Below are 41,994 nucleotides of genomic sequence, written 5' to 3'. Positions count from 1 at the left end.
GAGTGGGACATACTCCTGTACATAAGCCACAGTCTACGCAAACTTTTTCATCAATAGCTATCTCGCCACTAGCAGAATAGACCTGAAAATCATTCATTCTCATCCATTCAATGGCTGCATCAATCTGGTCGATGTCTCCCTGCAACTCCACTACAAGTTTCCCAATCTGGTTTGGTGCAACCTGAGCGCGAATAATGTTACTAGCAATATTAAAATCTTTGGCCAGACGATAGGTTAAAGGGATACGGATCGCTGTTCGAGGGAAAGTTACTGTCACCCTTTTTTTCATAGAAAATTATAGATTCTAGATAGAATAAGAAGTACAAGTATATTATTTATACCTCTATCTATCTCTAGTTTACTAAATGAGCGAGCAACAAATAGAACCATCGGCTAATAATTCTGTAAGAAATCTGGTAATTGCGATCGCCGCAGTTATCTTAAGCGTTGCCTTATTTTTGGGTTTACAGACGCAGCATAATAGCTCATCCTTAGAATCTCAAGTAACAAAGTCTATTGCTTTAGACGTGGCTTTAAACAACAATAAGCCCACTTTAACTGAATTTTATGCCGACTGGTGTACAAGTTGTCAGGCGATGGCAGGAGATTTAGCGCAGATTAAAGAAAGATATGGAGATCGTGTCAATTTTGTCATGCTCAACGTTGATAATACGAAATGGCTACCAGAGATGTTGCGCTATCGAGTTGATGGTATTCCCCATTTCTTATTTATAAATGCTAAAGGAGAAGCGATCGCCCAAGCCATTGGTGAACAACCTAAAGGAATTATAGAAGCTAACTTAGATGCTTTGATCGCTAACACTATCCTTCCCTATGCTAATAAAAAAGGGCAAATTTCTCAAGTAGAAGCAAAAGTTACTATTACCGATAACACTACCGATCCTCGTAGTCATAGTGCAATAGTTAAGTAGAAAGGCAGAAAGCAAAAGTAGTTTAAGCACTTTTTTGGGCAAATTTAAAGATTTACTGTTAATCGAAACCGCAGTCAGTGAGTATAGTAATTAGTAGAGCAATGATTTGCTTCGATAAAAAACCAGCCATATTAACTATGACTGGTGACATTTAAACATTAGATAACATAATTAGTTATTTGATGCTAATAGTTAAGCATCAACTTCGTCTAATAAGTTAACTTTAATCACTTTATTTTTTTCTGCTTCAGCTTTAGGTAGAGTTAAGTGAAGAATACCGTTTTGATACTCAGCTTTTACTTCAGTATTTTTGATTTTTGCTGGCAAAGGAATTACTCTTTGGAAGCTACCATAGTGAAATTCAGAGCGAGTTTTACCTGACTCTTCAGATTGAGTCTGAGATTTGCGTTTTCCTGAAACAAAAATACTTTTTGCTGTCGCTTCAATATTAAGCTCGGCAGGCTGCATTCCAGGAACTTCTAGTTTAAGAACCAAATTATCTTCAGTTTCAGTAAGTTCGGCTGGGGGAAGTTTAGAAAAATTACTAAACTCAGCTAAAGAAGCTGGAGTTGAAACATCGTCAAATATTCTATTTAGTTGCCGTTGTAAAGAGTTCATTTCTGACCAGGGTTTATAACGAACGATCGTCATGTTATTGTCTCCGTCTCCGTAGGTTTTATTTGTGTTTGTTCTATTCTCTAATTAATATTCATCTTAAGTAATTTTTGTAGAGACTAAAAGTGTGGTTTATTGCCCTATTTAGTAGCGGTTTCTGCCCGCACTTATTGATCGGAAAACCCAACTTTTTTCAATGAGCAGTGAGCAATAAACAATGAATATTGAAAATTTAAAGAGGAAGGCTTTGATAATGTGAGGGGAATTATTAGCAAAGCTAATATTCACTAGCGATTACGCTCCGCGTAGCCTTCGGATCGCCAATAGTAATCTTCTAATTAGAATAAAGTATTTTAAAAAATTGACGATTATTTTTAACGTTAGTCTATTAATTAGTATAATTTCTAGGGTTTGGCTGCTAATTTTATTCACCTACAAAGCACCAAAGATGATACCTATGTTAAAAAATGATAAATGGATTGTCGAACAGGCACAGCAAGGCATGATTGTACCTTTTGAAGAAAAATCGGTTAGAAAAGCTGTGTTAGGTGCAGAAAAAGAGGACGGAAGCGGTCAGCGAACTGTTCAAGCAGCAATACCTACTATTAGCTGGGGTCTTAGCTCTTATGGCTATGATATTCGCTTATCTCCTCACGATTTTAGAATTTTTAGACATATTCCTGGCACTGTAATCGACCCCAAAAAGTTTAATCCGAAAAACCTAGAGCAGGCTGAGTTACACAGCGACGAAGACGGCTCATCATACTTTATTATTCCTGCCAATAGTTATGGCTTAGGAGCATCGTTAGAAAGCATTAAAATGCCCCCTAACGTTACTGCTATCTGCTTGGGAAAATCAACTTATGCTCGTGTCGGTGTAATTGCTAACACAACTCCTTTAGAAGCTTCATGGCAGGGAGAGAGTATTACTTTAGAATTTAGCAATGCTTCGAGCGCTGATGTAAAAATTTACGCTAATGAAGGAGTTGTGCAGCTATTATTTTTTGAAGGGGAAGCTTGTGAAACTACCTATGCCGATCGCGGAGGTAAATATCAGTATCAAGGATCGGGCGTGACCTTACCCAAAGTTTAAGCAGAGAAATTTTATTACAAACATCAAAAGCAAGACAATAACGATGCTTAGAGATCCGTTAAACGATGGCAAAAGTAGAATTGAATTAATTGATTCAATGGGTAGTGATTTAAGTATAGTTAATGATGCTCGAGCTTCTTTTGACAAGACTTCCAAAGAATTAGACGAGAAAGATATCAAACTGATTAATTATTTAATTAAACATCAGCATACTTCACCCTTTCGTGGGGTAGTGTTTAAGTTCAAGGTGAAAGCGCCCCTTTACATATGTAGACAATGGTGGAAACACGTCATAGCCAGCAACCACAGCGAGGAACAACTAGGCTGGAATGAGAAAAGTTTTCGCTATGTCGCTATTGATGACAGCAACGAGTTCTATGTTCCTCATAACTTTAGGCAACAGTCAAAAAATAATAAACAAAGCACAGAGGGTGTTCTATCGGCAGAATTAAACAATAAGGCGATCGCCATTTATCAAGCGCAGTGCGAAAATAGCTATCAAGCCTATAGTCAATTATTAGATCTGGGTGTGGGTAGAGAACAGGCTAGAGGAGTTTTAATTCCTTCTGTCTATACTTCATGGGTTTGGACAGTTTCCTTACAGGCGTTACTCAACTTTATTAATTTGCGACTGGGTGTGGGAGCGCAAACTGAGATTGGGGCTTATGCTAGCGCGATCGCTGAGTTAATTCAGCCAATTGTTCCTATCTCAATGGAAGCATGGTCAAAACATTATCTCAAGGGAGCTGAGGGAACTAAATCTAAACCAAAAATATCTTAACTGGATTTGGATTCATAATTTATTTTTAATTAAAATTACAGTTCTTCACAAGTTCCTCAAATTGTTTTAATAAAGTCTATTGACAAATGCATTAAGTTTTTAACACCAATAGATTTTTTAGATCTTTGATGTCAGAGTGTGAAAACAATTGGTAAATTTTTGGTCAGCAAAGGGCTGTTGAGGTTTCATTTTTTGCTGGCAACTGTATTAAAAATTAATTGAGATTGCTTAAGACTTAATTCCTCCTGTGCAAAAACACAGGATCTACAACCAATAATTCTCGAATTCTCTATTTTGTAATCCCAATTTAGTAAGAAGTATTTTAATTAAAAACCATGAAAATAAACAAAGAATATATTTACTCTTTCCCTAATGCGAGTTTTACCCTTAGAGTTATCCAGCATTTGCGTAACCAATATCAACCATACTTGGATTCAGTGGCAGTAATCAATCTAATTGACCGCTGGTTAGTTAAGATCTGTTTGAGAAATTTTATACCTGCTGAATTAGCTGAAAATCTTCAAGCTTTTTTGAAAGAGATGGGGGTTTGCGATCAACCATCATTGAAAGTAATTAATGCTTTAGCAAGATTAGAGGCTGGAGAATCTCCAACTTCGGTCATGAACCGCTATCAGGTGGTTGTAGTAGTTCACGGACAACCAGAGACGGAAGAAATTGAAATTTTTCGCGATCAGATAGTAGATAGATTAGGTTACTGCCCACAAAATATGGCATAAATTTCAGGTAAACCTGTAATATTTTAGCAACGCCAGAGAATTTGGCTTAAAGTCCCCCAAATTTGTTGGATTTAGGGGATTAGCTGTGCCTCTAGCTTGGCATTACGTTCGATGATACCAATGCCTTTATCTGTCTGTTCTAAGCTTAATCGACCTACAATAAGAAGTTGTAACCAACCTCAGATCGGATTTAGGGTAGTACGTAATTCGTGGAAGATAATTGCTACGAGCTTCTATTCCTCTAGCTAAAAGTTGTTCGCGCTCTCGTTCGATGTGCTTGCGATCGCTAATTTCGGCACTCAAAATAACAATCCCTTCAGAATTGAATAAACTCGATTTTTGCTAAGGCGATCGCCGTTTTAGTAGCTAGTTCCCTAGGAGTTGCTTAGTTGCTTAGACCTCTTGCATGAATAAAAGATTAATTCTTTTTCCCTTTTCCCTTTTCCCTCTTGGGAAGCTAGTTCATTATGATTCGTGCAAGAAGTTTAATGTAGAAATTGAGGTAATCTTAAAGCTAATCTAAAAAACTACTGAAAATTGATTGTTTCAATGGTAAAACCAGTAAAGTTTAACCAACGGAATTATCACTTATTGCCAAAGTTAATTAGGCAGTTTTGATCGCGCTATCCTCAAGTAGAAATCAAAATGTTACAACTTTTTACAAAGGAGCAAGTTATCGCCCTCAATCAAGATAAATTAGAAAATATCAAGTAATGAAAAAATCTAAATTAACAATTAAAGATAAGCAGATTGGTAAATGGCAGTGCGTTTCTGGTTGTGGCGCTTGCTGCAACCTTACCCCTGAAGAACGACCAGATCTCGAAGAATATTTACCCAAAGAAGAGTTAGAGACATATTTGAATATGGTGGGGGAAGACGGCTGGTGTATTAATTACGACCATGACCATCGTAAATGTCAAATATACGAGCAGCGTCCCCGTTTTTGTCGAGTACAGCCAGATAACTTTGAATCTATGTTTGGCATTGAGCCAATAGAGTTTAATGAATTTGCGATCGCCTGTTGTCAAGAGCAGATTACTGGTGTTTATGGAGTAGAAAGCCCAGAACTAAAACATTATAATCAAGAAACTACTCAGAATTAGAATTCTGCCCTTAAACACTTCAACTTTTCAAGAAGTTGACCAATTCTTCTAATTTAAACCAAGCAGCGCCACTACTGATAATTTCTTGGGCAATGGTAACCCCTTGAACGTAATTTCCCAAAGGTACAAGTTCTCCAACCTGTAGGGCAAGAGCAGTGTTGAGAGCGACTGCATCCTGCTGTGCCTTTGTTCCCTTACCCTGAAGTACATTGCGTAAAATTGTGGCATTCTCTTCAACATCTCCACCTTTTAATTCACTTAGTGGTGCAGGTTTTAAGCCCAATGTTTGGGGATTAATTGTATCAGGTCTAATTTTTCCCTGGTTAACTATCATCAAATCGGTAAGATCTCCTAATCCAGATTCATCTAGCTTTTCTCGACCGTGTAGGGCGATCGCTTTTTTAATCCCCAACAGATTTAAAGCTTCTGCCATACTATGAATAAACTTACTGTCATAGACTCCAATAACTTGTCCTGTAGGACAAAGAGGATTAACTAGTGGTCCTAAAAGATTAAAGATTGTTCTGATTTTTAGAGTGCTGCGTAAAGGGGCAATACTTTTCATGGCAGGATGCCAACCACGAGCAAATAAAAAGGTAACTCCAACATTTTCTACTGCTGCGATGACTTTCTCTGGAGAAGCCGTTAAATCGACTCCTAGATATTCCAAAACATCTGCCGAACCCACCTTGCTGGAGGCGGAGCGATTACCATGCTTGGCCACTTTAATACCCGCTGCTGCTGCCACGAAGGCAACGGCTGTAGAAATATTAAAGGTGGATGAGCCGTCGCCTCCTGTGCCACAGGTATCGATTACAGGAACAGCATATGTGCTTAACTGCTGTTGCAGAGATTGATTTTTTAATACCTGTGCCATCCCTGCTAATTCGCTAGCAGACACTCCCTTAGCCTGAATAGCTGCTAAGATTGCCCCAGACATGACTTCAGGAATTTGCGCTGTTAACCATCCCTCCATTAGTTGTGAAGCTTGAGACTGGGAAAGAGATTGATTATCTAGGAGCTGTTGTAGCAAACTACTAAAATCTAGAGATTTTTGATTATTCATGATTGTTTTGGCGAATTTAACGGAATTTTTCGCACTAGGTACAGAAGAAGATTTACAATTAGAAACAATATTCTTTTTAGCTAAATTTGCTGAAAAATAAATTTAATCCATGAAACATTTTCTCCGACTAAGCGCACTTTTGTTGCTGCTAATTCTCTTAATTTTTCCTGTTCCCGCTTTAGCTGGCAGTTCTTCTGCTGTAACTCCCTCCACCTATAGCGAATCTGATTTAAAAAATAAAGACTTTTCGGGGAAAGTCTTGCAGAGCGTAGATTTTGCCCGAGTCGATTTGGCAGAAGCAAACTTCAGCAACGCAGATATTCGAGGAGCAGTATTTAATGCTTCTAATTTAGCAGGGGCTAATCTCTCTGGAGCAGATTTTAGTTATGGGTTTGGCTATTTGACTAATTTTGATGGTGCAGACTTGACAAATGCCAATTTTCAGGAATCGATTTTGTCTTTCTCTACTTTTAAAGATGCAATTATAAACGGAGCAGATTTTACTTTTGCTGTCTTAGAAAAGTGGCAGGTTAAACAACTTTGTGAAAAGGCAACGGGAGTAAATCCGCAAACTGGAGTAGATACTCGCGAATCACTAGGATGTAAATAGCTTTTGATCCGCAAATGCTTAAGACTATACCTCTTGCCCTAAATGACTCTTAACCCTAAAAGGTATACAGCTAGATGTATTCGGAAATTAAAACTAGCATCGGCAAAGTTCATTTATGCAAAAGTTATACTACAATGTTAGCGATCGCCGTCATTAAAAATAATCATGCTTATGAGGTGTAGTCTAGTACTCTAACTAAAGTTTGATCATTTTTTAAGTAAGATTTTTTAACTTTAAAGCGATCGCTTCCTACCTGAGCAACTTTCAAATCTGCCACTAAGGCTAAAAACTCCTCGACGGGAGCTAAATCGCAGTCTTTTTTACTAGCTACAGCAGTACGATAGTGAGTAGGAATTACCATCTTGGGGTTGAGAATTTTAACAACTTTTCTTGCTTCTTGAGGATTGTAGGCTTTGATACCCCCACCTACAGGAGTTAACAGAATATCTGCACCACTTAGGAGAATTTTATCTTCTGTTTCTAAAGCCCCAGCAGCACCACCCAAATGCAGGATATCGACTCCTCCTTGATTCCAGCGCCAGGCAATATTATTGCCAAATCTTCGACCAGCCTCGCGATCATGGGCAAGAGAAAATCCTTGAAACTTAATGCCCCTAAAATTATGTACGCCACGTTGGCTAATAACTTCAGGATTTCCCTTGACTGAATTGATCGCTCCTTCATCTGTGAGAAAGCTACTAACCAAAACTACATCTGGCTGTAAGTCGGGTAGAGTGTATCCAGCAGTGCAGCCAGCAGCTTGATAGGGATTAACTAATACCTTTAAACCACTGCCTGTAAAAAGGAAGCAGGTGTGTCCTAGATATTGGATTGTGACTCCATCTGAATCTTGAGCTATAGCTGGAAAGCGATTGATCGAGACTAAAGAAATCGCCGTTGCGATCCCCATCCCACCATAACGGATTAACTGTCGCCGTTTCATATCTTTACTTGACCCAAAGATTTTAAAAAATTACGTAACAATGATTTGCCATGATCTGTCAAAATGCTTTCGGGGTGAAACTGCACTCCCTGAAGATGATGATAGTCTCGATGACGCACCCCCATAATGGTTCCGTCTTCTACCCAAGCAGTAATTTCTAAAATGTCGGGAATAGTCTCAGGCTCAATTACTAAACTGTGATATCTTGTGGCGGTAAAAGGTGAATCTATCCCTGCAAATATTCCCTGGTTTTGATGATGTATAGGGGAAGTTTTCCCATGCATTAGTACTGGCGCTGAGATAATTTTCCCCCCAAAAACTTGACCAATACTTTGATGACCTAAACAAACCCCCAAAATAGGAATTTCTGAACCAAATTTTTCAATTAACTGAAGCGAGATCCCCGCATCTTCTGGACGACCTGGACCTGGAGAAATTAAAATACCGTCAGGTTTTAATTGAGCAATTGTCTCAATGTCGATCGCATCATTACGATAAACGCGAATATCCGATGCTACTGGCAATTCTTGAGCTAGTTCGCCCAAATATTGCACCAAATTATAGGTAAAGCTATCATAATTATCAATAACTATAATCAAGTTTGGATCTCCATTACATCATAAGCATAATACGCTGAAACAATGGCGGTAGCAAGATGCAGGTGGCAACAATAACCGCGGCGATCGCACTAATCAAAACTGCTCCAGCGGCGCAATCCTTAGCTATCTTAGCCAATTCATGGTAGCTTTGCTTAACCGTTAAATCTACTACCGCTTCAATTGCTGTATTAATCAATTCTAAAACCATAACTACAGCACAAGTCATGGCAATAATTGCCATTTCCACTGCTGATACCTGCAACCAAGCCCCCATGCTTAAAGCAAAAATACCGACAAAGGTATGAATCCGAAAATTTCTTTGAGTGGCAAAGGCGTACGTTACCCCCGCCCAAGCATATTTAAAGCTTAAAAACAAGTTGGGAGCGACCTGCCAGGCTAAGTCACGAATTATTTTTTGGTTAGATTTGGGTTCTGGGGCAGTAGGAGCAACAGTAGAAGATTTCATAGATATATTTAATATAAACTGCGTTGGATTAGCTCTTTTGCTCGATTTGATCATGGCGAAAGATACAATTGTAGTCCGTATATGTACTTAATTTATAACGTCATCATAACTCAAGGTTTATCAATTGAAATGTTCAAATTAGACAGTCTAAAGTTGTGTAAAACTTGGTAATCAATCGAATTTGAAAGAATTCAGAGAATAGATCATTTTTTTTTGTAGGGCTAACATTTGCTGTAAACTCTCATCATCAGGGTGATCCCATCCGAGCAGATGTAGTAATCCGTGGGTCGATAACCAAGCTAATTCCACTTTTACAGGATGTTTTTGCTCTTTAGCTTGCCTCCCCGCCGTATCTAAAGATATTATTATGTCTCCTAAATATAAAGGCTCTGTAAACTCGGCAGGAAGGATTAGATCTGTCTCGGTACTAGCAAATGCTAAAACGTCAGTAGGGTGGTCTAGGCGACGATATTGATGGTTATATTGTTGAATTTGGCGATCGCCTGTTAATTTTAAGCTCAATTCACAATCTTGAGGTAAATCAATAGTTAGATTTAAAAAATTCAGCCAATTTTGAAACCAACCGACCCAATCAATTGACTTAACCTGATTTAGGTCTTCTGGGGATAAATTACCCATATAATCATTTTCGACATAAATCTCGCTATTTATAGATTGTCCAACAGCTACATTCATATTGTGGTTATGGTTTGGTTAAATAAGCTAGTGCGACCAAAAGACCGACTAAACCGACTGTAGTGAGGAAAAAATGCCATAGAGATTGTTTCCCCTTGCGAACCATATTTCTCATTGCCAATTTAATATAGCTATCTTTTGGCTTAGTTTCTCCTGATTCGACTATTTCATTGTGTCTTGGTTCAGAGGTGGATTCTGCCATGTTTAAAATAATTAAAAGAGTTTGAGTAGTTTAAGATTTGTTTCGGTAATTTTAATTCATGATAGTACTTGAATACCCAAAAAACACAGAAATCCACTAGCTAAAGGAACAGTCAGATTGTCTATCCCTAGCTTAGAAAAAGCCTCAGTAACTGTGGCGACGAAGGCAACCACTACAGTAATTGTCCATGTCTGCCAGTGATTACCCTCTACAGCCAAAAGAATTGCTCCAGTAACGATTAAAGCTGCTCCTGTCATCGCCCCAGAGCCTTCCCAACTTTTAGTAATTGCACCGATCTGATACTTGTGTTTCCCAAAACGTTGTCCAATAATTGCAGCCATCCCGTCGCCCCATGCCATTACTAAGATCCCGATGACTGCGTATTGGGGGGTATCGACCCAAAAATAAGCAGCTAAAATGCCCATACTAAGAGCATAGAATAAAGTGCCAAAGCTTCTGCGTCCCACACTTTCAATGCTAGGCAGGATGGGGATGAGATAAGATAAAATAGCGATCGCCGCAGCGATGATTGCAGCAGTCACAATTACTGCGCGAGAAATATCTAGCCACCACGCCAGCAGGATAACGTTGCCACTGCCGATATGAACCACCTTGCGAGTTAGTTCAGCATCGTTGGTAATGACGCGATTCAATACTTCAGCGACAAACACAAGTAGGGTCAGATAAATAAAGACAACTCCTAAAGGAAGGGCCAGATTAACTAGAGTATGGTTCAACCAAAGGGATTCTGGGTTGCTCATGAATATTGCTCATACATATAGAGAATGAAAAAATAGTTGTGCTACATAGCTTAAAATCTAGTAGTCTGACCAATAGTACCAAAGAGCAATCCTTAGACTCAAAAAAATTCTCCCAAGGAATTTAACTTTCCGAAACTATGATTAGCAGTGGATTTTGCTAATTGCCACAAAAACCTTGTCAGTTATATGCTTAGGAAAAAACTCTGCATCATCTTGATTGTAATTATAGGAATTACCTCAACTGTTTTGCCCGTCAGCGCAGCACAGCTACCCTTTATTCAAGATATAGCAATCTATTCTCGCTTGCTCCGCCAGGTGCAAGAAAACTCACTCAATTCTGCCTGTATTCGTTTAGACGGACGCTGTTTATTTAAGCTATCTGCCACCGATCCTGAATTATTGGGTGACAGAATTAATGAAATTCAAAAGCGTTTTGCTCAAGTAAGTGCCGACTCTTTAGCCGTTCCAAACAGCCAAATCGAAGTTAACGACAAACCTAACGGCAATTTACAAGACTTATATATAACTGTTGGCGATCGCTCTGAACGTTTATTTACCGTGACAAATATTGATGCTGAGGCTAACGATGTTGGTGTTCCCGTAAGGACGCGACAGCTTGAATTTGCCATTGAACAGGGTTTACAAACAGCCAAAAAAGAGCGATCGCCCCAATATTTACGCCAGCAGGTAATTATCGGACTCTTGATTTTTTTGGTTGTCTGGATAGGTAATTTTCCTCTAGATCGAAAAGTTAGAGCTTTACGCAAGTCAGCGAAAAAACTTGCCCCCACCTCAAAGCTGAAAACTCTCTCTATTACCGATCAGTTGGCTCAACGTCAAAAATGGAATCTGACTGAAATTCAATTTCGGCTGCTGCAACTAGCTCAGGTCTTAATCTGGTGTGGTGGAGCGTTGGGAATTTTAAATCTTTATCCTCAAACGCGAATCATTCCTTTTTTACTGATTGCTAGTTTGCGAATTCCCTTTCGGATCGGCATGATCGTCTTGATTGTTTATTTTTTGGTTCGGTTGACCTATTTTCTGATTGCCAAAATCAGTGCAGCAGCAATCGATACTCAGTCTAGCGATCTAAAAGTTAATCAGCGAGGTAAGTTACGGATCAATACTACCACCAGAATTTTGCGTAGCACAGTAACTATTATCTGGGTGGGAGTGGGTATCCTAGCAGCTTTTTGGATCAATGGAGTTAATCTGGCACCATTGTTAACTGGCGCAGGTATTTTTGGCTTAGGTCTATCCTTAGCTTCCCAAAACTTGATTAAGGATGCGATCAACGGTTTTATAATTATCTGGGATGATCGCTATGCTGTGGGCGACGTAGTTGATATTGGCACGGTTGGTGGTCTGGTGGAAAATATTAATTTACGCATTACTCAGCTAAGAGATGCGGAAGGGCGATTGATTACCATCCCCAATAGTGCAGTGGAGATTGTGTCCAACCGATCTAGTCAGTGGTCTAGAGCCGATCTGATTATTCCTGTAGCATATCAAACAGATATTGACTGCGCTTTAGAAGTAATCGAGCAAGTAGCTCAAGCCCTAGCTGAAGATTGTCAATGGTGCGATCGCATTTGGGAGTTTCCTCAAATTTTAGGCGTAGATCAATTTAGCGATCGCGGAATTTTAATTCGAGTCTGGATTAAAACCGAACCACTACAGCAATGGGATGTCGCCAGAGAATTTCGTCGTCGAGTTAAAATTGCTTTTGATCGAGCGGGTATTCCCATTCCCATTCCCCAACAGCAAATCTTATTTGACCAGAAAAAGGCTTTGAACAAGATTAATAATATCGAGCAAAATTAACTTTATTTACCCAATCTACAAATTGAGATAATAAATAAATATTTGGCAACTTAATCATCTAGTTTGCCGTCATAATCGATCTCATACGCTATTTATCTTTCCTAAATTTTTGTCACTTCGATATGTTTCAGCAATTATTTAGCTTATTTAATATACCTAAAACTTATTATCGTCGGTTTATCTACGCATTTACTGCTGTTTGCGTCAGCATCAGTATTAATCTAGTTCAGGCTCAACCTAGCTTTAGTATTTCTTGGCTTGACTTAATTAAAAGCGGGCTTCAAGTTGTCCAAATCTCAAATATTTCCAAGGCTCAGGAAGTAGAATTAGGGAAATCGATTAATCAAGAGTTAATTAGCTCTGGTCAGGCAAAAATATACCGTAATCAATCAATTGAAGACTACATTACTCAGATTGGTCAGCGACTAGCAAAAACCAGTCAGCGTTCAGACATTCCTTATACTTTTCAAATAGTTGATGATGATGGTATCAATGCTTTTGCCACGATGGGTGGCTATGTCTACGTGAATAAAGGATTAATTGCAGCAGCAGATAATGAAGCAGAATTAGCTAGTGTCATTGGACATGAAATTGGACATATTGCCGCTCGTCACAGTATCGAACACATGCGCGAGAGCGCTGTCAAACAGGGATTGCTTTCCGCAGCAGGTTTAGACCGTAGTGATGCTGTGCAAATTGGTGTAGAACTAGCTGTTAGTCGTCCTAATGGTCGCTCTGATGAATTGGAAGCGGATCGCTTTGGTTTAGATAATATGACCAAAGCAAATTATGCTCCCTCTGGCATTTTGGGCTTTATGCAAAAATTATTACAAGCTGGTGGTGGGTCTACTCCTAGTTTTTTAAGCACCCATCCTGCTACTTCTGAGCGGATTAAAATCTTGAAAGAGCTGATCGATTCTAAAACTGCCAACCTAGGGGATGGCTTAGATAATCGAGCTTATAAAAGTCGGATTAGTTCCTTATGATCTTCATGAAATCAACTTAATGGATACCTGGGTCAAGCTATTACGCCAACATAAAGCGATCGCGATCATTCGTTGTGATAATTTTGACTTAGCTTATAATATGGCTCAGGCTGTAGCAGCAGCTGGCATGAACCTAATTGAAATTACTTGGAATAGCGATCGCCCCGCACAGTTAATTAGTCAACTAAGAGAGGAGTTGCCTCACTGCACGATTGGCACAGGAACTATTTTAGACGCAAATCAACTCGCTGCTGCGGTTGATGCTGGGGCGCAGTTTGCTTTTTCTCCTTGTTTTGATGCTCAACTATTAAAAACTTCTTTGTCTTGTCATAAAATTCCTTTTATTCCAGCCATATTTACTCCCACTGAAGCCATAACTGCTTGGCAACAGGGAGCAAAAGTAGTCAAAGTTTTTCCCATTAAATCTTTAGGGGGCGCTGAGTATATAAAATGTTTACAACGTCCTTTGGGTCATATTCCGCTAATTCCCACTGGTGGGGTTACTGTAGAAAATGCTGTCCAAATGATCGATGCGGGAGCAATCGCCGTAGGTATTTCTAGCAGTCTCTTTCCCAGTTTAGCGATCGCTAACCAACAGTGGTTAGCGATCACTGAAAGAACTAGGATTATGCTAACTCAACTACAAACAACTAAATTATCATCAATTTGAGTGGTGATCGTCGCTCAAATTAGTCTTTTAAGCCTTAATTAAAGCTACATCAATGCGAGATTTATCTGGTTGAGTAATTTCGGCTTTAATATCAGGACCAAAAAACTTTTCGATTTGCTCGTGTCTTTCTTGCCAATCTTCTAAGGAGAAAAAAGGTGAATAATATTCCATCAGCAGAGTATAAGCACCATCCCTAGATTGTTCTTGAATACCTGATAGGATCGGTCTTTCTTCATCTGTAGGGCTAAGACCAAACTTGGCTAAACAATCGTCTAAATGAGCTTCTTGTCCATAGCGAAAACGAGTTACATCTTTACGTAATTGCTCTTGAGTTGGGGTTGCTTGCGATCGCAATTCTTTCACTTCTGGAGTAGTTGGCACTGTATAAGGTACTGGCTTTAATTCTGACGCTTTAAGCGCTAAACCACCTAACAACAGGGGAATCCCGTAAAAGAACCCTGCTAAATTAAGAGTATTCATCCCCACTGCATAAGCATAAAAGCCGACGATGGTTAAAATTCCCCCGACGGTTAAACCAACAGCAGCTAAGGGTATTTTTCGCAACATATTTAAAAAATTGTTTATATTTATCGATATTGTCTATTCTAAAGCTAATGGATACTCGAAAAAAATAAAATTAGCAAATTATGGACAAAGCAGATATTAAAGCCAGAATCGCCCAAATGAACTCCAAACGAGATTCTTTAGTTGAACTTTTGGAAAGGCCAAATTTGGGAACATTAAGAATTGATGTAGATCAGGCTCTAGAAGAACTAGATGAATTGATCGAAGAATTTAACGCAACCTTTCCTGAAGAGAAGGTTTAATCTGTAATTATTGTCAGTCTGGTTAACTAGCAATTAACATCGATGAAAATTTATCAAGCAACTATTCAACAATTAGATCAAGTTGCTTTTCTCTTCAATCAATATCGCATTTTTTACCGTCAGCCAGCGGATTTAAAATCCGCCCAAAAATTTATTCGAGAACGTTTGCAACAGAAGGATGCAGTTATCTTGCTAGCTATGGAAAATGAGCAGCCTGTTGGCTATACTCAGCTATTTCCCTCTTGGTCTTCTGTCTCGATGCAGCGAGTCTGGATTCTGAATGATTTGTTTGTGCTAAGGGAAAAGAGAAATCAGGGCATCGCCAAAGCTTTAATGAATAAGGCTAAAGATCATGCTATGTCTACCAATGCTGTGAGAATCATCTTGGCGACGGAAGTAACCAACCAAATAGGGCAAAATCTATATGAATCAATGGGTTATCGTCATTTTGATGACTTCTATCACTATATACTGTCACTTGACTCGTAATTTGTGGCTGAATTCCCCCCTGTTCCCTCTAATAGTCATAACTTGTTGAGAAAACCTCATGAAACTTGAATATTACAGCCTATATAGTGCCAAATTTTGCTAACTTCAAACTTAGCAATTTTAGCAATAAATAACTATTGGCACAGTGAAATATTTTTTTCTGAGTGATGGCTGGAATTATGAGCGGGTTTGGGAATTTGGCGGATTATGGGATCAAGTTGACTGGGGACGCAAACCCGAAATAAAACGCCTTAATTGTGGCATTTTACAGCAGCAGGAAATTCTCTGGCTCTATGCAGTGGAAAATGAAGTGATCATGGTGGAAGTTAAGCCTAAACAAGAGCTACAGGAAAGCTCAAATATTGGGCAGGTAGTACTTAAAAGACTCATTAGCGCTGAACAGGTGATTGAAATATTGCACCAGGCCGAATCAGTTTTTAATTCTGCTAGTAAAAAAATATAATTGTTTAAGCTGTAGATCGAGAGCAGCTCTTTTGTTACAAAAATTAACCTTTATCGATAAAAGAAGATAAATCTTGCAATAGTTTCTAACAATAGTTACACTTCTTTAAATAACAGTAATTTCAAGGAACTCCTGAATCAGCTCAATTTTTAGCACCAGTACTATTCAGATTTGTCTATAGAATGGCAGAGATTGCAGTGTACATACAAATTACAAAATAAGAGTCAACTTTAGCATTACTATTTTATTAGTAATGTTGACCAACATTATTTGGTCTTACTAAACAAATTATTTAATTAATAGGAGGGGCGTAGTCTATGGGACTACCTTGGTATCGAGTTCATACAGTCGTCCTGAATGATCCAGGCAGACTAATATCAGTTCACTTAATGCACACTGCTTTAGTAGCAGGTTGGGCGGGTTCGATGGCTTTATTTGAGCTAGCTACCTTTGATCCCAGTGATGCTGTCTTGAACCCCATGTGGCGACAGGGAATGTTTGTTTTGCCTTTTATGGCACGTTTGGGCGTTGACACCTCTTGGGGTGGTTGGAGCGTAACTGGTGAAACTGGTGCAAGCGCAGGCTTTTGGTCTTTTGAGGGCGTAGCGATCGCTCATATTGTACTTTCTGGCTTACTGTTTTTAGCAGCAGTATGGCATTGGGTATACTGGGATTTAGAATTATTTGTCGATCCTCGTACAGGTCAGCCAGCCTTAGATTTACCAAAAATGTTTGGAATTCATCTATTCTTATCTGGACTACTTTGCTTTGGTTTTGGAGCATTTCATCTCACAGGCTTATGGGGACCAGGAATGTGGGTTTCCGATGCCTATGGCTTAACTGGTCACGTTCAAGGTGTTGCGCCAGAATGGGGTCCTGCGGGGTTTAATCCCTTTAATCCTGGTGGTGTTGTAGCTCACCACATTGCTGCTGGTGTAGTTGGTATTATTGCTGGTTTATTCCATCTGAGCGTTCGTCCTCCAGAGAGACTATACAAAGCATTGAGAATGGGGAACATTGAAACTGTACTCTCCAGCAGTATTGCTGCGGTATTTTTTGCTGCTTTCGTGGTTACAGGAACTATGTGGTACGGCAACGCAACAACTCCTGTAGAACTTTTTGGTCCAACTCGTTATCAATGGGATCAAGGCTATTTCAAACAAGAGATTCAGCGTCGTGTTGAAACTGCTATGGACGATGGTTTAACTCGTTCGGAAGCGTGGTCTTCCATCCCTGAAAAACTAGCCTTTTATGACTATGTTGGCAACAGCCCCGCCAAAGGTGGTTTGTTCCGTACAGGCTCAATGGATAGTGGTGATGGTATTGCTCAAGAATGGTTAGGACATGCAGTATTTACTGATGGTGAAGGTCGTGAATTAAGCGTTCGTCGGATGCCTAATTTCTTTGAAACCTTCCCTGTTATTTTGACTGATGCTGATGGCGTCGTTCGCGCTGATATTCCTTTCCGTCGTGCAGAATCTAAACTCAGTGTTGAGCAAAGTGGTGTCAACGTCGCCTTCTACGGTGGGGCATTGGACGGACAAACCTTTAATGATCCTGCTCTTGTCAAAAAATATGCACGTAAATCTCAGTTAGGAGAAGCATTTGATTTTGATACTGAAACTCTAGACTCCGATGGTGTATTCCGTACTAGTCCTCGTGGTTGGTTTACTTTCGGTCATGCTGTCTTTGCGCTCTTCTTTTTCTTTGGTCATATTTGGCATGGTTCTCGTACACTATACCGAGACGTATTTGCTGGAGTCGATCCTGATCTAGAGGAAGAACAGGTAGAGTGGGGGTTCTATCAAAAAGTGGGTGATAAATCTACCCGTGCTACCAAAGGAGCATAAATAACAACTAACTAACTGTTTTTAAACTAAAAATTTCAGGGAAGGAAAACTGCTATTAATTCAATCACCTTCCCTGAAATCATTCAAACAAGTTAACTAGAAAAACAACTTCAGTTGTTTTGTTGGTAAAATATTAAGTAAGATACTTTAGGGATTTCAATTATGGAAGCTGTTGCATACATTTTGGTTTTAGCTATGGCAATTTCAGTTCTTTTCTTTGCGATCGCTTTTCGCGAACCACCTCGGATTGAAAAATAAGCTTAAGAAAAAAATTAAGTATTATTAAGAACTATACATTTCTGAGTCTTTTTTAATTATGGTCTGTTGCAAGACAAACTATGATATTAAAAATGGCTCAGATTTGTTGTTTATAAACAATTTATTGTCAGTAACCATAATATTTAAAAAAATCAATGCACTGTCCCAATTGCCAACATACAGAGAGTAGAGTACTAGAATCTCGTTCTACGGAAAGTGGGCAAAGTATTCGTCGTCGCCGAGAATGTTTGAACTGTAAACAGCGTTTTACAACTTACGAGAGAATAGAATTAATTCCCATTACCGTTATTAAAAAAGATGGTAGTAGAGAATCCTTTGATCGAGCAAAATTACTGCGGGGAGTCTTGAGAGCTTGTGAAAAAACTCAAGTTTCTTATCAGAAGGCAGAAGTGATTATTGATAATATCGAAGCCGAACTCCAGCAAAATTCAGGTAAAGAATTTAGCAGTAGCGAGATTGGAGAATTAGTTTTACATAATTTGCGATCCGAAAATGAAGTAGCTTATATTCGTTTTGCCTCTGTTTATCGAAAATTTCAAGGAATCAAAGATTTTGTTGAGACTTTAAATCATTTGCAAAATGAAAATGCGCAAGATTCCGAGCCAAAAATCTGGCATGGTTCTCAAGGCGCAAGTTCATCTACAGCTACTGCTGACTGCATTTCCTAATTAATAATTAAGCAAAAAAATTTCCGCTCAGACCAATAAAAAGTTACAATGGTATAATGCTATCTTGCCCACAAAACAGAAGCGTTTCAGTAGCAAAGTGTTTAATTGAGGTAATATTATGACCTCTGACTCGTTCTTAGTTACTCGAATATCTATCGAATGTAGGTACAGACTGCACGATAAGTAGGTGAGTGTACATTAAACAGGAGGCTCATCCCATCAAAAAAGTAAGGAAATAACACAAGGACATCTAATCCATATGGTCAATCAGCAAGCAAACAGCACTAAAGATATTGGTTTTACTCACGAAGATTTCGCTGCCCTCTTAGACAAGTACGATTATCACTTTAGTCCAGGAGATATAGTTGCAGGAACAGTTTTCAGCATGGAACCAAGAGGAGCTTTGATTGACATTGGTGCGAAAACTGCTGCTTACATCCCGATTCAGGAGATGTCTATTAATCGAGTTGACAACCCTACTGAAGTTCTTCAAGCCGATGAAACTAGAGAGTTTTTTATTTTAACGGATGAAAACGAGGATGGACAATTAACTCTTTCGATTAGACGTATTGAATACATGCGTGCTTGGGAAAGAGTTAGACAGCTACAGCAAGAAGATGCCACTGTTCGCTCTAACGTTTTTGCGACTAACCGTGGTGGTGCTTTAGTTAGAATTGAAGGACTGCGAGGCTTCATTCCAGGTTCTCACATCAGCGCAAGAGAAGCCAAAGAAGATTTAGTAGGGGAAGATTTGCCGCTTAAATTCTTAGAAGTTGATGAAGAACGTAATCGCCTCGTTCTCAGTCATCGTCGTGCTTTAGTGGAGCGCAAGATGAATGGTTTAGAAGTAGGTCAAGTAGTCAAAGGTTCTGTGCGCGGAATCAAGCCTTACGGTGCGTTTATTGACATTGGTGGCGTTAGTGGATTACTCCACATCTCGGAAATCTCTCATGACCATATTGATACACCTCATAGTGTATTTGGAGTCAATGACGAATTGAAAGTAATGATTATTGACCTAGATGCAGAAAGAGGTCGGATCTCACTTTCTACGAAGCAATTAGAGCCAGAACCAGGTGACATGCTCAAAAATAGAGATATAGTATTTGAGAAAGCTGAAGAGATGGCAGAAAAATATCGTCAGAAGCTACTAGCCGAGGCTGAAGGTGTCACTTTAGAAGAGATACAGTCGGAACAAGCAGTATCAGATGAAGAAACAGAAACATTAGAAGAATTTGTTGATGAAGCAGCAGATGAATCCGTAGCTGAAGACTCATCTGAAGAAATGGTAGGAGCGACATCGGAAGAGTAGAGCGAAAGAAACTCTATTGAGGGATGTTATAGAGAGAGAGTTTGACTCTCTCTCTATTTTTTTAGTTAGTTACTTGATGGAATAAAACTTGATATATGTCCATTGCGATGCCTTCGGCTAGTTTCACAATCGCTTGTGTAGATGTAAAATTTGATAATATAACTGCCGTTATCTTTGATAAAGACGGTACCCTGGAAAATTCAGGAGCATATTGGCGCTTAGTTGGGTCAGAAAGAGCGCGTTTAATCGATGCTCAAATTCCTGGGGTAGGTGAACCTTTGATGATGGCGTTTGGGATCATAGATAATGTTTTAGATCCCCAAGGCTTAATGGCAGTGGGCAGTCGAAAAGAGAATGAAATTGCTGCTGCTGCTTATATTGCCGAAACTGGTAGAAGCTGGTACGAATCTATAAAAATCGCCAAGTCAGTTTTTAGCGAGGTAGCTGAGTCAAAATATCTGACTAAAACAGCAAAATTAGCTCCTCTATATGATGATGTTCAAGAAACTCTAGAGTCTTTTGTCAACAAAGGATTGAAAATTGGTATTGTGTCTGCCGACTCAACTAAGGAAGTAAAAAACTTTGTTAGCAATCATCAATTGCAGGATTATATTCAACTTTGTTTGGGAAGTAACCCAGAAATGAGTAAGCCAGATCCCAGACTTTTTAGACAGGCTTGTGAAGCTTTAAAAGTATCTCCAGAACAAACTTTGATGGTGGGAGATACTCAGGTTGATATGGCTATGGCAAAAACCGCTAAAGCCGCAGGCACAATCGGTATCCTCCGTCATCAAATACGACTAGATTTAGCAGACGTTAAAATTGACACTTTACGTAAAATTCAAGCTTTATAATTCTTAAAATAACTTGTATGATGTTCAGGGTGAGGGCAAGAATCAGGAGATAGCGTTTTCTGTATTAAGAATAATTTTAGTAGTACTGACAATCCAGGCTCAATCTGGTTATAACGCTTTTGAAATATCGTATTTTTGACTCAATTTTTCTTACTTACCCTGGTATTATGTTCCTTAACGATTATAATGCTTGGTTTGATTGATCGCTTCGTTTGACAAAGTTTCTTAGAGGATTGCAAAAAATTGTCTAATAATTATTTATTCACTTCCGAATCAGTTACAGAAGGACATCCAGATAAAATCTGTGACCAAATCTCTGACGCTATTTTGGATGCTATATTGGCTCAGGATCCTGCTAGTCGAGTGGCAGCCGAAGTGGTTGTTAACACTGGTTTGGTTTTGGTGACAGGAGAGATTACAACCAAGGCTCAAGTCAATTACGTAGATTTAGTTAGAAGCAAGATTGCTGAAATTGGCTATACCCATGCCGAAAATGGCTTTTCTGCTAATAGCTGTTCGGTATTGGTTGCGCTTGATGAACAGTCTCCAGATATTTCTCAAGGTGTAACATCTGCCCAAGAACAAAGGGAGAACCTGAGTGAAAGTGAACTTGACCAAATTGGTGCTGGTGATCAAGGACTGATGTTTGGTTATGCCTGTAACGAAACTCCAGAATTGATGCCTATGCCGATTAGTTTGGCACATCGTATTTCCCGTCGGTTGGCCCAAGTACGCAAACAAGGAGATTTAACCTATCTGCGTCCTGACGGTAAGACTCAGGTTTCAGTTCAGTATGAAGATGGTCAACCAGTCGGAATTGATACTATTTTAGTCTCAACGCAACATACAGAGACTATTGATGATTTGTCCGACAATACTGCTATTCAAAAAAAGATTAAAGATGATCTTTGGTCTGCGGTGATTCAACCTACGTTTGCCAATCTTGATTTAAAGCCTAATGATCGCACTCGTTTTTTGGTCAATCCTACTGGTAAATTTGTGGTCGGTGGTCCTCAAGGGGATTCAGGGTTAACTGGACGTAAAATTATTGTAGATACCTATGGTGGCTATTCCCGTCATGGTGGCGGTGCTTTTTCTGGAAAAGACCCTACAAAAGTTGACCGTAGTGCTTCTTATGCCTGTCGTTATGTTGCTAGCAATATTGTGGCAGCAGGTTTAGCCGATAAGTGCGAAGTACAGGTAAGTTATGCCATCGGTGTCGCTCGTCCTGTTAGTATCTTCATTGAAACTTTTGGCACAGCTAAGATTGCCGAGGATAGTTTACTAGACTTAGTTAAACAGCATTTCGAGTTGCGCCCTGCAGGTATCATCCAAACTCTTAATTTACGCAATTTGCCCAAAGAAAGAGGCGGGCGTTTTTATCAAGACGTAGCTGCCTATGGACATTTTGGTCGTACAGATTTAGATTTATCTTGGGAAAAAACAGATAAAGTAGAACTGTTGAAAGATTTTGCCCTATCTAAAAGTGCAGGTTAAGAATTACTGTTTGAGAATTTGTCCAGAAATCTAGAAATTTAATTTTGCCCCCTGCTTACCAATGCTGGGGGTTGAGTTATTTTGAGTTATTTTTTAATAATCAAGAATTATTGCCAGAGAGAGCGAACCCAGGCTGCTATTACAGCAAGTCTTTTGGACGAGATCGCCTTAGTCAAAGAAAAAACTAGATACCCTTGAAAAATCGCTCTTCTGAACAGCATTGCCATGGGTTTGACTTATTTAAGAATTTAAGAAGCGCTATAAGCATCCATTCCCGTACAAGAACAGATTAAATTGCGATCGCCGTAAGCATTATTAATTCTACCTACAGTAGTCCAGAATTTGTGTTCTTTAGTCCAGGGTGCAGGATAGGCTGCTTGTTCGCGACTATAAGGGTGTGACCAATCGCTACAAATAATTGATTCTGCCGTATGAGGGGCATTTTTGAGGGGATTATCTTCTGGGTCGATATCTCCATTGGCGATCGCCTTTGCTTCTTGATAGATTGCTAACATGGCATCACAATAGCGGTCTAACTGCTCTTTGGATTCGCTTTCAGTAGGTTCAATCATTACCGTACCAATTACGGGCCAAGATACCGTAGGCGCATGGAAACCAAAGTCCATTAGTCTTTTGGCTACGTCCTCTACTTCTACTCGCGCCATTTTTTTTAAGGGACGCAGATCGATAATACATTCGTGAGCCACAAACCCTGATTCTCCTTTAAAAAGTACGGAGTAACAGGGTTCAAGACGCTTTGCCATGTAGTTAGCGTTGAGAATTGCTATTTTAGTCGCTTGAGTCAATCCTGCCTCTCCCATCATGGCAATATACATCCAGGAGATCACGAGAATACTGGCACTTCCCCAAGGCGCAGCGGAAATTGCACCGATTGGTTGAGCATCTTTAGGGGTTGTGGGGGTAGCGGGTAAAAATGGTACCAGGTGAGACATGACCCCAATTGGTCCTACTCCTGGCCCACCGCCACCATGGGGAATACAGAAGGTTTTGTGTAGGTTTAAATGACAGACATCAGCACCAAAGTCTCCAGGACGACATAAGCCCACTTGAGCATTCATGTTCGCTCCATCCATGTAAACCTGTCCGTCATATTGATGCACAATGGCACAAATACTTTTGATTTCTGTTTCAAATACTCCGTGAGTAGAAGGATAAGTAACCATTAGAGCCGATAAGTTATCCTTGTGTTTCTCAGCTTTAGACTGGAGATCTTTGAGGTCGATATTGCCATGGCGATCGCATTTTACGGCGATCACCTTCATACCACACATTACGGCACTAGCGGGATTTGTGCCGTGAGCGGATTCGGGAATGAGACATATATTGCGATGTCCTTCTCCTCTAGACTGATGATACTGGCGGATTACCTGAAGTCCTGCATATTCTCCTTGAGAACCTGCATTAGGCTGTAAAGAGATTCCTGCAAAGCCTGTAATTTCTCCTAACCAGGTTTCTAGCTCGTTAAATAACTCTTGATAACCTTGAGTTTGCTCTAAAGGCGCAAAGGGATGAATATTACCAAATTCTGCCCAAGTTACGGGAATCATTTCTGCTGTCGCGTTGAGCTTCATCGTACATGAACCCAAGGGAATCATCGAGGTAGTTAGAGATAAGTCTTTGGTTTCTAACTGATGTAGATAGCGCAGTAGTTCGGTTTCCGAATGATAGCGGTTAAATACCTCGTCGGTTAAATACGAGCTGGTGCGTAGCTGCTGCTGTTTAATTGTTGTTGACTGGCTATTAATGAGTTCTCGATCAAAAGGTAAATCCTTGCTACCTGCAAAAATCTGCCAAATATTGATTAAATCTTGCTCGGTAGTAGTTTCATCTAGAGAAATGCCGATCGCCTTATGATCGAGCCAGCGTAGGTTAATCTGATTATGGGCTGCAATTTGAATTAGCTCTGCTGCGCTGTTTTCCCCTGTATTAACCCTAATGGTGTCAAAGAAAGACTGGTTAGTCACTTCATACCCCAATTGTCTTAAACCTGTGGCTAAAGTAGCGGTGAGTAGATGAATTCTAGTGGCGATCGCCTTAATTCCCGCAGCACCGTGATACACTCCGTACATTGAGGCAATCACTGCTAATAGTACCTGAGCGGTACAGATGTTACTGGTAGCTTTTTCTCGGCGGATATGTTGCTCTCTGGTCTGTAGTGCTAAACGTAATGCAGGCTTGCCGTGAACGTCTTGAGAAACCCCGACAATACGCCCAGGTACTTGACGCTGATATTTTTCTTTAGTCGCAAAATAGGCTGCATGAGGCCCTCCATAACCCAAGGGAACGCCAAATCTTTGAGTGCTGCCTACGGCAATGTCTGCGCCAAATTCTCCTGGTGGAGTCAGCAGCGTCAGACTCAGAATATCGGCGGCGACGGTAGCTAAAGCTTGAGCCTGGTGTACCTGTTCGATAAAAGCACGATAGTCGTTAATTGTGCCATCGGTAGTTGGATATTGAAGCAATGCGCCAAAAATAGGCGTAGAGAAATCAAAGCTGGCGTAATCATCAATAATCACTTCAATACCTAAGGGTAAAGCCCTAGTTTTAACGACCTCAATAGTTTGAGGATGGCAACCTGCATCAATAAAGAAAGCATTGGCTTTAGTTTTGCATAATGCGTAACTCATGCTCATAGCTTCGGCGGCGGCTGTCCCTTCATCCAACAAAGAAGAGTTGGCAATCTCTAAACCAGTCAAGTCCACAATCATCGTCTGATAATTGAGCAGTGCTTCTAGTCTTCCTTGGGCAATTTCCGCCTGGTAGGGAGTGTAAGAAGTATACCAGCCAGGATTTTCTAGGACATTACGCAAAATTACCGCAGGAGTAATGCAGTTATAGTACCCCCTACCGATAAACGAACGATATACTTGATTTTGCTTGGCGATCGCTTTTAATTTAGCTAAAGCAGCAACTTCACTCTGCGCAACTGGCAACTGCAATGGTTTATTGAGACGAATTGCTGCAGGGACAGTTTGTTCAATCAGCGCGTCTAGACTGTCAACCCCCAATATTTCCAGCATTTGCTTAATCTGCTGCTCGTTTACACCAATATGTCGTTGAGCAAAAATATCAGTAGATTGATTTACAGCAGTTTTAGCCAAGGAATTTGCCTGAGCCTTGAAAATTTGAGATTCCGCTGCCAAATTTAAGTTGACCATACAAGCTTTAGAATTAAAATTTTTAGATTTTTAGATAAAAAAAGGGTGGCTTATTGCTAATCAGCTTAGCTCAACCACTAGTATGAGGGATTTGTAATAAATAGTAACAAACTCTCCTTAGTTTGAGGAGTAGCCAATTTGTCAATAATCCAAGTAATTGCTATATATTTTACGGGCAAATTATCAATCGAGGTAGTGGTGCGGTTGAAGTTTAACCAATAAACCGACAAGCTTAAATTTTGCTTCACACTAGCTTTACCTGGCAGCACTACTAAAGGATATATAAGTAAGTAGGTAGGTAGGTAGGGCAAAATATAGTTAGTTTACTAGTTTATTCTTCCATCCCTTCTACTTGAGCGCGATATTCAGCAGCAGAAAGAGCATCTTCTAGTTCTGCATCAGGATCGTCAACCTTGACTTTGATTAGCCAACCATCTCCATAGGGATCTTGAGCAAGAGTTTCTGGGGCATCAATGGCTGCTTCATTCCGCTCAACAACTGTTCCTGAAACGGGAGGATATAGATCTTCTACTGCCTTGACAGATTCGATTGTGCCGATAGCTTCACCAACTTCTACTGCATCACCAACTTCAGGAAGCTCTAGAAATACCACATCTCCTAACTGATCGAGGGCAAAAGCACTGACTCCAATGGTAGCAACTTCACCATCAAAACGAACATATTCATGGCTATCAAGATATTTTAAATCTTCTGGATATTCTATCTCCATAATTACCCTTCTAATCGTAAGCAAAGACTAGTTTACAACGAATAACCAATAATCTCATATTTGCTTCTTGCTCTTTTAAGGTGAGTTTGAGCTGATTATGATTTTGTCAGGGTGAATAGTCATTCGCCCCATACCAACCGAGCAACCTAACCTAAGATTATTTATAATCCTCTAGATATCTGCCAATATTTTTGCACTAACTGATAGCGAAAAGCATACATACTCCCAGAAAGGTTATCCTCCTGCACTAAATAATAGTCTTTTAACAGCAGGCGCAATACTGTCCGCGCCATTTCCTTATCTTTTGTTTCAGGTTCACTTTTGAGGTATTGCCAAAGTCGCGTAAAGGATGTAGGTGGATTGATCGACAGGATATCTAAAATTTCTAGGGCGTATGGTTTTTGCTCTTCGCTGTAGTAGTTATCGATGCGCTCACGATAGTGATCCATTTTCCAGAGATTCAATGAGCTACGCAGACATTCGTTTACCGTGTTGGCAATAACTTCTGCGTCAATCTCGCTGTCTAGATCTTTTAATTGATCGATCAAATGATGGATATAAAAGGGAATACAATCGGCGGCAGTGGCGATATTTTCAGCAGTTTGCTGTAAATCAACTGTAGCTATGCCTTCTCCCTGCAACAGATTGATGGTTAGTCCAGTCGCCTCATCTAAAGATAGTGGCTGTCCTTCAATCGGATACATGTCGTTAGTCGGGTCGTTGCTATAGCCAGCTTTTTGCAGATTTTTAATAATATGGTGTAACCCAATTGAGCCAGAAAATATCATCCGCACATCAGGATAAGTTTGGCGGAGCGATCGCAAACTGTCTAAGACTTCCATAGCTGCTTCGTCGCTGAAGTTCCCCAGCATATGAGGCATCTCATCCCAAATTAAAATGATTTGTTTGTCCTGGAGGGTAACTAAATCTTCAATGGTTTTGGTCAAGAGAGTTTTCCAATGTTCTGCTGCAACTTCAGGAAATTGATAGTCGTCAAAATAACTTCCCGTGAGTTGACTTAAATATTCTCTGACTCTTCTTGCTTTACCTGTATCTCTAAGATATGTCTCGGTATCTTGCCACACTGCTTCGACAAATTCAATCGGCGTTCTAATTCCTTCTAGATCTCGATAAATTGGCAGCATATTGGCTATTGCTTCGGCAGTCATTTTTTTGAGGATGCTGCTTTTGCCAATTCTGCGCTCACCGCTAAAAATTAGGCTTTGCTGTTTGAGCCGATCCCAAAGACGCTCAATTAAATCTTCTCTGCCAACAATCTCATCAGGCGCAATTTGTCCCCCTGGATTTGCCTTAAAATCTTCTTGCTTAAATTTAAAGTTTTCAATCTCATCATTCCATTCCCTTTCTGGTTGGGAAGCACTATTCCAGTCTAGATCTAGTTCTTGGCACAGGCGAATAAAGGTATTGAGAGCTACAGGCTTACAGTTGATAAATTTAGAAATTGAAGAGCGTGATACTTCTAAGCGTTCGGCAAGGGAACGTTGCGTTAATTGCTTGATTGCAAGAGATTCTTCGACTTTCGGTATCCATTCGCTGTTTAACTGTAAGGAACTACGTACCATATTGCTTTGCTAGTCTTGTTTAAGATAACCGCAGAAATTGAGCTTGGGGGATGTGTGGGCTGCCCGCGCATATCCAACCAAGCTGTTGAGACTGTATTAAGCTATCACAAGTAATGTTAATAAATTAGAATTGTTGAAAATTGTTGCTTTAAGCCCTGTGATTTCTGGCTAATCAAAAAAATAGCGATCGCTCACTCAAATATCAACCTAAATTTAAGAAGCTTCTTTTTTAGCTCTAGTAGTTTTCTTGTTAGTAGCTGTATTCTTTTTCTTAGCTGTAGTAGCTTTTTTCTTCGTGGTGGTCTTCTTCGCTGTAGTAGTTTTTCTGGTACTAGTCTTTTTCGTCCCTACTTTTTCATCCAGTAACTCTAACGCTTTTTCTAGGGTTATTTCTTCTACGGTTTCATCTTCAGGTAAGCCGACGTTAATCTTGCCATGCTTAATATAGTTACCATAAGGCCCTTTATAAATATTAACTGGCTCTTTATCCCCAGGATGCGCCCCTAGTTCCCGTAAAGGAGTTTTTTTATTGCCACCACGACCACGTTTGGGTTGAGCCAATAAATCTAAAGCACGCTCAAGAGTGACAGTCAGAACATCATCTTCTTGCTTAAGGGAACGATAGTCTCGCTGTAACTTTTTGTCATCTGGTTCTTTAAATTCGTGAACTACATAGGGACCAAAACGACCTAATGCTGCCTTAATTTTGCCCCCTGTTGCAGGGTGCTGTCCTAATAAGCGGGGTAGAGATAATAACCCTACCGCCATCTCTAGAGTCACATCGTTTTTGGTGGCATCAGTTTTGGCATCCTTTTTAGGAATCGAACTCATTTTAGGCTTAGGATTGTCGTCCGTTTTATCCCCCAACTGTACATATGGGCCATACTTGCCAACTTTAAAGTAAATTGGTTCGCCAGTTTCGGGATGCAGACCAACTTTTTCGGGTCCTTCTTGCTTCTGACGGATTAAAGCTTCAATTTGCTCTGGATTGAGATCCGCTGGGGTCATATCGTCAGGAATAGATACTTTGATGACTTCACTGCTGCCATCTTCGGTAATTATTTCGATATAAGGGCCATATTTGCCGATACGGACGGTAGCATCAAGATTTTCCAGATGAATCGTTTTAGCGATCGCTGGTTCAATCTCTTTGGTTTTTACGTCAATTTGGGTTTTTAGACCTGTTTTTCCCTGATAGAACTTTTTGAGGTAAGGTATCCATTCTGCTCCACCACGGGCGATTTCATCTAGAGTCTGCTCCATTTTGGAAGTAAACTCGGTGTTGACTAGATCGGGAAAGTGTTCCTCCAATAGTGCCGTAACTGCAAAAGCAGTAAAAGTGGGAATTAAAGCCTTCCCGCGCATTTGGACATAACCGCGATCGACGATTGTTCCCATAACGGTAGCGTAGGTACTAGGGCGACCAATACCTTCCTTCTCTAAGGTTTTAACTAAAGACGCTTCAGTGTATCTAGCAGGGGGTTGGGTTTCATGTCCAATAGCTTCTAATTCTTTACAGTCTGGCTTGTCGCCTTTTTTCAAAGGAGGTAGAGGAATTGCCTGATCTTCTAAAGCTGCATCAGGGTTATCTGAACCCTCGACATAGGCACGGAAGAAACCAGGAAAATCGATTTTTTTACCGTTGGCGCGAAACACAGCGTTGTCTACTGCGACATCAACAGCAATTTGGGTTAGACGCGCATCTGCCATTTGACAGGCAACGGTACGCTTCCAAATTAGATCATAAAGTTTAAATTCACGGTCTTTGAGCTTGGTTTCTTGCGGAGTACGAAAAGATTCTCCCGCAGGACGAATTGCTTCGTGTGCTTCCTGTGCGCCCTTACTGCTAGTGCTATATTGGCGAGGCTTAGGGCTAAGATATTCCTTGCCATATTTTTGCTCAATACATTCCCTAGCTGCGGCGATCGCTTGCTGGGACAAATGTACTGAATCTGTCCGCATATAGGTAATCAAGCCTTTTTCATAGAGCTTTTGTGCTACGCTCATAGTTTCTCTAGCAGACAGACCTAATTTGCGGTTGGAGTCAATTTGTAGGGTTGAAGTAATAAAAGGAGCATAGGGCTTGCGCTTAGAAGCCTTTTCTTCTCGATTAGTTACTATCCAAGTCTGGTTAATAACTCGTTCTTTTAACTTGTAGGCTTCCGTCTCATTCAATAGAACCACATCTCGACCTTCGGCAATCTTGCCAGTATCAGGATCGAAGTCGCTGCCTGTGGCTAATCTTTTGCCATCTAATGTAATTAGCTTGGCTTCAAAAGACTCTTTGTTATGTTCCAAATCGGCCTTGAGATCCCAATACCCCCCAGACTGGAATGCACGACGCTCTCTTTCTCTAAGAACAGTTAAGCGTACTGCTACAGATTGAACTCGTCCTGCGGATAAACCCCAGGAAATTTTTTGCCACAATAAAGGGGAAACGGTGTACCCTACCAAACGGTCTAAAATGCGTCGTGTTTCTTGAGCATGAACGAGATCTTGATCTACCTGGCGACAGTCTCGTAAAGCTTTTTTAATTGCCTCTTTGGTAATCTCATGAAATACCATGCGTTTGACAGGCACTTTGGGCTTAAGGATTTCCAGTAAATGCCAGCTAATACTTTCTCCCTCGCGGTCTTCATCTGTTGCCAGAATTAGCTCGTCTGCATTTTTTAAGGCGGTCTTTAATTCCTTAACTACCTTTTTTTTCTTTTCAGGCACAACGTAAAGAGGTTGAAAATCATTTTCTACATTGATTCCCAATTTTGCCCAATCCTCATCTTTATAAGCAGGAGGGATCTCTTTAGCCGAGGGAGGCAAATCTCGGACATGACCCATTGAAGCCTCAACCTGATAGCTAGAGGGTAGATAATTGCGAATAGTACGCGCTTTGGCAGGAGACTCGACAATAACTAATGTTGACATATGGAATGGAGTTAACGCAATAAGATAGCTGAGCTGGATTTTATAGAGAGGTTTTTTGTGATCTATTTTTCTAATCTATAGTGATATTCTCTAAAACGACAAATATCTTTATTGATTAGTTAAGAATAAATATGGCTGGATTAATTGACACAATAAGCTTGAGCTTATTTTTTACCATAACCCAAATTAACCTCTAGTTAATGTTCCGTTTATTAAACAGCCAAAACATAATAAGCTGAAATAGGATCGAGATAGAGAGTTACAATCCTTTTATAGTTCCTACAGCAATTTTTCAATTGTATTTATATCTGACTGTATCTAAATCTATGGATTTTTCAAGCACTGTAGCCTCTCAGCTTCATGCAGGAGCGATTTTACCTGAAGGTATTGTGATCGTTACCATCATGGCTGTTCTCATTGGCGATCTAATCTTTGGGCGTAGTTCCTCCCGTTGGTTGCCCTATCTTGCCATGTTCGGGTTATTTAATACCCTCGTGGCTCTCTTTTTTCAATGGAGCAATCCCAATGCGATCGCTTTTCTAGGTTCATTTAATGGAGATAATCTTAGCATTGTCTTTCGGGGCATAGTTGCTCTTTCGGCACTGGTGACGATTTTGATGTCTATTCACTATATTCAGCAGTCAGGAACATCTTTGGCAGAATTTATCGCCATTATGCTTACTGCTGTGTTAGGAGGCATGTTCCTCTGTGGAGCAAATGAGCTTACTATGGTGTTTATCTCTTTGGAGATGTTGAGTATCTCTTCCTACTTAATGACGGGCTACATGAAGCGAGATCCCCGTTCTAATGAAGCTGCTCTTAAGTATCTCTTAATTGGTGCTGCTAGTTCGGCAATCTTTCTTTATGGAATGTCCTTACTTTACGGTTTGTCGGCAGGAGAAACAAATCTTAATATTATTGCAGCTAAAATTACGGCAATCAATGGTGTACAGTCCCTTGGTTTAGCTATATCTTTGGTATTTATTATTGCGGGTATTTCCTTTAAAATATCTGCCGTTCCTTTTCACCAATGGACACCAGACGTTTACGAAGGTTCTCCCACTCCTGTAGTTGCTTTCCTCTCTGTTGGTTCAAAAGCTGCGGGGTTTGCCCTGGCGATTCGTCTTTTGACTACTGCTTTTGGTTCTCTTACCGAACAATGGCACTTTATCTTTACCGCTCTCGCAATTCTTAGTATGGTGTTGGGGAACGTGGTGGCCTTAGCCCAAACCAGTATTAAACGCATGTTAGCCTACTCTTCCATCGCCCAAGCTGGCTTTGTGATGATTGGTTTAATAGCAGGAACAGACAATGGTTATTCCAGCATGATCTTCTATCTGTTCATCTACCTATTTATGAACTTAGGCGCGTTTAGCTGTATTATTCTCTTCTCTCTACGGACAGGAACAGATCAAATTAGTGAATATGCAGGTTTATATCAAAAAGATCCCCTGCTTACCCTGTGCTTAAGTATCTGTTTACTTTCCCTCGGTGGTATTCCCCCCATGGCAGGCTTTTTTGGTAAAATATACCTATTCTGGGCGGGTTGGCAGGCTGGACTATATGGACTAGTATTGCTCGGCTTAATCACCAGCGTTATCTCAATTTACTACTACATTCGGGTAGTGAAGATGATGGTAGTCAAAGAACCCCAAGAAATGTCCGAATCTGTCAAAAATTACCCCAAAATCAACTGGAAGCTACCAGGAATGCGTCCTCTACAGGCAGGAATTGTTGCTTCAGCAATTATTACTTCCTTGGCAGGAATTTTATCTAATCCCTTGTTTACTTTGAGTGCTAATTCTGTTGCTACTACACCGATTTTACAGTCGACTGTAATTACTCAAGAAATACCTCAAAATATAATTCATGTTTCCTCAATCGAAGACTCAAAGTCTGAGGTAAACTAGTACCGCTTTGCTTAAATAGCAAGTAGCAAGTTAGATATAATCAGGGTTTCAGGTTAACAAAATGGTGTCTTTACTTAAGCCTTTATCTACTAGCTAGGTTTAAATTTTTGGAGAAAATTAAGCTAATCAATCGATTCAGGCTCGCGATCGCGAGCTTTTTCTTGGTTTATTGCTCACTACTCACTGCTAGCTTCTTTAAGGCGGAAATAGCGTGAAGTTGAACTTTGCGATCGCTATCTTGGGTAAGTTGTTCTAAAACTTTTTGTGCAGAGCGATCGCGCAATTCCCCTAAAGAGGTGGCAAGAGTTTGTCTACTGGATACTGGTAATGATTGTCGCAGTTGCCACAAGTTGATTAGTATTTGAACTGATTGATGTTTTAGTTCTGGTGTACTTATTCGTCCCAAAACAAGAATAATTTCTTGCCTAACTAAATTGTTGGAGTTATCTAAAGCCTGTTCTAAATAAACGATGCCCGAACTAAGTTGACTCCACCCTAAAGCTTTGACTAGATTCAGCTTAAGACTGATTGGCGTAGTATTGGCTTGTAAAACTTTAAATAGAACAGCATTCGCCGCTGGCTGCTGCATTCTGCCCAAAGAAATGGCTGCTTGGCTACAAACTTCTATGTTCAAATCATAAAGTAAAGGTTGCAGATGTTCGACTAAATTTGCTTCTTGGCAAAGATCGGGACGAAAACCCAAGGCGATCGCTGCTTCTTTTCTAACCGTGCTGGCTGGATCTTGTAAGGCTGTAATCAATATAGGTGCTACACGGCGATCGTGGAAGCTACCTAAAGCATTAATGGCAATGGCGCGCAATTCGGCATCCTCGTAGGTGGTGATAGCTAACAAGGGGGTAATCGTCGAGGTAGTGCGAATGTAAGATAAAGCCTTAGTTGCCAAGAGACGATATTTTGGCTGAGATAATAGCTCTACTAAAGCATCAATAGCGCGATCGCCAATCTTAATTAAAGTTTTGCCAGCGATGGTAATTAATTCATTATCGGTAGATTGCTGAAGTAGCTGTACCAGAGTTAAAACAACCGACTGTTCGGCAAAATTTCCCAGAATTTGGCAGATAAACCAGCGCACTTCTGCTTCTATTGTTTCATCTAAAGCTAAAGCACTGAGAGGAATAATTATTTTGTCTCCTAAGAGAGGAAAAAGCTTAGTAATCTCCCATTTATGCAGAAAATCTGCTTTAATCAACATTTCTAAAGCAACATCGAAGACTGTCTGCCAATCTGCTGAATTCACCAGAAATTGATTACTATCATGGTCAGATTGAGTTTGCGGTAATTGCTTTAGCTGATTGCTAACTTCTAGCCAATTTTGCTGCTGTGCTGCCTTTAGTCCCTTTTCCAGTATTGTTTTAACCAAAGATTGATTCGATTCTGGCTTAAGATCGGTCACGGGATCGCTACTCTCACAATCAATAAATTTCTCAAAAAAATAGTCCAAAAGACTTTAATCTAGTTTTAGATTATTTAATTTTCTGATTCATACTGGTAGCATAAATTACCAATAACGCTTCAGATGTAGCTTAAGAATTGAGTTAATGCAGATCAAGCATAGCAAACCCTGATTTTGTCTGGAGTAAATAACATTTAGTTAATGAGCAACTTCCAAACTATAGTAGTTAAAATTGGCACTTCTAGTCTGACGCAGTCGACAGGGCAAATTGCGATCGCTACTATTGCTTCTTTGGTAGAAACGCTAAGTCATTTACGCTCTCAGGGATACAGGGTAATCTTAGTTTCCTCTGGTGCAGTGGGTATAGGCTGCGCTAGACTAAACTTGCTGGAAAGACCTCGCAAAATGGCTTTAAAACAGGCTGTAGCAGCAGTAGGACAGGGACGTTTGATGCGAATTTACGACGATCTATTCAGTAATTTACAACAGGCGATCGCTCAGGTTTTATTAACCCGACGGGAACTAGTTGAACGTAATACCTATGTTAATGTCTCTAATACTTTTAGAGAACTACTAGACTTAGGGGTGATTCCCATCGTCAACGAAAACGATACCGTGGCAGTAGATGAATTGAGATTTGGTGATAATGATACCCTTTCAGCCCTAGTTGCGAGCTTAGTTCAAGCAGACTGGCTATTTCTGTTAACTGATGTAGATCGTATGTATTCTGCCGATCCTAAAACTGTTGCCCATGCTCAACCAATTAAACTGGTGAGTAGTAATGAGTTTAATCAACTTCAGGTTGAGGCAGGAGCTAGCGGTTCACAGTGGGGTACAGGGGGGATGGCGACCAAACTCGCAGCAGCAAGAATTGCCACTAGCACAGGAGTTAGAACCGTGATTACTCAAGGAAAACGACCACAAAATATTTTAGATATTTTGCAGGGCAAAGATTTAGGAACTCAATTTGAACCCCAACCCCAGACTGATAATGCGCGCAAACGCTGGATTAGCTATGGCTTGATTCCAATGGGTAAGCTGTATTTAGACAGTGGTGCAGTCAAAGCCATTACTAGTAAGGGCAAATCATTGCTTCCTGCGGGAATTGTGGCGGTTGAAGGAGAATTTTCGGCTACCGATGCAGTGCAGCTATGTAACCAAGACGGCATGGAATTAGGTCGAGGTTTGGTGAACTATAACAATAGTGAAATTGAACAAATTAAAGGTCATCATTCAACCAAGATTGCCGAAATTTTAGGTTACGACAACGTAGATACCGTAGTGCATCGTAATAATTTGGTGATGACAGAAAATATTAAAGAGTCAAGCAAAGAGTAGTTTGAATCCCTTAAATTATAGTTGAGCTTTAATATACAAGTGATAAGCGATCGCGCCAAAAATTGGCATCAAATCAATATAATCAACATAATTTTGACAAAAATTTTCTACTATGAATGTGCGCTCATTTTTCCAAGCTGTTAAAGTTGAAAATGCATCTTCTCCATATGACACCATTCATCTGAAGGTTTTTTACCCAGGTCAAGCAGCAGGCAGTAACGAAGCACCAATAGGTATTGTTCCTGCTGATTCTCAACAGTCTCCATTTAAGGTCGTCATCTTTTTTAACGGTGTTAACTGTGGTGGTGAATTGTATCAATGGCTTGCTATGAAATTGGTAGAGCGTGGACTCGTAGTTGTTACGTTTTCCTGGGTTGCCGAAAATTTTCCAGGGATGGTGGCTCTCACCCCAGGTGTTGACATCAACATGTTAGCTCCAAGCATGTACGGAAAAGGGGCAACAGCATCTGCTTTACCAACACTGCTGATGGCGTTAAAACGTCTACAGGCTGAAGGAGTCTTGGCAGGCTTACTCGACTTAAACCAGATCGTTTTAGGCGGACATTCTGCTGGCGGTAGAGTTGCAATTGAAAGTGCTAATTCACAATTTTTTCCCGAAGTTGCTGCTGCTTTTGCCTATGCTGCCCATACGGCAGCAGGAACTCAGCTAGGCTATCCAGCAGGGACAATCTTACCTCTGCCTGATTCTTTACCATTGCTATTAATTGGTGGAACTTGTGATGGAGTTATTGCCAATAGCAGTCATCGCTATGGAGTAACTTGGGAACAAGCTACAACTCCAATTCTACGTACTTTTCATGAAGCAATAGCGGGTGGCAGAAATGATAGCTATCTACTCCTGCTCGAAGGTGCAAACCATTACTCTGCTTGCTATCCTTTGGATTCGACAGCGGGTCAGTTATTTCTGGACTTTCCACCCACTCAACCAGAAACACAACTACGGGATTTGATTGCCGAAGCAATTGGTTTATTCATTGATGCTCATGTTTGTTCCCAACCGACAGCTGTAGAAGCTCTCAATCAACTGCCAAGATCTAATGCTCCTTTAATTACATCATTTGCCAGAAAGTAGTTCATTTTAACCCTACTCTTTTGAGTAATAGAGTTAACAACAATACTTAAAATAACTCCCGAAAACAAATCCTCATCAACCTGATCATATGAGATAATTAGGCAAAAATCAGGAAAAGCAACGAATTCATCGATTATTTTAAGATTAACTCTATCTAACAAAAATTTTATTACTTATTATGGCTATTAAGGTTTATGGCATACCCAACTGTGGGACTTGCAAAAAAGCGATCGCCTGGCTACAGGACAATAATCTTGAATATGAATTTATTAATACCAAAGATCATCCTCCCCATCAAAAAACGATTGCCAGTTGGGTGAAAGCATTAGGTAGTAAGGCAATACGGAATACTTCAGGTAAATCTTATCGCGCTTTAGGCGAAGCACGAAACACTTTTAGCGATCAGCAGTGGATTGATGCTTTTGCCCAAGATGCGATGCTGCTCAAACGACCTTTATTAACCAAAAATGATCAGGCGGTATTAGTTGGCTTCAAAGCCTCCCCAGCAGAATTAAAAGAAACATTAATTGACGGAAAATAATTACCTTAAATTGCCACCTGAATTCTTACGTTACAATTAATACGCCTGATGTGAATTAGCCTCATTCAAATTTACTAGCTTTCAGCTGTTAGCTTTTCTGTTTCAATCGTTAATTAATATGACCGTATCTCAGACTGTAGATTTTCAAGACGCTTTCGATATTATTGTGGTCGGCGGTGGGCATTCTGGCTGTGAGGCAGCTTTAGCAGCAGCTAGATTAGGCTGTCGTACCTTGATGTTAACCCTCAACTTAGATCGGATTGCTTGGCAACCCTGTAACCCTGCGGTGGGAGGTCCTGCTAAGTCTCAGTTGACCCATGAGATTGATGCTTTGGGGGGAGAGATTGGCAAGGTAAGCGATCGCACCTATCTACAGAAACGAGTACTAAATGCTTCCCGTGGTCCAGCGGTGTGGGCATTACGGGCGCAAACCGATAAGCGAGAATATGCTGCGGTGATGAAGCAGATTGTGGAAAATCAGGAGAATTTGAGTATCCGCGAGGGAATGGTAACGGATCTAATTCTGGGTAAAAATGATGAAGTGCTAGGCATTGAAACCTACTTTGGGAGCTGTTTTGCAGCTAAGGCGGTAATTCTGACCACAGGTACTTTCTTGGGAGGTAAGATTTGGGTTGGGAATAAATCGATGGATGCAGGGCGATCGGGCGAATTTGCCGTTACGGGGTTGACAGAGACTCTCAATCGGCTAGGTTTCGAGACAGGCAGACTAAAAACAGGTACTCCTGCTAGGGTGGATAAGCGATCGGTAGACTACAGCAAAATGACTCCCCAGCCACCTGATGAAGAGATACGTTGGTTTAGCTTTGACCCAGCAGCCTGGGTCGAAAGAGAGCAAATGAACTGCTATCTGACTCGTACTACTGCCGAAACTCATAAAATTATTCGCGATAACCTTCATCTGTCGCCTGTATATGGTGGTTGGGTAGATGCTAAAGGGCCTCGTTACTGTCCGAGTATTGAAGATAAAATTGTCCGTTTTGCCGATAAAGAAAGTCATCAGATCTTTATCGAACCAGAAGGAAGAGAAATTCCTGAACTTTATATTCAAGGGTTTTCTACGGGATTACCAGAAAACTTACAGCTAGCAATGCTGAGGACGTTGCCTGGTTTAGAAAACTGCGTTATGCTACGTCCTGCTTATGCTGTTGAGTATGACTTTATCCCAGCAACCCAATGTTACCCTACCCTGATGACCAAAAAAGTTGAGGGATTATATAGCGCGGGACAGATCAATGGCACTACTGGTTATGAGGAAGCTGCGGGACAAGGTTTAGTCGCGGGAATTAATGCAGTCAAGTTTGTTAAAGGTGAACCTGAAGTGATTTTCTCTCGGGAACAAAGTTACCTGGGGACTTTAATTGACGATCTCTGTACTAAAGACTTACGCGAACCCTATCGGATGTTGACTAGTCGTTCAGAATATCGCCTGATACTGCGTTCAGATAATGCCGATCGCCGTTTGACTCCTTTGGGCCGAGAAATCGGTCTAATTGACGATCGCCGATGGCAGCTTTATCTGAATAAGCAAGAGAAAATTGCTGCTGAAAAATCAAGACTGAAGGAAACTCGAATTAAAGAACAGGAAGCAGTGGGAATTGCGATCGCCCAAGAAACTCAACAAAAGATTAAAGGTTCAATCAGTTTATCCGAATTGCTGCGTCGTCCTAAGTTTCATTATGCCGATTTGCAAAAACATGGTCTAGATAATGCGGAACTAAATATCGCCGAGACAGAAGGGGCGGAAATCGATATTAAATATTCTGGCTATATTAAACGCCAGCAGCTACAGATCGATCAAATGGCAAAACATACTAAGCTTAGACTGCCTCAAGATTTGGACTACCTCACGGTAGAAACTCTGCGGATGGAAGCTAGAGAAAAACTAAATCAAGTTAAACCCCTAACCATTGGTCAAGCTAGCCGTATTGGTGGGGTCAACCCTGCGGACGTGAATGCTTTGTTGGTTTACCTAGAAATTAAATCTCAAAAACAAAAAGCGATGGTGAATTAAGTGGTGTGGATGGAAAATATTTGTAAGGGCGTTCGCCCCTACCGTAAATGAAATGTTTTGTGACTGGTGGGACGGGTTTTGTTGGGGCAAATTTAATTAGGCTATTGCTACAGCAGGGATACGAGGTTAGGGCTTTAGTTCGTAATCACAGTTGCCTAGATAATCTCAAGTCTCTAGAGATCGAAATTGTTAGAGGAGATTTAAATAGCAGCGATTTACCTCAGCTAATGTCTGGCTGTCAGGTATTGTTTCATGTCGCCGCGCAATATTCCCTCTGGCAAAGCGATCGCGATTTACTCTACCGCAGTAATGTTTTAGGTACGCGCAATATACTAAAATGCGCCCGTCAAGCAGGGATTGAACGCACTGTCTATACTAGTTCCGTTGCTGCCATTGGGGTTAAGCAAGATGGTGTTGCGGATGAGACTTATCAAAGTCCTGTAGATCAATTAATTGGCAACTATAAAAAATCTAAATACTACGCTGAACAAGAGGCGGTTAAGGCAGTACAGCAAGGACAAGATCTGGTAATCGTCAATCCTAGTACTCCTATTGGTGCATTCGATCTCAAACCTACCCCCACAGGAGAGATTATTGTGCGTTTTCTGCAAGGTAAAATGCCTTTTTACCTTGATACAGGACTAAATCTAATTGATGTGCAGGATGTAGCCCAGGGGCATATTTTGGCTTTAACCAAAGGTAAAACAGGCGATCGCTATATCTTAGGCAATCAAAATCTGACTTTTAAACAATTACTCGGTAAATTAGAGCAAATTACAGGTTTACCTGCACCAAAATCTACCATTCCCTATTGGATTCCCTACAGCGTTGCTTGGTTAGGAGAGAATCTCCTGACTAAACTAGGCAAACAGCCAACAGTTGCTATAGACGGGGTGCGCATGTCGCAACAAAAAATGTTTTACGATGCTAGCAAAGCTGTTCGAGAATTAGGATTACCCCAGTCTGATCTCGATTTAGCTTTAAACAAGGCTGTACAGTGGTTTAAAAATTATCTGTCTAGATGAATTAATTACGTACAATTACATCAGCTAAATTTGGCAAACATGAACAATGAAATAGAAAACATTTTTAAGTTTTGCGCTCAATTGCCAGCAAAGGAATTATTCGAGACTTTGTGGTCTAATGACCAGATTTCCATCAAACGCATCATTTCTACAGGGCAAATAACACCAGCAGGGGAATGGTACGATCAAGAGCAAAATGAATGGTTGATTGTGCTTCAGGGGTCAGGAGAGTTGAGCTATGAGGATAATTCTCGTATTAAGCTAACTACAGGGGATTATCTCTTAATTCCTGCCCACCTAAAACATCGAGTTGAGTATACCAGTACTGAACCTCCTTGTATTTGGCTTACAGTCTTCTTTTAATGCCATCATGAATTTTACGGCAAAACTTAATCAAGCGATCGCCACCAACAACAGCCTGTTGATCGTCGGACTCGATCCAAATCCCGAAATGATGCCATCAAAGTATCCTCAGAGTCAGGATCTACTTGAAGATTTGGAAACTTGGTTATTATGGGTGATTGAATCAACGAGCGATCGCGTTTGTGCCTACAAGCCAACTCTTGGTTTCTATGAAGCATTGGGCATAGCAGGTTTGCAACTATTAGAACGAGTTTTGGCAGGAATTCCCCAGTCGATTCCCGTAATTTTGGATGCTAAACACAGCGATCTTAATACCAGCACTGTCTTTGCCAAAGCAATTTTTGAACAGTGGCAGGTTGATGCTGTTACTCTGACTCCCTTTGCAGGACAAGATCATGCAGCACCTTTTTTGGTTTATACCGACAAAGCAGTATTTATTCTCGCCCATACGTCAAATCCCCAGGCGGAGACTTTACAAAGATATCCTAGTTTTGAGCAGCCATTTTATCTCCAGGTAGTCCAAGAAGCACAATCTTGGGCAACTCCCGAACAGCTATATTTAGAAGTAGGGACAACTAACACTGAAGTATTAGGTAAAATTAGAGCGATCGCTCCTGAAAGAACAATCTTGCTACGTAGTCTGTGGAGTAAGAAAAATAATTTAGAATCGTTAATCAATATTGGTCTAAACAGTATGGGAGAAGGATTATTGATTCCTATTCCCCAAGACTTTTTGGCTAGTAATAATCTGGCGACAGAAGTAGCTAACCTTAATCACAAGCTCAATACTTATCGTGTAGCAAAAACCTCTCAGGCTGCCAGTTGCGATCTTTGGACTCCTGATGTCTGCTTACTCTCTTTTCACCCCTATCAATCCCTAATACTCGAACTATTTGATATTGGCTGTTTATTGTTTGGCGAGTATGTTCAAGCATCGGGAGCAACTTTTTCTTACTATATCGATCTGCGCAAAATTATTTCTAATCCTCATCTGTTTAATCAGGTGCTGGATGCTTATGGTGATATCGTCAAGCAGCTGGAGTTTGATCGCATTGCCGGCATTCCCTATGGTGCCTTACCCACGGCGACAGGATTAGCTTTAAATCTCCAACGTCCAATGATTTTTCCCCGCAAGGAAGTTAAGGCACACGGTACTAGGCGTTTAATTGAGGGTAATTTTCACCCAGGCGAAAAGGTGGTAGTGATTGACGACATTTTGATTAGCGGCAAAAGCGTCATGGAGGGGGCAGAAAAACTCAAATCTGCGGGTTTAAAGATCGAGGATATTGTAGTATTTATCGACCACGAAGGAGGAGTAAAAGACAGATTAAAAGACAACGGCTATCGCGCTCATTCTGTGCTGAGTATTTCCGAAATTACCGATACTCTCTATGAGGCGGGCAGAATCAATCAAGAACAATATAATTCTTTTAAAGAGAATCATTAACTAATGTTACGTAATTACTACCTACTACCTACTACCTACTACCTACTACCTACTACCTACTACCTACTACCTACTACCTACTACCTACTACCTA

At 40.4% G+C, this 41,994-nt stretch carries 41 protein-coding genes; 26 read left to right on the top strand and 15 right to left on the bottom strand.

All coding sequences use genetic code 11. The features are described 5' to 3' along the window. Positions 1-289, bottom strand: a 289-nt coding sequence (locus C7B62_RS11505) for an NIL domain-containing protein (RefSeq protein ID WP_106236065.1), incomplete at its 3' end; no start/stop codon positions are given. A 76-nt stretch (positions 290-365) separates the two neighbouring features. Between C7B62_RS11505 and C7B62_RS11500 the strand changes: the two genes are divergently transcribed. Then, the gene (locus C7B62_RS11500; RefSeq protein ID WP_106236063.1) at positions 366-932 is read left to right on the top strand and encodes a thioredoxin family protein; all 567 of its coding nucleotides are present in this window, start codon (positions 366-368) and stop codon (positions 930-932) included. 192 nt (positions 933-1,124) lie between these two features. On the opposite strand, the gene C7B62_RS11495 is transcribed toward C7B62_RS11500, so the two are convergent. Further along, the gene (locus tag C7B62_RS11495; RefSeq protein WP_106236060.1) at positions 1,125-1,583 is read right to left on the bottom strand and encodes an Hsp20/alpha crystallin family protein; all 459 of its coding nucleotides are present in this window, start codon (positions 1,581-1,583) and stop codon (positions 1,125-1,127) included. Positions 1,584-2,004: 421 nt separating this feature from the next. On the opposite strand from C7B62_RS11495, the gene dcd reads away from it, so the two are divergent. The 4 genes from dcd to C7B62_RS11475 all read left to right on the top strand — a co-directional run bounded on the left by dcd (position 2,005) and on the right by C7B62_RS11475 (position 5,261). Then, positions 2,005-2,640, top strand: coding sequence for a dCTP deaminase (gene dcd / locus C7B62_RS11490; RefSeq protein ID WP_106236058.1), 636 nt, complete (start codon positions 2,005-2,007; stop codon positions 2,638-2,640). 43 nt (positions 2,641-2,683) lie between these two features. Further along, complete coding sequence (gene thyX / locus C7B62_RS11485; protein WP_106236056.1) at positions 2,684-3,421, top strand: FAD-dependent thymidylate synthase; 738 nt, start codon at positions 2,684-2,686, stop codon at positions 3,419-3,421. A 335-nt stretch (positions 3,422-3,756) separates the two neighbouring features. Further along, positions 3,757-4,158 (top strand): hypothetical protein, encoded by a 402-nt coding sequence (locus tag C7B62_RS11480; RefSeq protein ID WP_106236054.1) that lies wholly within the window; start codon positions 3,757-3,759, stop codon positions 4,156-4,158. A 713-nt stretch (positions 4,159-4,871) separates the two neighbouring features. After that, positions 4,872-5,261, top strand: a complete 390-nt coding sequence (locus C7B62_RS11475) for a YkgJ family cysteine cluster protein (protein WP_199194153.1) — start codon at positions 4,872-4,874, stop codon at positions 5,259-5,261. A 19-nt stretch (positions 5,262-5,280) separates the two neighbouring features. Here the strand turns inward: C7B62_RS11475 and trpD are convergent, their stop codons facing one another. Beyond that, positions 5,281-6,327, bottom strand: coding sequence for an anthranilate phosphoribosyltransferase (trpD, locus tag C7B62_RS11470; protein WP_106236052.1), 1,047 nt, complete (start codon positions 6,325-6,327; stop codon positions 5,281-5,283). A gap of 109 nt (positions 6,328-6,436) precedes the next feature. Between trpD and C7B62_RS11465 the strand changes: the two genes are divergently transcribed. Further along, the gene (locus tag C7B62_RS11465) at positions 6,437-6,937 is read left to right on the top strand and encodes a pentapeptide repeat-containing protein (protein ID WP_106236049.1); all 501 of its coding nucleotides are present in this window, start codon (positions 6,437-6,439) and stop codon (positions 6,935-6,937) included. Between the two features lie 169 nt (positions 6,938-7,106). Here C7B62_RS11465 and C7B62_RS11460 read toward each other — a convergent pair whose 3' ends face one another. From C7B62_RS11460 to C7B62_RS11435, 6 genes are all read right to left on the bottom strand, one after another. Continuing rightward, positions 7,107-7,880, bottom strand: coding sequence for an MBL fold metallo-hydrolase (locus tag C7B62_RS11460; RefSeq protein WP_106236046.1), 774 nt, complete (start codon positions 7,878-7,880; stop codon positions 7,107-7,109). After that, positions 7,877-8,479, bottom strand: a complete 603-nt coding sequence (locus C7B62_RS11455) for an aminodeoxychorismate/anthranilate synthase component II (RefSeq protein ID WP_106236044.1) — start codon at positions 8,477-8,479, stop codon at positions 7,877-7,879. The genes C7B62_RS11460 and C7B62_RS11455 overlap by 4 nt, the downstream gene beginning before the upstream one ends. A gap of 13 nt (positions 8,480-8,492) precedes the next feature. Continuing rightward, positions 8,493-8,945, bottom strand: a complete 453-nt coding sequence (locus tag C7B62_RS11450) for a diacylglycerol kinase family protein (protein WP_233219919.1) — start codon at positions 8,943-8,945, stop codon at positions 8,493-8,495. Positions 8,946-9,116: 171 nt separating this feature from the next. Then, positions 9,117-9,641, bottom strand: coding sequence for an rRNA maturation RNase YbeY (ybeY, locus tag C7B62_RS11445; RefSeq protein WP_106236039.1), 525 nt, complete (start codon positions 9,639-9,641; stop codon positions 9,117-9,119). Positions 9,642-9,648: 7 nt separating this feature from the next. After that, complete coding sequence (locus C7B62_RS11440) at positions 9,649-9,843, bottom strand: DUF3285 domain-containing protein (RefSeq protein WP_199194152.1); 195 nt, start codon at positions 9,841-9,843, stop codon at positions 9,649-9,651. 56 nt (positions 9,844-9,899) lie between these two features. Continuing rightward, a complete protein-coding gene (locus tag C7B62_RS11435) occupies positions 9,900-10,604 on the bottom strand; it encodes a diacylglycerol/polyprenol kinase family protein (protein WP_199194151.1) in 705 nt (234 codons plus the stop codon). A 213-nt stretch (positions 10,605-10,817) separates the two neighbouring features. On the opposite strand from C7B62_RS11435, the gene C7B62_RS11430 reads away from it, so the two are divergent. From C7B62_RS11430 to C7B62_RS11420, 3 genes are all read left to right on the top strand, one after another. After that, positions 10,818-12,428 (top strand): mechanosensitive ion channel family protein, encoded by a 1,611-nt coding sequence (locus tag C7B62_RS11430; protein ID WP_233219918.1) that lies wholly within the window; start codon positions 10,818-10,820, stop codon positions 12,426-12,428. A gap of 122 nt (positions 12,429-12,550) precedes the next feature. After that, complete coding sequence (locus tag C7B62_RS11425) at positions 12,551-13,414, top strand: M48 family metallopeptidase (protein WP_106236034.1); 864 nt, start codon at positions 12,551-12,553, stop codon at positions 13,412-13,414. 19 nt (positions 13,415-13,433) lie between these two features. Next, a complete protein-coding gene (locus tag C7B62_RS11420) occupies positions 13,434-14,084 on the top strand; it encodes a bifunctional 4-hydroxy-2-oxoglutarate aldolase/2-dehydro-3-deoxy-phosphogluconate aldolase (protein ID WP_106236031.1) in 651 nt (216 codons plus the stop codon). Positions 14,085-14,111: 27 nt separating this feature from the next. On the opposite strand, the gene C7B62_RS11415 is transcribed toward C7B62_RS11420, so the two are convergent. After that, positions 14,112-14,651: a DUF2854 domain-containing protein gene (locus C7B62_RS11415; RefSeq protein WP_106236029.1), complete on the bottom strand. Its 540-nt coding sequence runs from the start codon at positions 14,649-14,651 to the stop codon at positions 14,112-14,114. 80 nt (positions 14,652-14,731) lie between these two features. On the opposite strand from C7B62_RS11415, the gene C7B62_RS11410 reads away from it, so the two are divergent. The 9 genes from C7B62_RS11410 to metK all read left to right on the top strand — a co-directional run bounded on the left by C7B62_RS11410 (position 14,732) and on the right by metK (position 22,323). After that, on the top strand, positions 14,732-14,911 hold the full coding sequence (locus C7B62_RS11410) for a hypothetical protein (RefSeq protein WP_106236027.1): 180 nt from the start codon (positions 14,732-14,734) through the stop codon (positions 14,909-14,911). 42 nt (positions 14,912-14,953) lie between these two features. After that, complete coding sequence (locus C7B62_RS11405; RefSeq protein ID WP_106236025.1) at positions 14,954-15,400, top strand: GNAT family N-acetyltransferase; 447 nt, start codon at positions 14,954-14,956, stop codon at positions 15,398-15,400. A gap of 145 nt (positions 15,401-15,545) precedes the next feature. After that, on the top strand, positions 15,546-15,863 hold the full coding sequence (locus C7B62_RS11400) for a hypothetical protein (protein WP_106236023.1): 318 nt from the start codon (positions 15,546-15,548) through the stop codon (positions 15,861-15,863). A 317-nt stretch (positions 15,864-16,180) separates the two neighbouring features. Next, positions 16,181-17,713 (top strand): photosystem II chlorophyll-binding protein CP47, encoded by a 1,533-nt coding sequence (psbB, locus tag C7B62_RS11395; protein WP_106236021.1) that lies wholly within the window; start codon positions 16,181-16,183, stop codon positions 17,711-17,713. A 162-nt stretch (positions 17,714-17,875) separates the two neighbouring features. Then, positions 17,876-17,971 carry a photosystem II reaction center protein T gene (locus C7B62_RS11390; protein WP_106236019.1) on the top strand — a complete coding sequence of 32 codons (96 nt, stop codon included), beginning with the start codon at positions 17,876-17,878 and terminating at the stop codon, positions 17,969-17,971. A gap of 155 nt (positions 17,972-18,126) precedes the next feature. After that, the gene (gene nrdR, locus C7B62_RS11385; protein ID WP_106236017.1) at positions 18,127-18,660 is read left to right on the top strand and encodes a transcriptional regulator NrdR; all 534 of its coding nucleotides are present in this window, start codon (positions 18,127-18,129) and stop codon (positions 18,658-18,660) included. 259 nt (positions 18,661-18,919) lie between these two features. After that, the gene (locus C7B62_RS11380) at positions 18,920-19,972 is read left to right on the top strand and encodes a 30S ribosomal protein S1 (protein ID WP_106236015.1); all 1,053 of its coding nucleotides are present in this window, start codon (positions 18,920-18,922) and stop codon (positions 19,970-19,972) included. A 95-nt stretch (positions 19,973-20,067) separates the two neighbouring features. Next, the gene (locus C7B62_RS11375; RefSeq protein WP_233219917.1) at positions 20,068-20,826 is read left to right on the top strand and encodes an HAD family hydrolase; all 759 of its coding nucleotides are present in this window, start codon (positions 20,068-20,070) and stop codon (positions 20,824-20,826) included. 243 nt (positions 20,827-21,069) lie between these two features. Next, positions 21,070-22,323 (top strand): methionine adenosyltransferase, encoded by a 1,254-nt coding sequence (gene metK / locus C7B62_RS11370; RefSeq protein ID WP_106236012.1) that lies wholly within the window; start codon positions 21,070-21,072, stop codon positions 22,321-22,323. Between the two features lie 248 nt (positions 22,324-22,571). On the opposite strand, the gene gcvP is transcribed toward metK, so the two are convergent. The 4 genes from gcvP to topA all read right to left on the bottom strand — a co-directional run bounded on the left by gcvP (position 22,572) and on the right by topA (position 30,737). Continuing rightward, positions 22,572-25,502, bottom strand: coding sequence for an aminomethyl-transferring glycine dehydrogenase (gcvP, locus tag C7B62_RS11365; RefSeq protein WP_106236010.1), 2,931 nt, complete (start codon positions 25,500-25,502; stop codon positions 22,572-22,574). A 331-nt stretch (positions 25,503-25,833) separates the two neighbouring features. Further along, complete coding sequence (gene gcvH, locus C7B62_RS11355) at positions 25,834-26,232, bottom strand: glycine cleavage system protein GcvH (protein WP_106236005.1); 399 nt, start codon at positions 26,230-26,232, stop codon at positions 25,834-25,836. Between the two features lie 161 nt (positions 26,233-26,393). Continuing rightward, the gene (locus C7B62_RS11350) at positions 26,394-27,815 is read right to left on the bottom strand and encodes a helix-turn-helix domain-containing protein (protein WP_106236002.1); all 1,422 of its coding nucleotides are present in this window, start codon (positions 27,813-27,815) and stop codon (positions 26,394-26,396) included. Between the two features lie 213 nt (positions 27,816-28,028). Further along, entirely contained in the window at positions 28,029-30,737 is a 2,709-nt protein-coding gene (gene topA, locus C7B62_RS11345) for a type I DNA topoisomerase (protein ID WP_106236000.1), read from the bottom strand. Between the two features lie 326 nt (positions 30,738-31,063). Here topA and C7B62_RS11340 point away from each other — a divergent pair, with 326 nt between their 5' ends. After that, positions 31,064-32,647 carry an NAD(P)H-quinone oxidoreductase subunit N gene (locus C7B62_RS11340; protein WP_106235998.1) on the top strand — a complete coding sequence of 528 codons (1,584 nt, stop codon included), beginning with the start codon at positions 31,064-31,066 and terminating at the stop codon, positions 32,645-32,647. Positions 32,648-32,813: 166 nt separating this feature from the next. Here the strand turns inward: C7B62_RS11340 and C7B62_RS11335 are convergent, their stop codons facing one another. Continuing rightward, positions 32,814-34,109, bottom strand: a complete 1,296-nt coding sequence (locus C7B62_RS11335) for a HEAT repeat domain-containing protein (RefSeq protein ID WP_106235995.1) — start codon at positions 34,107-34,109, stop codon at positions 32,814-32,816. 153 nt (positions 34,110-34,262) lie between these two features. Between C7B62_RS11335 and proB the strand changes: the two genes are divergently transcribed. From proB to C7B62_RS11300, 7 genes are all read left to right on the top strand, one after another. Beyond that, complete coding sequence (gene proB, locus C7B62_RS11330; protein ID WP_106235992.1) at positions 34,263-35,399, top strand: glutamate 5-kinase; 1,137 nt, start codon at positions 34,263-34,265, stop codon at positions 35,397-35,399. Positions 35,400-35,511: 112 nt separating this feature from the next. Continuing rightward, complete coding sequence (locus C7B62_RS11325) at positions 35,512-36,492, top strand: dienelactone hydrolase (RefSeq protein WP_106235990.1); 981 nt, start codon at positions 35,512-35,514, stop codon at positions 36,490-36,492. A 178-nt stretch (positions 36,493-36,670) separates the two neighbouring features. Next, the gene (locus tag C7B62_RS11320) at positions 36,671-37,033 is read left to right on the top strand and encodes an arsenate reductase family protein (protein WP_106235986.1); all 363 of its coding nucleotides are present in this window, start codon (positions 36,671-36,673) and stop codon (positions 37,031-37,033) included. A gap of 118 nt (positions 37,034-37,151) precedes the next feature. Continuing rightward, the gene (gene mnmG, locus C7B62_RS11315) at positions 37,152-39,065 is read left to right on the top strand and encodes a tRNA uridine-5-carboxymethylaminomethyl(34) synthesis enzyme MnmG (protein ID WP_106235984.1); all 1,914 of its coding nucleotides are present in this window, start codon (positions 37,152-37,154) and stop codon (positions 39,063-39,065) included. Positions 39,066-39,112: 47 nt separating this feature from the next. After that, entirely contained in the window at positions 39,113-40,090 is a 978-nt protein-coding gene (gene hpnA / locus C7B62_RS11310; RefSeq protein ID WP_106235982.1) for a hopanoid-associated sugar epimerase, read from the top strand. Between the two features lie 39 nt (positions 40,091-40,129). Next, complete coding sequence (locus C7B62_RS11305) at positions 40,130-40,453, top strand: cupin domain-containing protein (protein WP_233219915.1); 324 nt, start codon at positions 40,130-40,132, stop codon at positions 40,451-40,453. 7 nt (positions 40,454-40,460) lie between these two features. Next, the gene (locus tag C7B62_RS11300) at positions 40,461-41,900 is read left to right on the top strand and encodes a bifunctional orotidine-5'-phosphate decarboxylase/orotate phosphoribosyltransferase (protein ID WP_106235980.1); all 1,440 of its coding nucleotides are present in this window, start codon (positions 40,461-40,463) and stop codon (positions 41,898-41,900) included. Positions 41,901-41,994 lie beyond the last annotated feature (94 nt).

Source organism: Pleurocapsa sp. CCALA 161 (assembly GCF_003003995.1).
Classification (GTDB): domain Bacteria; phylum Cyanobacteriota; class Cyanobacteriia; order Cyanobacteriales; family Xenococcaceae; genus Waterburya.
The sequence above is the reverse complement of the archived record's forward strand: the minus strand, read 5'-3'. Positions and strand labels throughout refer to the sequence as shown.

Coding starts and splice junctions, on each gene's coding strand:
- C7B62_RS11380 (WP_106236015.1), top strand. CDS start 18,920: ATGGTCAATCAGCAAGCAAACAGCACTAAAGATATTGGTTTTACTCAC.
- trpD (WP_106236052.1), bottom strand. CDS start 6,327: ATGAATAATCAAAAATCTCTAGATTTTAGTAGTTTGCTACAACAGCTC.
- C7B62_RS11480 (WP_106236054.1), top strand. CDS start 3,757: ATGAAAATAAACAAAGAATATATTTACTCTTTCCCTAATGCGAGTTTT.
- C7B62_RS11390 (WP_106236019.1), top strand. CDS start 17,876: ATGGAAGCTGTTGCATACATTTTGGTTTTAGCTATGGCAATTTCAGTT.
- proB (WP_106235992.1), top strand. CDS start 34,263: ATGAGCAACTTCCAAACTATAGTAGTTAAAATTGGCACTTCTAGTCTG.
- C7B62_RS11440 (WP_199194152.1), bottom strand. CDS start 9,843: ATGGCAGAATCCACCTCTGAACCAAGACACAATGAAATAGTCGAATCA.
- C7B62_RS11300 (WP_106235980.1), top strand. CDS start 40,461: ATGAATTTTACGGCAAAACTTAATCAAGCGATCGCCACCAACAACAGC.
- C7B62_RS11425 (WP_106236034.1), top strand. CDS start 12,551: ATGTTTCAGCAATTATTTAGCTTATTTAATATACCTAAAACTTATTAT.
- topA (WP_106236000.1), bottom strand. CDS start 30,737: ATGTCAACATTAGTTATTGTCGAGTCTCCTGCCAAAGCGCGTACTATT.
- C7B62_RS11410 (WP_106236027.1), top strand. CDS start 14,732: ATGGACAAAGCAGATATTAAAGCCAGAATCGCCCAAATGAACTCCAAA.
- hpnA (WP_106235982.1), top strand. CDS start 39,113: ATGAAATGTTTTGTGACTGGTGGGACGGGTTTTGTTGGGGCAAATTTA.
- C7B62_RS11435 (WP_199194151.1), bottom strand. CDS start 10,604: ATGAGCAACCCAGAATCCCTTTGGTTGAACCATACTCTAGTTAATCTG.
- gcvP (WP_106236010.1), bottom strand. CDS start 25,502: ATGGTCAACTTAAATTTGGCAGCGGAATCTCAAATTTTCAAGGCTCAG.
- nrdR (WP_106236017.1), top strand. CDS start 18,127: ATGCACTGTCCCAATTGCCAACATACAGAGAGTAGAGTACTAGAATCT.
- C7B62_RS11495 (WP_106236060.1), bottom strand. CDS start 1,583: ATGACGATCGTTCGTTATAAACCCTGGTCAGAAATGAACTCTTTACAA.
- C7B62_RS11405 (WP_106236025.1), top strand. CDS start 14,954: ATGAAAATTTATCAAGCAACTATTCAACAATTAGATCAAGTTGCTTTT.
- C7B62_RS11460 (WP_106236046.1), bottom strand. CDS start 7,880: ATGAAACGGCGACAGTTAATCCGTTATGGTGGGATGGGGATCGCAACG.
- C7B62_RS11475 (WP_199194153.1), top strand. CDS start 4,872: ATGAAAAAATCTAAATTAACAATTAAAGATAAGCAGATTGGTAAATGG.
- C7B62_RS11375 (WP_233219917.1), top strand. CDS start 20,068: ATGTCCATTGCGATGCCTTCGGCTAGTTTCACAATCGCTTGTGTAGAT.
- C7B62_RS11420 (WP_106236031.1), top strand. CDS start 13,434: ATGGATACCTGGGTCAAGCTATTACGCCAACATAAAGCGATCGCGATC.
- C7B62_RS11500 (WP_106236063.1), top strand. CDS start 366: ATGAGCGAGCAACAAATAGAACCATCGGCTAATAATTCTGTAAGAAAT.
- C7B62_RS11320 (WP_106235986.1), top strand. CDS start 36,671: ATGGCTATTAAGGTTTATGGCATACCCAACTGTGGGACTTGCAAAAAA.
- gcvH (WP_106236005.1), bottom strand. CDS start 26,232: ATGGAGATAGAATATCCAGAAGATTTAAAATATCTTGATAGCCATGAA.
- dcd (WP_106236058.1), top strand. CDS start 2,005: ATGTTAAAAAATGATAAATGGATTGTCGAACAGGCACAGCAAGGCATG.
- psbB (WP_106236021.1), top strand. CDS start 16,181: ATGGGACTACCTTGGTATCGAGTTCATACAGTCGTCCTGAATGATCCA.
- mnmG (WP_106235984.1), top strand. CDS start 37,152: ATGACCGTATCTCAGACTGTAGATTTTCAAGACGCTTTCGATATTATT.
- C7B62_RS11305 (WP_233219915.1), top strand. CDS start 40,130: ATGAACAATGAAATAGAAAACATTTTTAAGTTTTGCGCTCAATTGCCA.
- C7B62_RS11415 (WP_106236029.1), bottom strand. CDS start 14,651: ATGTTGCGAAAAATACCCTTAGCTGCTGTTGGTTTAACCGTCGGGGGA.
- C7B62_RS11465 (WP_106236049.1), top strand. CDS start 6,437: ATGAAACATTTTCTCCGACTAAGCGCACTTTTGTTGCTGCTAATTCTC.
- C7B62_RS11325 (WP_106235990.1), top strand. CDS start 35,512: ATGAATGTGCGCTCATTTTTCCAAGCTGTTAAAGTTGAAAATGCATCT.
- C7B62_RS11450 (WP_233219919.1), bottom strand. CDS start 8,945: ATGAAATCTTCTACTGTTGCTCCTACTGCCCCAGAACCCAAATCTAAC.
- C7B62_RS11350 (WP_106236002.1), bottom strand. CDS start 27,815: ATGGTACGTAGTTCCTTACAGTTAAACAGCGAATGGATACCGAAAGTC.
- thyX (WP_106236056.1), top strand. CDS start 2,684: ATGCTTAGAGATCCGTTAAACGATGGCAAAAGTAGAATTGAATTAATT.
- ybeY (WP_106236039.1), bottom strand. CDS start 9,641: ATGAATGTAGCTGTTGGACAATCTATAAATAGCGAGATTTATGTCGAA.
- C7B62_RS11340 (WP_106235998.1), top strand. CDS start 31,064: ATGGATTTTTCAAGCACTGTAGCCTCTCAGCTTCATGCAGGAGCGATT.